Annotated in this window: 59 protein-coding genes and 1 pseudogene (1 of these 60 running past the window's edge); 30 read left to right on the top strand and 30 right to left on the bottom strand. The window is 68.8% G+C overall.

Features of this window, described 5'->3' with window-relative positions:
* The 5 genes in view from acpS to I4Q42_RS17400 are tightly spaced (at most 31 nt apart) and all read right to left on the bottom strand, a layout consistent with a single transcriptional unit that may run on beyond the window.
* A protein-coding gene (acpS, locus tag I4Q42_RS17420) for a holo-ACP synthase (RefSeq protein WP_198577363.1) crosses the window boundary here: on the bottom strand, positions 1-298 show its 5' portion. Its footprint begins 104 nt before the window's first position; 298 of the gene's 402 nt are visible here — the first part of the coding sequence; it begins with the start codon at positions 296-298; the stop codon falls past the left edge of the window.
* Complete coding sequence (locus I4Q42_RS17415; protein WP_198577362.1) at positions 295-1,050, bottom strand: pyridoxine 5'-phosphate synthase; 756 nt, start codon at positions 1,048-1,050, stop codon at positions 295-297. The genes acpS and I4Q42_RS17415 overlap by 4 nt, the downstream gene beginning before the upstream one ends.
* A gap of 5 nt (positions 1,051-1,055) precedes the next feature.
* Positions 1,056-1,640 carry an orotate phosphoribosyltransferase gene (pyrE, locus tag I4Q42_RS17410; RefSeq protein ID WP_110121959.1) on the bottom strand — a complete coding sequence of 195 codons (585 nt, stop codon included), beginning with the start codon at positions 1,638-1,640 and terminating at the stop codon, positions 1,056-1,058.
* A gap of 31 nt (positions 1,641-1,671) precedes the next feature.
* On the bottom strand, positions 1,672-1,977 hold the full coding sequence (locus tag I4Q42_RS17405) for a type II toxin-antitoxin system RelE/ParE family toxin (protein ID WP_198577361.1): 306 nt from the start codon (positions 1,975-1,977) through the stop codon (positions 1,672-1,674).
* Positions 1,974-2,219: a type II toxin-antitoxin system ParD family antitoxin gene (locus I4Q42_RS17400; protein ID WP_198577360.1), complete on the bottom strand. Its 246-nt coding sequence runs from the start codon at positions 2,217-2,219 to the stop codon at positions 1,974-1,976. The genes I4Q42_RS17405 and I4Q42_RS17400 overlap by 4 nt, the downstream gene beginning before the upstream one ends.
* Positions 2,220-2,294: 75 nt before the next feature.
* Between I4Q42_RS17400 and I4Q42_RS17395 the strand changes: the two genes are divergently transcribed.
* Positions 2,295-2,708, top strand: coding sequence for an NUDIX domain-containing protein (locus I4Q42_RS17395; protein ID WP_198577359.1), 414 nt, complete (start codon positions 2,295-2,297; stop codon positions 2,706-2,708).
* A gap of 130 nt (positions 2,709-2,838) precedes the next feature.
* Here the strand turns inward: I4Q42_RS17395 and I4Q42_RS17390 are convergent, their stop codons facing one another.
* Both I4Q42_RS17390 and rpoZ read right to left on the bottom strand, forming a co-directional pair.
* Complete coding sequence (locus tag I4Q42_RS17390) at positions 2,839-4,986, bottom strand: RelA/SpoT family protein (protein ID WP_198577451.1); 2,148 nt, start codon at positions 4,984-4,986, stop codon at positions 2,839-2,841.
* A gap of 197 nt (positions 4,987-5,183) precedes the next feature.
* A complete protein-coding gene (rpoZ, locus tag I4Q42_RS17385; RefSeq protein WP_198577358.1) occupies positions 5,184-5,543 on the bottom strand; it encodes a DNA-directed RNA polymerase subunit omega in 360 nt (119 codons plus the stop codon).
* 229 nt (positions 5,544-5,772) lie between these two features.
* Here rpoZ and I4Q42_RS17380 point away from each other — a divergent pair, with 229 nt between their 5' ends.
* Positions 5,773-6,387, top strand: a complete 615-nt coding sequence (locus I4Q42_RS17380) for a sulfotransferase family 2 domain-containing protein (RefSeq protein ID WP_198577357.1) — start codon at positions 5,773-5,775, stop codon at positions 6,385-6,387.
* A 38-nt stretch (positions 6,388-6,425) separates the two neighbouring features.
* Here I4Q42_RS17380 and folK read toward each other — a convergent pair whose 3' ends face one another.
* A complete protein-coding gene (gene folK / locus I4Q42_RS17375; RefSeq protein ID WP_198577356.1) occupies positions 6,426-6,914 on the bottom strand; it encodes a 2-amino-4-hydroxy-6-hydroxymethyldihydropteridine diphosphokinase in 489 nt (162 codons plus the stop codon).
* A 49-nt stretch (positions 6,915-6,963) separates the two neighbouring features.
* On the opposite strand from folK, the gene I4Q42_RS17370 reads away from it, so the two are divergent.
* Together I4Q42_RS17370 and I4Q42_RS17365 are read left to right on the top strand one after the other, a co-directional pair.
* Entirely contained in the window at positions 6,964-7,566 is a 603-nt protein-coding gene (locus I4Q42_RS17370; protein WP_198577355.1) for a LabA-like NYN domain-containing protein, read from the top strand.
* Positions 7,567-7,577: 11 nt separating this feature from the next.
* On the top strand, positions 7,578-8,249 hold the full coding sequence (locus tag I4Q42_RS17365; protein ID WP_198577354.1) for a uracil-DNA glycosylase: 672 nt from the start codon (positions 7,578-7,580) through the stop codon (positions 8,247-8,249).
* Here I4Q42_RS17365 and I4Q42_RS26160 read toward each other — a convergent pair.
* The 6 genes from I4Q42_RS26160 to glpK form a co-directional block, all read right to left on the bottom strand.
* On the bottom strand, positions 8,231-8,803 hold the full coding sequence (locus I4Q42_RS26160; RefSeq protein ID WP_232793246.1) for a carboxymuconolactone decarboxylase family protein: 573 nt from the start codon (positions 8,801-8,803) through the stop codon (positions 8,231-8,233). The genes I4Q42_RS17365 and I4Q42_RS26160 overlap by 19 nt on opposite strands.
* Complete coding sequence (locus tag I4Q42_RS17355; protein ID WP_198577353.1) at positions 8,800-9,213, bottom strand: MerR family transcriptional regulator; 414 nt, start codon at positions 9,211-9,213, stop codon at positions 8,800-8,802. The genes I4Q42_RS26160 and I4Q42_RS17355 overlap by 4 nt, the downstream gene beginning before the upstream one ends.
* Before the next feature lie 60 nt (positions 9,214-9,273).
* A complete protein-coding gene (locus I4Q42_RS17350) occupies positions 9,274-10,116 on the bottom strand; it encodes an alpha/beta hydrolase (protein ID WP_232793245.1) in 843 nt (280 codons plus the stop codon).
* Positions 10,116-11,219 (bottom strand): Gfo/Idh/MocA family protein, encoded by a 1,104-nt coding sequence (locus tag I4Q42_RS17345; RefSeq protein WP_198577351.1) that lies wholly within the window; start codon positions 11,217-11,219, stop codon positions 10,116-10,118. The genes I4Q42_RS17350 and I4Q42_RS17345 overlap by 1 nt, the downstream gene beginning before the upstream one ends.
* Positions 11,220-11,343: 124 nt before the next feature.
* On the bottom strand, positions 11,344-12,306 hold the full coding sequence (locus tag I4Q42_RS17340; protein WP_198577350.1) for an SMP-30/gluconolactonase/LRE family protein: 963 nt from the start codon (positions 12,304-12,306) through the stop codon (positions 11,344-11,346).
* Positions 12,307-12,487: 181 nt separating this feature from the next.
* Positions 12,488-13,981, bottom strand: coding sequence for a glycerol kinase GlpK (glpK, locus tag I4Q42_RS17335; RefSeq protein WP_198577349.1), 1,494 nt, complete (start codon positions 13,979-13,981; stop codon positions 12,488-12,490).
* A 158-nt stretch (positions 13,982-14,139) separates the two neighbouring features.
* Here glpK and I4Q42_RS17330 point away from each other — a divergent pair, with 158 nt between their 5' ends.
* The 5 genes from I4Q42_RS17330 (at position 14,140) to I4Q42_RS17310 (ending at position 19,496) form a co-directional block, all read left to right on the top strand.
* Entirely contained in the window at positions 14,140-15,261 is a 1,122-nt protein-coding gene (locus I4Q42_RS17330) for a DUF2336 domain-containing protein (RefSeq protein WP_198577348.1), read from the top strand.
* A 59-nt stretch (positions 15,262-15,320) separates the two neighbouring features.
* Positions 15,321-16,100, top strand: coding sequence for an NAD kinase (locus tag I4Q42_RS17325; protein WP_198577347.1), 780 nt, complete (start codon positions 15,321-15,323; stop codon positions 16,098-16,100).
* 107 nt (positions 16,101-16,207) lie between these two features.
* The gene (locus I4Q42_RS17320; RefSeq protein WP_198577450.1) at positions 16,208-16,690 is read left to right on the top strand and encodes an Hpt domain-containing protein; all 483 of its coding nucleotides are present in this window, start codon (positions 16,208-16,210) and stop codon (positions 16,688-16,690) included.
* 125 nt (positions 16,691-16,815) lie between these two features.
* A complete protein-coding gene (locus I4Q42_RS17315) occupies positions 16,816-18,024 on the top strand; it encodes a glycosyltransferase (RefSeq protein WP_198577346.1) in 1,209 nt (402 codons plus the stop codon).
* On the top strand, positions 17,916-19,496 hold the full coding sequence (locus I4Q42_RS17310) for a hypothetical protein (RefSeq protein ID WP_198577345.1): 1,581 nt from the start codon (positions 17,916-17,918) through the stop codon (positions 19,494-19,496). The genes I4Q42_RS17315 and I4Q42_RS17310 overlap by 109 nt, the downstream gene beginning before the upstream one ends.
* Before the next feature lie 241 nt (positions 19,497-19,737).
* On the opposite strand, the gene folD is transcribed toward I4Q42_RS17310, so the two are convergent.
* On the bottom strand, positions 19,738-20,616 hold the full coding sequence (gene folD / locus I4Q42_RS17305; protein WP_198577344.1) for a bifunctional methylenetetrahydrofolate dehydrogenase/methenyltetrahydrofolate cyclohydrolase FolD: 879 nt from the start codon (positions 20,614-20,616) through the stop codon (positions 19,738-19,740).
* Between the two features lie 115 nt (positions 20,617-20,731).
* Between folD and crtY the strand changes: the two genes are divergently transcribed.
* From crtY to I4Q42_RS17290, 3 genes are read left to right on the top strand one after another with little or no spacing between them, the layout of a single operon-like run.
* Positions 20,732-21,916 carry a lycopene beta-cyclase CrtY gene (crtY, locus tag I4Q42_RS17300; protein ID WP_198577343.1) on the top strand — a complete coding sequence of 395 codons (1,185 nt, stop codon included), beginning with the start codon at positions 20,732-20,734 and terminating at the stop codon, positions 21,914-21,916.
* The gene (locus tag I4Q42_RS17295; protein WP_198577342.1) at positions 21,913-23,436 is read left to right on the top strand and encodes a phytoene desaturase; all 1,524 of its coding nucleotides are present in this window, start codon (positions 21,913-21,915) and stop codon (positions 23,434-23,436) included. The genes crtY and I4Q42_RS17295 overlap by 4 nt, the downstream gene beginning before the upstream one ends.
* Entirely contained in the window at positions 23,433-24,362 is a 930-nt protein-coding gene (locus tag I4Q42_RS17290) for a phytoene/squalene synthase family protein (RefSeq protein ID WP_198577341.1), read from the top strand. Before I4Q42_RS17295 ends, I4Q42_RS17290 begins: the two co-directional genes overlap by 4 nt.
* 177 nt (positions 24,363-24,539) lie before the next feature.
* Here I4Q42_RS17290 and I4Q42_RS17285 read toward each other — a convergent pair whose 3' ends face one another.
* The 4 genes from I4Q42_RS17285 to I4Q42_RS17270 all read right to left on the bottom strand — a co-directional run bounded on the left by I4Q42_RS17285 (position 24,540) and on the right by I4Q42_RS17270 (position 28,767).
* A complete protein-coding gene (locus I4Q42_RS17285) occupies positions 24,540-25,145 on the bottom strand; it encodes a phytanoyl-CoA dioxygenase family protein (protein WP_232793244.1) in 606 nt (201 codons plus the stop codon).
* 53 nt (positions 25,146-25,198) lie between these two features.
* Complete coding sequence (locus tag I4Q42_RS17280) at positions 25,199-26,470, bottom strand: O-antigen ligase family protein (RefSeq protein ID WP_408611095.1); 1,272 nt, start codon at positions 26,468-26,470, stop codon at positions 25,199-25,201.
* Complete coding sequence (locus I4Q42_RS17275; RefSeq protein WP_232793243.1) at positions 26,467-27,147, bottom strand: P-loop NTPase family protein; 681 nt, start codon at positions 27,145-27,147, stop codon at positions 26,467-26,469. The genes I4Q42_RS17280 and I4Q42_RS17275 overlap by 4 nt, the downstream gene beginning before the upstream one ends.
* Before the next feature lie 117 nt (positions 27,148-27,264).
* Positions 27,265-28,767, bottom strand: coding sequence for a GumC family protein (locus I4Q42_RS17270; protein WP_198577339.1), 1,503 nt, complete (start codon positions 28,765-28,767; stop codon positions 27,265-27,267).
* Positions 28,768-28,853: 86 nt separating this feature from the next.
* Here I4Q42_RS17270 and I4Q42_RS17265 point away from each other — a divergent pair, with 86 nt between their 5' ends.
* Entirely contained in the window at positions 28,854-29,594 is a 741-nt protein-coding gene (locus tag I4Q42_RS17265; RefSeq protein ID WP_198577338.1) for a polysaccharide biosynthesis/export family protein, read from the top strand.
* A gap of 75 nt (positions 29,595-29,669) precedes the next feature.
* Here I4Q42_RS17265 and I4Q42_RS17260 read toward each other — a convergent pair whose 3' ends face one another.
* Positions 29,670-29,948, bottom strand: coding sequence for a sel1 repeat family protein (locus I4Q42_RS17260; RefSeq protein WP_198577337.1), 279 nt, complete (start codon positions 29,946-29,948; stop codon positions 29,670-29,672).
* 173 nt (positions 29,949-30,121) lie between these two features.
* Entirely contained in the window at positions 30,122-30,847 is a 726-nt protein-coding gene (locus I4Q42_RS17255; protein ID WP_198577336.1) for a glutathione S-transferase N-terminal domain-containing protein, read from the bottom strand.
* A 178-nt stretch (positions 30,848-31,025) separates the two neighbouring features.
* On the opposite strand from I4Q42_RS17255, the gene I4Q42_RS17250 reads away from it, so the two are divergent.
* Positions 31,026-31,565 carry an RcnB family protein gene (locus tag I4Q42_RS17250; protein ID WP_198577335.1) on the top strand — a complete coding sequence of 180 codons (540 nt, stop codon included), beginning with the start codon at positions 31,026-31,028 and terminating at the stop codon, positions 31,563-31,565.
* 205 nt (positions 31,566-31,770) lie between these two features.
* On the top strand, positions 31,771-32,163 hold the full coding sequence (locus I4Q42_RS17245; protein WP_198577334.1) for a proteophosphoglycan 5: 393 nt from the start codon (positions 31,771-31,773) through the stop codon (positions 32,161-32,163).
* Positions 32,164-32,240: 77 nt separating this feature from the next.
* Here the strand turns inward: I4Q42_RS17245 and gatB are convergent, their stop codons facing one another.
* Positions 32,241-33,737, bottom strand: coding sequence for an Asp-tRNA(Asn)/Glu-tRNA(Gln) amidotransferase subunit GatB (gene gatB, locus I4Q42_RS17240; RefSeq protein WP_198577333.1), 1,497 nt, complete (start codon positions 33,735-33,737; stop codon positions 32,241-32,243).
* Positions 33,738-34,040: 303 nt separating this feature from the next.
* On the opposite strand from gatB, the gene I4Q42_RS17235 reads away from it, so the two are divergent.
* Positions 34,041-34,748, top strand: coding sequence for a hypothetical protein (locus tag I4Q42_RS17235; RefSeq protein WP_198577332.1), 708 nt, complete (start codon positions 34,041-34,043; stop codon positions 34,746-34,748).
* A 75-nt stretch (positions 34,749-34,823) separates the two neighbouring features.
* On the opposite strand, the gene I4Q42_RS17230 is transcribed toward I4Q42_RS17235, so the two are convergent.
* Positions 34,824-35,714, bottom strand: coding sequence for an Abi-alpha family protein (locus tag I4Q42_RS17230; RefSeq protein ID WP_198577331.1), 891 nt, complete (start codon positions 35,712-35,714; stop codon positions 34,824-34,826).
* Positions 35,715-35,872: 158 nt separating this feature from the next.
* A pseudogene (locus I4Q42_RS26655) lies at positions 35,873-36,071 on the bottom strand (ATP-dependent helicase C-terminal domain-containing protein); the annotation flags it as partial.
* A 215-nt stretch (positions 36,072-36,286) separates the two neighbouring features.
* Between I4Q42_RS26655 and I4Q42_RS17225 the strand changes: the two are divergent.
* Positions 36,287-36,487 (top strand): hypothetical protein, encoded by a 201-nt coding sequence (locus I4Q42_RS17225; RefSeq protein ID WP_198577330.1) that lies wholly within the window; start codon positions 36,287-36,289, stop codon positions 36,485-36,487.
* A 42-nt stretch (positions 36,488-36,529) separates the two neighbouring features.
* Here the strand turns inward: I4Q42_RS17225 and hrpB are convergent, their stop codons facing one another.
* A complete protein-coding gene (hrpB, locus tag I4Q42_RS17220) occupies positions 36,530-38,974 on the bottom strand; it encodes an ATP-dependent helicase HrpB (protein WP_198577329.1) in 2,445 nt (814 codons plus the stop codon).
* A gap of 181 nt (positions 38,975-39,155) precedes the next feature.
* On the opposite strand from hrpB, the gene I4Q42_RS17215 reads away from it, so the two are divergent.
* Together I4Q42_RS17215 and I4Q42_RS17210 are read left to right on the top strand one after the other, a co-directional pair.
* Entirely contained in the window at positions 39,156-40,772 is a 1,617-nt protein-coding gene (locus I4Q42_RS17215) for an amino acid permease (RefSeq protein WP_198577328.1), read from the top strand.
* A gap of 73 nt (positions 40,773-40,845) precedes the next feature.
* Entirely contained in the window at positions 40,846-41,556 is a 711-nt protein-coding gene (locus I4Q42_RS17210) for an MBL fold metallo-hydrolase (protein ID WP_198577327.1), read from the top strand.
* Between the two features lie 133 nt (positions 41,557-41,689).
* Here the strand turns inward: I4Q42_RS17210 and I4Q42_RS17205 are convergent, their stop codons facing one another.
* Complete coding sequence (locus I4Q42_RS17205) at positions 41,690-42,127, bottom strand: EF-hand domain-containing protein (RefSeq protein WP_198577326.1); 438 nt, start codon at positions 42,125-42,127, stop codon at positions 41,690-41,692.
* A 104-nt stretch (positions 42,128-42,231) separates the two neighbouring features.
* Between I4Q42_RS17205 and I4Q42_RS17200 the strand changes: the two genes are divergently transcribed.
* From I4Q42_RS17200 to I4Q42_RS17190, 3 genes are all read left to right on the top strand, one after another.
* A complete protein-coding gene (locus I4Q42_RS17200; RefSeq protein WP_198577325.1) occupies positions 42,232-42,999 on the top strand; it encodes a response regulator in 768 nt (255 codons plus the stop codon).
* The gene (locus tag I4Q42_RS17195) at positions 42,996-44,465 is read left to right on the top strand and encodes an ATP-binding protein (protein ID WP_198577324.1); all 1,470 of its coding nucleotides are present in this window, start codon (positions 42,996-42,998) and stop codon (positions 44,463-44,465) included. Before I4Q42_RS17200 ends, I4Q42_RS17195 begins: the two co-directional genes overlap by 4 nt.
* Before the next feature lie 77 nt (positions 44,466-44,542).
* On the top strand, positions 44,543-45,334 hold the full coding sequence (locus I4Q42_RS17190; protein WP_198577323.1) for an EF-hand domain-containing protein: 792 nt from the start codon (positions 44,543-44,545) through the stop codon (positions 45,332-45,334).
* 6 nt (positions 45,335-45,340) lie between these two features.
* Here the strand turns inward: I4Q42_RS17190 and I4Q42_RS17185 are convergent, their stop codons facing one another.
* A complete protein-coding gene (locus I4Q42_RS17185) occupies positions 45,341-45,880 on the bottom strand; it encodes a DUF1345 domain-containing protein (protein ID WP_232793242.1) in 540 nt (179 codons plus the stop codon).
* Between the two features lie 176 nt (positions 45,881-46,056).
* Here I4Q42_RS17185 and I4Q42_RS17180 point away from each other — a divergent pair, with 176 nt between their 5' ends.
* Together I4Q42_RS17180 and I4Q42_RS17175 are read left to right on the top strand one after the other, a co-directional pair.
* Positions 46,057-46,299 carry a hypothetical protein gene (locus tag I4Q42_RS17180; RefSeq protein WP_198577456.1) on the top strand — a complete coding sequence of 81 codons (243 nt, stop codon included), beginning with the start codon at positions 46,057-46,059 and terminating at the stop codon, positions 46,297-46,299.
* Positions 46,300-46,308: 9 nt separating this feature from the next.
* Entirely contained in the window at positions 46,309-46,518 is a 210-nt protein-coding gene (locus I4Q42_RS17175; RefSeq protein ID WP_198577321.1) for a KGG domain-containing protein, read from the top strand.
* A 159-nt stretch (positions 46,519-46,677) separates the two neighbouring features.
* On the opposite strand, the gene egtB is transcribed toward I4Q42_RS17175, so the two are convergent.
* The gene (gene egtB, locus I4Q42_RS17170) at positions 46,678-48,840 is read right to left on the bottom strand and encodes an ergothioneine biosynthesis protein EgtB (RefSeq protein ID WP_198577320.1); all 2,163 of its coding nucleotides are present in this window, start codon (positions 48,838-48,840) and stop codon (positions 46,678-46,680) included.
* A 234-nt stretch (positions 48,841-49,074) separates the two neighbouring features.
* Here egtB and I4Q42_RS17165 point away from each other — a divergent pair, with 234 nt between their 5' ends.
* The 3 genes from I4Q42_RS17165 (at position 49,075) to I4Q42_RS17155 (ending at position 51,742) form a co-directional block, all read left to right on the top strand.
* Complete coding sequence (locus I4Q42_RS17165) at positions 49,075-49,701, top strand: alpha/beta hydrolase (RefSeq protein ID WP_198577319.1); 627 nt, start codon at positions 49,075-49,077, stop codon at positions 49,699-49,701.
* A gap of 74 nt (positions 49,702-49,775) precedes the next feature.
* Positions 49,776-51,245 (top strand): tyrosinase family protein, encoded by a 1,470-nt coding sequence (locus I4Q42_RS17160; protein ID WP_198577318.1) that lies wholly within the window; start codon positions 49,776-49,778, stop codon positions 51,243-51,245.
* Between the two features lie 38 nt (positions 51,246-51,283).
* Positions 51,284-51,742, top strand: coding sequence for a hypothetical protein (locus I4Q42_RS17155; RefSeq protein WP_198577317.1), 459 nt, complete (start codon positions 51,284-51,286; stop codon positions 51,740-51,742).
* Positions 51,743-51,895: 153 nt separating this feature from the next.
* Here the strand turns inward: I4Q42_RS17155 and I4Q42_RS17150 are convergent, their stop codons facing one another.
* Positions 51,896-52,099, bottom strand: a complete 204-nt coding sequence (locus I4Q42_RS17150) for a hypothetical protein (RefSeq protein ID WP_198577316.1) — start codon at positions 52,097-52,099, stop codon at positions 51,896-51,898.
* A 56-nt stretch (positions 52,100-52,155) separates the two neighbouring features.
* The gene (locus I4Q42_RS17145) at positions 52,156-52,647 is read right to left on the bottom strand and encodes a GcrA family cell cycle regulator (RefSeq protein ID WP_198577315.1); all 492 of its coding nucleotides are present in this window, start codon (positions 52,645-52,647) and stop codon (positions 52,156-52,158) included.
* 292 nt (positions 52,648-52,939) lie between these two features.
* Here I4Q42_RS17145 and I4Q42_RS17140 point away from each other — a divergent pair, with 292 nt between their 5' ends.
* From I4Q42_RS17140 to I4Q42_RS17130, 3 genes are read left to right on the top strand one after another with little or no spacing between them, the layout of a single operon-like run.
* Positions 52,940-53,434 carry a c-type cytochrome gene (locus I4Q42_RS17140; protein WP_198577314.1) on the top strand — a complete coding sequence of 165 codons (495 nt, stop codon included), beginning with the start codon at positions 52,940-52,942 and terminating at the stop codon, positions 53,432-53,434.
* 21 nt (positions 53,435-53,455) lie between these two features.
* Entirely contained in the window at positions 53,456-53,818 is a 363-nt protein-coding gene (locus tag I4Q42_RS17135; RefSeq protein ID WP_198577313.1) for a nuclear transport factor 2 family protein, read from the top strand.
* A gap of 3 nt (positions 53,819-53,821) precedes the next feature.
* Positions 53,822-54,235: a nuclear transport factor 2 family protein gene (locus tag I4Q42_RS17130; RefSeq protein WP_198577312.1), complete on the top strand. Its 414-nt coding sequence runs from the start codon at positions 53,822-53,824 to the stop codon at positions 54,233-54,235.
* Positions 54,236-54,257: the final 22 nt, after the last annotated feature.

Raw genomic sequence — 54,257 nt, 5'->3', positions numbered from 1 at the left:
GGGCCAACTTGGCCGCCGCCCCGCCGGTCAGGGCCATGGTCGGCTTGCCCGACGGCAGGTTGACCACGCCCATGTCGGCCAGATGCACGCCCTGCTTCAGCCCCGTGCCCAGGGCCTTGGAACAGGCCTCCTTGGCGGCGAAACGCTTGGCGTAGCTGGAAGCGCGGTCGGGCTTGCGCTCGGACCGCTTGCGCTCGATCTCGGTGAAGACCTTGTTGGTGAAGCGCTCGCCGAAACGTTCGAGGGATTTCTCGATCCGGCGGATGTCGCTGAGGTCCGAGCCAATCCCGATAATCACGCCGCCAACTCCAGCCTGGCCGCGTCCATCAGGGTCCGCATCCGCAGGATGGCCTGCGGCAGGCCGACGAAGATCGCCTCGCCGATCAGGAAGTGGCCGATGTTCAGCTCGACGATCTGCGGGATGGCGGCGATCGGCTTGACCGTGGCGTAGTCGATGCCGTGACCGGCATGGACTTCCAGCCCCAGCGACGCGGCCAGGGCCGCCCCCGTCTTCAGGCGTTCGAGAATGGCGGCGGCGCGTTCGGCGTCGCCCTCGCGGGCGGCGTCGCAATAGGCGCCGGTGTGCAGCTCGACCACCTGGGCGCCGACATCGGCCGAGGCCCGGATCTGGGCCGGGTCGGCCTCGATGAACAGCGACACCCGCGCGCCGACGCTGCGCAGCCGGCCGGTGGCGTCGGCGATGCGGTTGCCGCCCTTGACCACGTCGAGGCCGCCTTCGGTGGTCACCTCCTCGCGCCGCTCGGGCACCAGGCAGGCCGCGTGCGGCCGCGCGCCGATGGCGATGCCGACCATCTCGTCGGTGACCGCCATCTCGAAGTTCAGCGGCTTGCCGCGCTTCAGGCACAGGTCGGTCAGCACGACGATGTCGGCGTCGCTGATGTGGCGGCGATCCTCGCGCAGGTGCGCGGTGATGCCGTCGGCGCCGGCCGCCAGGGCCAGCTCGGCGGCGCGCACCGGCTCGGGATAGCTCGACCCGCGCGCGTTGCGGATCGTGGCCACGTGATCGATGTTGACGCCGAGCCGGAGCATCGCGGTCAGCCCTTCAGCCGGCGGCTGCCCGGATCCTCGATCGGGATCGCGGCCAGTTCGGGCGGCAGGGCGTCGGCCGGATAGGCCGGCACGTCCAGGCTGGCCAGGGCGATCAGCGGCACGCCGACATCGGCCTTGCCGCCCGAGCGGTCGACGATGCAAGCCGCGGCCACTACATCGCCGCCGGCGTCCTTGATCGCCTGGATGCATTCGCGCGACGACAGGCCGGTGGTGACGATGTCCTCGACCATCACGACCTTCTGGCCCGGCTCCAGGTGGAAGCCGCGACGGAACTTGAAGCCGCCGCCCTCGCGCTCGACATAGATCGACGGCACGTTCAGGTGGCGGGCGGTCTCGTAGCCCGGGATGATGCCGCCGACGGCGGGCGAAACCGCCACGTCGACATGGCCCACCGTGGCGACGATCTTGTCGGCCAGGGCCTTGCACAGGCGCTCGCAGCGCTCGGGCCGCATGAACACCAGGTTCTTCTGCAGGAAGACCGGGCTGTGCAGGCCGCTGGACAGCACGAAGTGACCTTCGCGCAGGGCGCCGGCGGCGCGGAATTCTTCGAGGACGTCTTCGTTGGTCATGAGCCGTGGATATAAGGCCAGCGCGGCGAGTCTACAAACTGCTCAGGAGGCTGGGCAGGTCGCGCGCGCCATGCAGCACCCGCACGATCAGCGGCGGCCTCCTTTCAGCGTTATAGACAAAAAGATACGGAAAGCCGTGCACGACCAACAGGCGATGCGGCGCGGCCGCGATCTCCAGGCGTTCCACGCCGCAGTTCGGCTGATCGAAGACCAGTCCGGCCGCCTTCAACACGGCGCGACGGAATCCTACCGCAGCAGACGGTCGGTCCGCGCGAATCCAAGCCTCGGCCTCGATAAGGTCCAGGCGCGCCAGCGGCGAAAAGGCCGCTTGGCTCAAGCGCGAGCGGACCTTGCGTCGATATCCGCAAAGATCTCCTCGGCAGTGAAAGTCCCTTCCCGATCCGCCTGCGCCGTCGCCTCAACCAGCATGGCGTTGAATTCGGTGCGTTGACGCTCTGCGTCACGCATCAGGCGCAGCGCCGATCGCACCACCTCGTCGACGGTGTCGTACCGCCCGTCCTCGACGCAATCGCGAGCGAAACGTTCGAGGTCGTCGGTCAACTGGACGCTGGTCGCCATCGGTCGCGCCTTGTGCCAAAGGATCATGCGAAAGTGCGCCCGGATGCTTCGGGCATCAAGTAGTAGACCGCCGCCATGAACGACTCCCCTCCCCGCCCTCGCGTCGGCTGCGGCGCGGCCATCATCGACGGCCAGGGCCGCATCCTGCTGGTCCAGCGCCGCCGCGAACCCGAGGCCGGCCACTGGGGCCAGCCGGGCGGCAAGCTCGACTGGGGCGAGGCCGGGCGCGCCTGCGCCGAACGCGAGATCCGCGAGGAGTTAGGGATCCAGGTCGTGGCCGGTCCGGTCCTGGCCGTCACCGACATGATCGGCGAGGACAGCCACTGGCTGGCCGTCACCTATCGCGCCGACGGCTGCGTGGGCGAACCGGCGATCCAGGAGCCGGACGCCATCGCCGACTGGGGCTGGTTTGTGCTGGACGCCCTGCCAGCACCGCTGACCCAGGCGACCCGGGACGCGGTGGCGGCGCTGAAGGCGAGCAAGGCCTAGGTTCGACTTCCGGGGCGAAACCTCGTCCTTCGACAGGCCCAGGATGAGGTTTTTCTACCGCCCGAGCCTGTAAATGGTCCTCATCCTGAGCCTGTCGAAGGACGAGGACCACGCACTGACTTCGCCGCGGTCAGCCCCGCGTCCGATCCACCGTCTCGACCGACGGGCAGGTGCGCAGCGCCGCGGAGATGTTGGTCAGGTGGCGGGCGTCGCGGACCTCGACGTCGATGTCGGTGTCGAAGAAGTCGCTCTGCCGGTGGTGCATGCGCAGGTTGACGATGTTGCCGCCCGCCTCGCCGATGATCGTGCAGACCTGGCCCAGCACGCCCGGCGCATTGCCGATGGTGGCGTGCAGGCGGGCCAGGGAGACGGTGTCGCGCTCGGCTTCCGGCGTCCAGTTGAGGTCGCGCCAGAGATCCTCGCGCTCCTCGAATTCGGCCAGCTTGGGGCAGTCGATGGTGTGAACGTCCAGCCCCTCACCATCCTCGCGCAGGATCCCGACGATGCGGTCGCCCGGCACCGGGCTGCAGCAATGGGCGAAGTGCAGCGACACGCCCGGCGTCAGTCCGCCGCCGCGCACATAGAGCCGCGCGCCCTTGCCGCCCTCGATCTTGCGGCGCGCCGTGGCGGCCTCGCGATCGGCGTCCTTCATGCCCGGGAAGGCCGTTTCCAGCACCTGGCTAGGCGAGACCCGGCCACGACCGACGGCGTCGAACAGGGCTTCCTCGCCCTCCAGCACGAAGCGCTCGAGGATCGGCCGCAGCGACACGTCCTTGAGGTTCTTGCCGGCCCGTTCGAAGACCTGCTCCACCGAGGCCCGGCCCAGGCGCAGGAACTCTTCCTTCTCGGTCTGGCGGATGTGACGGCGGATGGCCGAACGGGCCCGGCCGGTCACCGTCAGCGAGCGCCAGTCCGGCGGCACCACGGGCTTGGAGCCGCGGATCACCTCGACCACGTCGCCATTGTTGAGGATGGTGCGCAACGGCTTCAGCTCGCCGTTGATCTTCACGCCGATGCAGGTGTCGCCGACGCTGGTGTGGACGGCATAGGCGAAGTCCAGAGGCATCGCGCCCCGCGGCAGGCTGACCAGCTTGCCCTTGGGGGTGAAGACGAACACCTGGTCGAGGAACATCTCGAGCTTGGCGTGCTCGACCAGTTCCTCGGAATCCCCGCCATGCTCCAGCACCTGGACCAGCTGGCGCAGGTTGGCCAGCGGGTCGCGGCCGGCGGCCTCCATGCCTTCCAGGTCGAGGCCGTAGGAGGCGTCCTTGTAGCGGAAGTGGGCGGCGACGCCCTCTTCGTTCACCCGGTCCATCGACTCGGTGCGGATCTGCATCTCGATGCGCATGCCGCGCGGTCCCACCACCGTGGTGTGCAGCGAACGGTAGTTGTTGCGCTTGGGCGTAGAGATGAAATCCTTGAAGCGGTCGGGCACGCTGGACCAGGCGCGGTGGACGACGCCCAAGGCCTTGTAGCAATCCTCCTCGCTGTCGACGATCACGCGGAAGGCGTAGATGTCGGACATCTGCGAGAAGCCGATCGATTTGCGCTGCAGCTTGCGCCAGATCGAGTAAGGAGCCTTTTCGCGGCCGAAGACGCGGGCCGGCAGGCCGGCCGATTCCAGGCGCGCCTGGATCTCCTGGCTGACCAGCTGGACCGCCCCGCCCTGCTCCTCGCGCAGCTTCTCCAGCCGGCGGACGATGGCGTCGCGGGCGACCGGATTGGTGTGCTGGAAGGACAGCTCCTCCAGCTCGGTGCAGATGCGATGGCAGCCGATGTTGCGGGCCAGGGGCGCGTAGATGTCGCGCGTCTCGCGGGCGATGCGCTCGCGCTTGGCCTGGGTCTTGATGAAGTGCAGCGTCCGCATGTTGTGCAGACGGTCGGCCAGCTTGACCAGCAGGACGCGGACGTCCTTGGAGATGGCCAGGATGAACTTGCGCAGGTTCTCGGCCTGGCGCGTGTGCTCGGCCTGGAGTTCCAGCTTGGAAAGCTTGGTGACGCCCTCGACCAGCTCGGCGATCTCCTCGCCGAACAGCTTGCCGATCTCCTCCTTGGTGACCGGCGTGTCCTCGATCACGTCGTGCAGCAGGGCCGTGACGATGGTCGCGGTGTCCAGCCGGTACTCGGTGAGGATGCCCGCCACCTCGATCGGGTGGGCGTAGTAGGGGTCGCCGCTGGCCCGCGTCTGGCTGCCGTGCATGCGCATGGCGAAGACGTAGGCGCGATTGAGCAGGGCCTCGTCGGCCGTCGGGTCGTAGGCGTGGACCCGCTCGATCAGCTCGTACTGGCGAAGGAACTTGCGCGGCTTGGGGGCCGGCTGGGCTTCGGGCGCGCTGGCGGCAAGGGCCGCGGCGGCGGGAAGCTCAGACGAAGACGCGCCCGACTCCGTCTCTGACGAGACAGCTTCGGGCGCGCGTTCGGACGTAGCGGCGGCGGGCGCCGCTTCAAGGATCAGAGGGTCTGCGCCGTCGGGGCTCAGTACCGCTCCTCCTGACCGCCGTCGCGGTCGCTTTGCAGCGCGCGAACGAGTTCCAGTTCGCTCATCTGCATGTGAGTCGGATCGGCCAGCAGGGCGAGGGTTTCGGCCTCTTCCTCGGCTTCCGAGTGCTCGTCGACGCGTTGCAGCGTGCTGATCAGGTGCTCCTTGAGCCCCTCGTGATCGATCACGTCGTCGGCGATCTCGCGCAGGGCGACGACCGGGTTCTTGTCGTTGTCGCGATCGACCATCAGGGCCGCACCGGCCGAGATGCCGCGGGCGCGATGCGCCGACAGCAGGACGAGCGCGAAGCGGTTCGGAACCTTCTCGACGCAATCTTCGACGGTGACGCGGGCCATGAATTCCTCGGGCTGAGCGTGGGCTCTTGCAAAATAGGGCTCCGTGCGACGTCACGCAACGTCGCTTCGGTTGTCACCCAACTTTTGCGAGGGGGCGTGTATGCCTCCTCCTCCAGCCAAAGTCCAGCCGCAACAACGGTCACGATCGGGAAGTCGCTTCGATACAGGGGCGCGACAAGCTCCGGAAACCCGAAAATCGACCGCAACATCGTTCACCGACCCTGTCGCCATGATCATCTCGCACCGTCACCGCTTCGTCTTCATCAAGACCCGCAAGACCGCCGGCACCAGCATCGAGGCCTATCTGTCGGGCCTCTGCGGCTCCGACGACGTGGTCACGCCCGTCCATCCGCCTGAGCCCGGCCACCAGCCGCGCAACGCCGACGGCTTTTCCAACCACATGTCGGCCACCCAGGTCGCCGCGCGGGTTCCGGACCTGTGGCGCGACTACTTCACCTTCTGCGTCGAGCGGAATCCGTGGGACAAGACGCTGTCGCACTTCTTCATGAAGAAGCATTCGGCGGCGCATGGCGGCGACCGCAAGCTGTGCCTGGACCGCTATCTGGCGGCCGGCGACTACGCCCTCAACCTGCCGCTCTACGCCAGCCGGCTTTCGGGCAAGCCGCTGGTCGACCGAGTGCTGCGCTACGAGGATCTCGACCGCGAACTGGGGGAGGTGCTGGATAAGTTGGACGTGCCTTGGCCCGGCCGCCTGCCGGTGAAGGCCAAGAGCGGCTGGCGTCCCGACCGCCGGTCGTATCGCGAGGTGCTCAGCCTGCGCCAAGCGGTGCGGATCGAGAAGATCTTCGCGCGGGAGATTCGGCTGCATGGGTATGCGTGGTGAACCGCTCTCTTCACCGTAAAATCCCTTTCGCGGGGATTTTACGGGTGGAGGGAAGGCCGCGCGTCCGCCCCCACCGTCGCCGTCGCCGCCAACTCGATCGCCGTCCGCCCCGACAGGGGATGCGTCCAGTCCGGCGCCACCTCGGCCAACGGCCCCATGACGAACAGCCGCTCGTGGGCGCGCGGGTGGGGCAGAACGAGGTTCCCTTCCATCACCGTCCGCCCATGGGCGATCAGGTCGAGATCTAAAGTCCGGGCGGCGTTGCGCTCGGCACGGGCGCGGCCGAACCTGGCCTCGATGCGATGCAAGGCCGCCAGGGCATCGGCCGGCTCCAGCACCGTCGCCACCAGCACGACGCCGTTCAGATAGGCCGGCCCCGTCGGATCGGGCCAGGCGGCCGAGGTCCACCAATTCGAGCGGGCAACCACCGCCATCCCCTCGCCGGCCAGCGCCGACACGGCGGCTTCCAACAAGGCCTCGCGACTCGTATAGGCTCCAGGCAGATTGCAGCCGAGGGCGACGACCACGGCCGCCTCCAAAGCATTTTGATCAAGCCGATATTTCAAGGATTTACCCGTGACCTTTTATCCGACCGAGCGGTTGGCGCTGTTCATCGACGGGGCCAATCTCTATTCCGCCGCCAAGGCGCTGGGCTTCGACATCGACTACCGCAAGCTCCTCGACGAGTTCAAGAAGCGCGGCCTGCTGGTGCGGGCTTACTACTATACCGCCATCGCCGAGAACGACGATTATTCGCCGATCCGGCCCCTGGTCGACTGGCTCGACTACAACGGCTTCACCCTGGTGACCAAGCCGGCCCGCGAATACACCGACAGCCAGGGCCGCAAGCGCTGGCGCGGCGACATGGACATCGAGATCGCGGTCGACATGCTGCAGATGGCCGACACCGTCGACCACCTGCTGCTGTTCTCGGGCGACGGCGACTTCCGCGCCCTGGTCGAGGCCGTGCAGCGCAAGGGCCGCCGAGTCACCGTGGTCTCGACCATGAAGAGCCAGCCGCCGATGACCAGCGACGACCTGCGCCGCCAGGCCGACAACTTCGTCGATCTGGCCGACCTGGGAAACATCATCGGCCGCCCGCAACGCGCGCCGCAACAGCGCTACAACGCCGCCGACGCCCGCACCCCGGCCGAGCGCGAAGCCGAAGACGAATACTGAAGGCCGACCACATGCAGCACTCCAACATCGTCGGCGAGGTCGTTCCCTCCCCGGCCGAGCCGCCCCGGGACTGCCCGCTGTGCCCGCGCCTGGTGGCCTATCGCCACGAGAACCAGGACCTCTATCCGGACTATTTCAACGGCCCGGCTCCATCGTTCGGCGACAAGGACGCCCGCCTGCTGGTCGTGGGTCTGGCTCCCGGCCGCAAGGGCGCCAACCGCACCGGCCGGCCGTTCACCGGCGACTATGCCGGCACGCTGCTCTACGACACCCTGATCAAGTTCGGCTTCGCCACCGGCAAGTTCGAGGCCCGGCCCGACGACTCGCTGAAGCTGGTCGGCTGCGCGGTGACCAACGCCGTCCGCTGCGCACCGCCCGGCAACAAGCCCGAGACCTCCGAAGAGAACACCTGCCGGCCGTTCCTGAAGGCCCGGCTGGAGATGTTCCCCAACCTCAAGGCCATCGTCACCCTGGGCGACGTCTCGCGCCGCAATGTGCTGAAGACCCTGGGCCTGAAGGCTTCGGCCGGCATCCCCGGCCACGGCTCGGAATTCCAGGCCGGTCCCTACCGCATCTTCAACAGTTATCACTGCTCGCGGCTGAACACGAACACCGGACGGCTGACGACGCCGATGTTCGAGGATCTGTTCGCGCGGGTGAAGGCTTACGTGGACGCGGCCTGAGCGGGTGGAAACGGCCGGCCAACGCCTGGTTCGAGCGGCAGGCGCAGGCTGTTGGCCAGCACGCCGACCGTCCGATAGTAGCCGGCCAGCATCAGCAGTTCGAGGATCGCCTCGGGCGTGAAGCGCTCGGCCAGATCGCGCCACAGGGCGTCATCGACGTCGCAGGCGTCGTTCAACTGGTCGGCCAGCCGGACTAGGACCCGATCGTCCTCTGTCCAGCAGTCCGCCTCGGCGTCGGCATGGACGCTCGCGTGCTGTTGGGCGTCGGAAAGCCCGGCCTCGTTCGCGAAATAGTGCACGCGCATCCCCCATTCGTAGGCGCAGCCGCAGCGCGCCGTGACCCGCAGCAGCAGCACCTCGCGCTGGCGGATCGTCAGGTGCGAGCCCGGCAGGTAGGTCACCGCCCCGCGTACGAAGGCCGTGTAGAGCCTCGGGTCGCGCGCCAGGACGGTGAACAGCTGGAACGGCGGCATCCAGTCGCGCGGCATGCGGTCGAACGAGGCCTGCACGGCTTCGGGCCAAGGCGGCTGGGCCGGCGCGATGCGGGCGCTCATGACCGAAGCTCCGGAGGGATCTCGGGATCGGGCGGACGGCGGCCCGAGCGTCCCCACTCGGCATAGAAGGCGATCTTGACCTCCAGCAGCCGCCGCGCCTCGGCCAGGGCGGCGATCTCGCCATCGACCCGTTCGAGATGGCGCGTCAGCATGGCCTCGCGTTCGCCAGCCGTCGCCCCGCCGCGCGCCGCCAGGGCCGCATAGGCCTTCATGTCGCCGACGCTCATGCCCGTACGCTTCAGCCGCCCCAGAAAGCGCAGCCAGCCGACATGGGCCTGGCGGTAGACCCGCCTGCGCCCGCCGTCGCGGGTCACGCCGGGGATCAGGCCCTGGGCCTCGTACCAGCGCAGGGCGTGGATGCTGCGCCCGGTCTCCCGGGCGATCTCGCCGATACTCAGATGCTCGACCATCGCGACCTCTCCGAATTCCGGAACGAGGCTACAAGGTAGAGCGCACTCTAGATCAAGGGCCTATGGCTTCTTCGTCCACCCGTTGTCGGCCAGCCAGTCGCGCAGCCGCTCCGGCCAGACCTTGATCGCGGCCTTTTCGGTGCGGAAGCCCATGTTGAAGGCGTGACCACCGCTCTGGAACAGGTGGAACTCGACAGGAACCTTGGCGGCGCGGAACTTCTGCAGCAGCTCCACCGGCGGGGCCGAGCAGCACTCGTCGTCGTCGGCCGCCAGGATGAAGGCCGGCGGCGCGTCGGTCGGGATCTTGTCGGGAATGCCGGCCGGGCCGGGATAGATCAGCACCTGGAAATCGGGCCGGCCGCTGACGGCGTCGACCGCATCGACCTTCGGATCCTTGGCCGTGGAGCCGTAGACGGCCAGGTCGACGACCTCGCCGCCGCCGGAAAAGCCCATCAGGCCGATCTTCTTCGGATCCACCCCGAACTCGGCGGCGCGCGAGCGCACCAGCCGCACGGCCCGCACCGCGTCCTGGCGGGCATGGTCGGTGGTGTAGGGCGAGCCTTCTTCCTGGCTGAGGCGGTATTTCAGCACGAACACCGCCACGCCCATGGGATTGAGCACCTTGGCGACATCGGTGCCTTCCGGATGGATGACCAGCATCTTGTGGCCGCCGCCCGGCAGCACGATCACCGCCGCGCCCGTGGCCTTGTCGGCCGGCGGCAGATAGGCCGTCACCGACGGGTCGTTGATCGACTTGGCCCAGTATTCGGCCGCCTGCTCGGGGATGGCCTTGCGGGCCTCGAAGCCCGGCGCGCCATTGGGCCACAGGGCCACGCGCTGCTGGGCGCAGGCCAGGCTCGGCAGGGCGACGGCGATCGTCGCGACGAGGATCCGGCGGCGCATCACAGCTTCACCGTCCGGCCTTCGCGGGCCGCCTTGTAGATGGCCTCGATAATCCGCAGGTCCTTCAGCCCCTCCTCGCCCGGGACGATCGGATCGCGGCCGGTGAGGATGCATTCCGACAGGTGGTCGAGCTGGCCGGCGAACTGGCTCTTGCTCACCGGCGGCGGCGTGCGGGGCTTGGCCTGGCCGTCGAGATTGGCCCGCATGGCCTGGCCCTGGTAGCTGGTGGCCGGATCGATCTCGACCCAGCCCTTGGGACCCGAGACCCGATAGCGGTTGCAGTTGGCGCTGTAGGTCGAGACGCAGTTGGCCGTTGCCCCGGACGGGAACAGGAGCTGGAAGTTGATGGTGTCCTCGACCTCGGCGAACACCGGGTTGGAGCGGTCGGTCGATTCCATGGCGTTGACCGCGATCGGCTCCTCGCCGGTCAGGTAGCGGGCGGCGTTGAGGCTGTAGATGCCGATGTCCATCAGGCTGCCGCCGCCCGACAGCGCCTTCTTGACCCGCCACATGGTCGGATCGCTGGCCGTCCAGCCGTGGTCGGCGACGACGGTCCGCACCGCCCCTAAGGCTCCGCCACGCGAGAGGGCGATGGCGTCAAGGTTGTGCGGCTCGAAGCGGCTGCGATAGCCGATCATCAGCTTGCGGCCGGCGGCCTTGCAGGCGGCGATCATCGCCTCGCAGTCGGCCGCCGTGCTGGCCATCGGCTTTTCGCACATCACGTGCTTGCCGGCCTTGGCGGCCCGCTCGGTGAACGGCCGGTGCAGGCTGTTGGGGGTGATCACATAGACGATGTCGACGGCCGGATTGTCGGCGATGCGGTCGAAGGTCTCGTAGGAATAGCGGCCGCTTTCCGGGATGCCGTACTGGGCGCCGTACCTGGCCAGCTTGTCGGGCGAGCCGCTGACCAGGGCGACCAGCCTGGAGTGCTCGCACTCGGCAAAGCGCGGCATGATGATCTGGGTGGCGTAGTAGCCCAGGCCCAGCACCGCATAGCCCAGCTTGCGGCCTTCGGCTTTCGCCTGGGCCAGGGCGGCGGCGGGGGCCGCTACCGCCAGCGCGCCGGCAGCGAGGCCGCCCTGAAGGAACGTGCGCTTGTCCATTACGAAACATCTCCGTCTTGAACCGCCCTCGTCCTTCGACAAGCTCAGGATGAGGGCTAATGCTGGCTCGGCGTCCGCTATGAATTCCTCACCCTGAGCCCGTCGAAGGGCGAGGAATTCACGCTCAGAAGACCAGTCCGGTCGTCTTCAGCCGCACCCGCGCCAGGGTCTTGTCGGCGGTCAGGAACAGGGTCTTGCCGTCCTCGCCGAAGGCGCAGTTGGCGATCGGACCGCCGGTCTCGATGACGCCGATCAGCTCGCCCGCCGGGGTGATCACCAGCACCCCGCCCGGCCCCGTGGCGTAGAGCCGCCCCTCGGTGTCCAGGCACATGCCGTCCGGCAGGCCCGGCCCGCCGGCCTTGTGCAGGGCCCCGGCGTCGAAGAACACCTTGCGCGAGGTCGGCAGGCCGTCGGCGCCCAGGTCGTAGGCCATGATCACCGGCCCTTCCGGATCGGAGACGGCGACGTACAGAACCTTCTCGTCGGGGCTCAGGGCCACGCCGTTGGGGAAGGTCAGCTTGTCGTCGACCACCGCCAGCGAGCCGTCGGCGCGGCGCAAATAGACGCCGTTGAAGCTCAGCTCCTTGGCCGGCGAGGCGTTCAGCCCTTCCAGGCCGTAGGGCGGATCGGTGAAGTAGATCGCGCCCGACTTGGCCACGGCCAGGTCGTTGGGGCTGTTGAAGCGCTTGCCCTCGTAGCGGTCGACGACGACCGACTTGGCCTTGGTCTTCAGGTCCAGTTTGGTGATCGCCCGGTAGCCGTGATTGCAGACCAGCAGGTCGCCCCTAGCGTCCAGCGCCATGCCGTTCGAACCCGGCTCGCGGAAGATCTTGGTCGGCGGGCCGTCATAGCCGGAAGGCTGCAGGAAGACGCTTTTGCCGTCCGTCCGGCTCCAGCGGTACATGATGTTGGCCGGCACGTCGGAGAAGACGAGATACTGGCCGTCCTTCACCCAGACCGGCCCTTCCGACCAGACGAAGCCGTCGGCCAGTTTTTCGATCTTGGCGTCCGGCGCGATCACGGCGTCGAGCGCGGGCGACAGGCGGCGGATCGAGCCCAGGGTTGGGGCGGCGGCTTGGGCGGACATCGAAAGGCCTCCGGCGGCGAGTGCGGCGCCGGCTCCAAGAGCCAGCGTGACAGTGCGGCGCGTCGCGGTCATGCGTGAGGCCTCCCTTGTGCGGTTATTGCTTTTGACAGCGATGTCATAGCAATGCCCGCCCAGGTTAGCGAGACGCTTGTCGACACGTCCTGAGATTTGCGGCGCTCCTTTAAGAACGCACGCGCGGCACGCAGTCCAGCCAGCGGGCATAGGCCGCCTCGCGAACGTGGACGGCCATGGCCGGCTTCAGGTCCTCGGCCGCGGGGCGGGCCTTGGCGGCCGCCTCCAGCGAGTCGTAGACCCCCGCCCCCAGCCCCGCGAACAGGGCCGCGCCCAGGGCCGTGGTCTCCTGGTAGCTGGCCCGCGCCACCGGCAGGCCGGTCAGGTCGGCCAGGCGCTGGCTGAACCAGGCGCTCTTGGACATGCCGCCGTCGATGCGCAGTTGGGCCTCGCCGAGGAAGGCGTCGGGCGCGTCGGCGCGCATGGCCTCGATCAGGTCGCGGCTCTGCAAGGCGCAGGCGTCGTAGGTGGCCGCGGCGATCTCGGGCAGGCCCGCGTCGCGCGTCAGGCCGAAGATCGCGCCGCGCGCCTTGGCGTCCCACCAGGGCGCGCCGAGACCCGTGAAGGCCGGCACCACGACCACGCCGTGGTCGGCCTTGGCCGAGCGGGCCAGGGCCTCGGCCGAGCGCGGACCGCCGGTGATCCCCAGGCCCTCGCCCAGCCACTGGATCGCCGCCCCGGCCACGAAGATCGAGCCTTCGAGGGCATAGGTCGTCTGGCCGTTCACCCGCGCCGCCACCGTCGTCAGCAGCCGCGAGGCCGAGACCGGCCGGGTCGTCCCGGTGTTGATCAGCATGAAGCAGCCTGTGCCGTAGGTGGCCTTCATCTCGCCGGGGCGGATGCAGCCCTGCCCCATCAGCGCCGCCTGCTGGTCGCCGGCCACGCCGCGGATCGGCAGCGGCCGCCCCAGCACCTGGGCCCCGACCTCGCCGAAGTCGGCCGCGCAGTCGAGCACCTGCGGCAGCAGCGAACGCGGCACGCCGAACAGGTCGAGCATCGGTTGCGACCAGTCCTGGGTCTGGATGTCGAACAGCAGGGTGCGCGAGGCGTTGGTGGCGTCGGTGACGTGGCGCGCCCCGCCCGTCAGCTTCCAGATCACCCAGCTGTCCATGGTGCCGGCCAGCAGTTCGCCCGCCTCGGCCCTGGCCCGCGCGCCGCGCACGTTGTCGAGCAGCCAGGCGATCTTGGTGGCCGAGAAATAGGGGTCGAGCAGCAGGCCGGTGGCGGCCGTGACCTCGGCTTCCTTGCCGTCCTTTCGCAGCGCCTCACAGGCCTCGGCCGTGCGGCGGTCCTGCCAGACGATGGCCGGATGGATCGGGCGGCCCGTGGCCTTGTCCCAGACCACCAACGTCTCGCGCTGGTTGGTGATTCCCAGGGCGACGACCTCGTCGAGGTCCGCGCCCGACTTTTCGACCGCCTCGCGGATCACCCCCACACAGGCGGCGGCGATCTCGTCGGCGTCGTGCTCGACCCAGCCGTCGTGCGGATAGCTCTGGCGCAGAGGCCGGCCGGCCTCGGCCAGGGCCGCACCCTCGCTGTCGAACAGGATCGCCCGCGTGCTCGTGGTGCCCTGGTCCAGAGCCAGGATCAGTGCTCGCCCCATAGGCGTTTCCTCTATCGCGACCTGGGATTCATCTGCGACAGAGCGCCGCTATTCTCCAGGTTCAATGGCTTGACCTGTTTAAACATGTTTTCATCAGGAAACACCAAGGTGGCCAAAGTCTCGTTTGGCGCCCCCAAGTTTGGCGTTCGAGGAGGGTCGTGAGCCAGGCCGCACAGACCGCCGCGCTTCTATCCCTGGCCCGCAGCCGCGAGCCGGAAGATCGCGAGCGCCTGCTTTCCGGCATCATCGACCTTTGCGAAACCGGCGAGGCCCAGGGTCAGCCGGCCGCGCCCGAAATCCAGATCCTGCTCGATTCGATCTTCATGAGCCTGGTGGTCGAGGCCGAGCGCGACATCCGCCAGCGCCTGGCCGAACGCCTGGCCGACGCGGCCTGGGCGCCCTCGACCCTGGTCAACATCCTGGCCCTCGACGAGATCGAGATCGCCCGCCCGATCATCGCCCGCAGCCCGGTGCTGCAGGACCACGACCTGATCCGCCTGCTGGTCCAGGCCACGCTGGAACACCAGATCGAGGTCGCCCGCCGTCCCAACCTGCACTCGCCGGTCGTCGAGGCCATCCTCACCCAGGGCGAGCCGGCCGTGCTGACCGCCCTGGCCGGCAACACCACCGCCCAGATCAGCGCCGACGCCATGGGCCGGCTGGTGGCCGAGGCCAAGGACGTGGTCGCCCTGCGCTCGCCCCTGGCCCGCCATCCGGGCCTGTCGCCCCTGCTGGCCGAGCAGCTCTATCTGTGGGTCGGCCGCGCCCTGCGCGACGCCCTGGCCGACCGCTTCGAGCTCGACCCGGCCAAGCTGCGCGCCGCCGTCGACGAGGCCACCCATGGCGCCCACCTCGGCCTGCAACCCACCGCGGCCGGCGCCGTGACCATCGAGGACGAGGCCGACCGCGAGGAGATGGAGGCGGCCCTGGTCGAGAAGCTCGACTCCGCCGGCCAACTGCGTCCCGGCTATTTGCTGCGCGTGCTGCGCGAAGGCCGCCTGCCGCTGTTCGTCTTCGCCATGGCGCGGCTGGGGCGTTTCGACGTGCGCCAGGTGCGCCGCGCCATCGACAGCAACCGCCCCGAACTGCTGGCCCTGGCCTGCTCGGCGGTCGGCATCGACCGCAGCGTCTTCCCGACCATCCTCGAGCTCGTGCGGCAGCTGAACGGCGGCCGTCCCGGCGGCGGCGCGGAAGCCGCCCGCAAGGCCAGCGGCGCCTTTGGCCCGTTCCGCCCCGACATCGCCGCCATGGCCTTCCGCCAAGCCGTCAGCGCCGCCTGACGGAGGCTTTGACCGCCGTCGTTTGACAACACCGGGGCGATCCCGCCACTTGGGGCGGCATGTTCCAAGCCCAGCCTTATTCGACTCGCCTGACCTTCCAGGCCAGCGACCGCCCCGAGGCCCAGGAGGCTCGCGAGCGCCTGACCGCCCGCTATGGCGACGCCGGCGACGACGCCCAGATCGTGGTGGCCCTGGGCGGCGACGGCTTCATGCTGGAGATGCTGCACGAGACCATCCGCAGCCAGCGGCCGATCTACGGCATGAACCGCGGCTCGGTCGGCTTCCTGATGAACGAGTACAGCGAGGACGACCTTCTGGGCCGGATCAACGCCGCCGAGCGCGCCGTCATCCACCCCCTGGCCATGGTCGCCATCGATTCCCGCCGCCGGCAGCACCGGGCCCTGGCGATCAACGAGGTCTCGCTGCTGCGCCAGACCCGCCAGACCGCCAAGCTGCGGATCTCGATCGACGGCAAGGTGCGGATGGGCGAGCTGGTCTGCGACGGCGCCCTGGTGGCCACGCCGGCCGGCTCCACGGCCTACAATCTGTCGGCCCACGGGCCGATCATCCCGATCGGCGCCCAGGTGCTGGCCCTGACCCCGATCAGCGCGTTTCGACCCAGGCGGTGGCGGGGCGCGCTTTTGCCGCAGAACGCGAGGGTGACGTTCGAGGTCCTGGAATGCGATAAGAGGCCCGTCAGCGCCGTGGCCGACAATTACGAAGTCCGCGACGTCGTCGAGGTGCACATCTCCGAGGACCGAGGCTTGACCCTGTCGATGCTGTTCGACGCGGGCCGCAGTCTGGAGGAGCGCGTACTGACCGAACAGTTTTCGGCTTAGATACAGTCGGAAATGTAATAATGGGCGTGAAGCGAGACGGTCGTCTCACTCATTCTTAACGCCTGGCATGTGACCGTTCCCTAAGTAACGCCGACGGGGAGGCGACCCTGATGAACAAGCCCACCGCTGAAGTAATCCAGGTTCCGAACATGCTGAAGCTCAAGGTGGGCGGACGCGGCGGCATCGACATGGCCGCGATCGCCAAGGCCGAGGCGGCCTTGAAGAGCCTGTCGGGCAACTTCGCCCAATGGCTCGACGACGAGATCACCAAGCTGGAAGCCGCGCGCCAGGGCGTGCGGGCTGACGGCCTGACCGCCGTGACGGTCGAGACCCTCTATCTGCGCGCCCACGACCTTAAGGGCCTGGGGGCCACCTACGAATTTCCGCTGATCACCCGCCTGGCCGCTTCTCTGTGCAAGCTGATCGACGATCCGGCTACCCGCCTGTCGGCGCCGATGTTCCTCGTCGACGCCCATATCGACGCGATCAAGGCCTGCGTGCGCGACAGCATCAAGACCGACGAACATCCCGTCGGACGGGCCCTGTCCCACGAGCTGGAAGGCCGCGTGGCGGAATATCTGGCCGGCTGATCCCTGCCAGAATGCCCTTTGCGTCAGAGCGGTAACACGTTCGACGAACGCCCGATACCAAGCCAACAAACTGCCGGCGGAGTTATCCCGGAACCTGTCGCTCCCGATCACGGAGCGCCGTTCCCATGGGTCCGCACACCACCACCATCCGTCCCGCGCGCCGGGCCCCCTCGCCCGCCGCCGCCGACTGGAACCTGCCCCAGGTCTCGGTGGTCATCTGCACCCTCGACGAACACGAGGCCATCGGCGGCGTGCTGGAAGCCCTCAGCGCCGACCTCGCCGACGTCTTCCATGAAATCATCGTCGTCGATGACTCGGCCGACGACCGCACGGCCCGGGCGGTGCTCGACGTCGCCATGCGCCGTCCCGCCATCCGCCTGCTCAAACGCGACGGGGTCGGCGGCCTGGCCTCGGCCGCGATCGCCGGCTGGGACAGCGCCCGAGGCGCGACCCTGGCGGTCATGGACGGCGACGGCCAGCACGATCCGCGCCTTATCGGCGCCATGCTGCGCAAGATGGCCAAGGGCGAGCCCGACCTGGTGGTCGCCAGCCGCTATCTCGACGGCGCGGGCTCGGGCCTGTCCGGCGTCCGCCACGCCATCAGCCGCGGCGGCGTCAACCTGGCGGGCGCGCTGCTGGGCCTGCGCCTGGCCGACCCGATGAGCGGCTGCTTTCTGATGACCCGAGACTGGTACCAGGCCGTGCGCCCCCGCCTGTCGGGCGTCGGCTTCAAGATCCTGGTCGACGTCGTCGCCTCGGGCCAGCGCCGGCCCGCCGCCGTCCAGATCCCCACCGCCCTGCTGCCGAGGGCCGGCGGCGAGTCCAAGCTCGACCTGCGGGTGGCCTTCGACCTGATCGGCCTGCTGGCCGAGAAGCGCACCAACGGCGTGCTGTCGGCGCGGCTGTTCCAGTTCCTGGCGGTCGGAGTCAGCGGCCTCGTCGTACACCTGGGCGTGCTGGGCGCGACCCAGGCCGCCGACATGGCCTTCTGGTCGGGCCAGACCATCGCCATACTGATCGCCATGAGCTGGAACTTCGCGCTCAACAACGTCCTGACCTTCCGCGACAAGCGCCTGCGCGGCGCGGCCCTGTGGCGCGGCCTGCTCAGCTTCTACGCCGCCTGCCTGGGCGGGGCCCTGATCAACGACCTGGCCGGCGCGGGCCTCAACGCCATCGGCGCGTCCTGGGCCCTGGCCGGGGCCGGCGGGGCGGTGCTGGGCGCGCTGTGGAACTACCACGCCTCGCGCCGGGTCACCTGGCGCGACGAGGCCGACCATGCCGAGAACGATGCGGCCGAAGCCGCCGCGCCGCTGGCCGGGGAGAGCCGCGCCTGACGTCTTCGCCCTCCCCCGACCGCCGCGCCTGGATCCTGGCCGGCGGCCTCCTGCTGGCCGCCGCCTTCGCGATCCGCGCCTGGCAGTTCGGTAATCCGCTGATCCATGTCGACGAGAACTTCTACCTGCTGGTCGGCGACCGCATGCTGCACGGGGCCCTGCCCTATGTGGACATCTGGGACCGCAAGCCGGTCGGGCTGTTCGTGCTCTACGCCGCCATCCGCCTGCTCGGCGGCGACGGGATCGTTCAGTACCAGGTGGTCGCCACGCTGTTCGCGGCCGGAACCGCCCTGCTGATCGCCCGGCTCGCGGCGCCGGCGGCCGGGATCGTCGCGGCGACCGCGGCCGGGCTCGTCTACCTGCTGGCCCTGCCCCTGGCCGGCGGCTGGGGCGGCCAGGCGCCGGTGTTCTACAACCTGCTGCTCGTCGGCGCGGCCCTGGCGGCGTTCAAGGCCCTGCGCAGCGACGACGCCCGTTCGGTGCGACGACTGGGCTGCCTGGCCATGCTGCTGGTCGGCCTGGGCCTGCAGCTGAAGTACACCGTGGTGTTCGAGGGCTTCGCGTTCGGCGTGCTGCTGCTGGGCGTCTCCTGGCGGGTGTCGAAGTCGTGGACCCGGCTGGCGCTCGACGCCGCCCTCTGGATCGGCATGGCCCTGATGCCGACCGTTCTGGCCCTGGTCTTCTACGCCTGGCGTGGCGAGACCGAGGCCTTCGTCTACGCCAACTTCCTGTCGATCGGCGCGCGCTCGGGCGCCAGCGAGGCCGAGCTCGCCTGGCGCCTGCTGAAGGCCTGCCGTCTGCTGGTCCCTCCCCTGATCGGCGTCGGCCTGGCGGCCTGGATCGGCGGCTGGCGAGCCCGGCCCGGCGGCAAGCTCGCCTTCGGCTTCGCGGTCGCCTGGCTGGCCGCGGCCATCGGCGGCTACCTGGCGTTCGGCACCTTCTTCGACCACTACGCCTTGCCGCTGCTGGCGCCGCTGGCGGTGGCCATGGCCCCGCTGTTCGCCGCCCGCCCGCGTCGGCTGGGTGTCATTCTCGCTACCGGCCTGATCGCCGTGATGGGGATCGCCGATGGCGTGGCCTACGTGCGCGGCCAGGCCAAGCGCGGCGGCGCGGCGCAGATGAGCGAGCTGCTGGCCGCCATCCGCCCGGGCCTGTCGCAAGGCCTGTGGGTCTGGAACGGCGACAGCATCCTCTATCACCTGACCGGCGCGCCCATGCCTTCGCGCTGGCCGTTCGCCGGCCACCTGAACCTGCTGCGCGAACACGGCGCGATCGGCGTCGACCAGGAGACCGAGGTGCGGCGCATCCTGGCGACGAAGCCCGGCGTCATCGTCGACCGCACGCCGCGCGCCCGGGACTTCAACTTCGCCGTGGTGCGGATCATCGATGCGGAGCTGGCTGCTCACTATCGCGTAGTGAAGACCGTGAAGCTCAGCAAGTCGTCGCTGGTGGTGTACCAGCGGGCCGATTGAGGGAAATCCTCCCTCTCTGGGGGAGGTGGCGCGAGGCGCCGGAGGGGGCCGTTTTCAGCTTCCGCCCTCTTTACATGAAGTCATCGCCCGGCTTGTCCGGGCGACCCAAACGGCGTGTCAGGATGCGGCTCATTCAGCTTGGGTCGCCCGCATGAAGCGGGCGATGACTTCTGTAATGTGAGTCACGCCCCTCTCCGTCGGCTTCGCCGACACCTCTCCCACAGGGAGAGGGTCTTGGGCACTATTCCCCGATCCCGTTCAGGCGCTTGGCGGCCAGCACGGTGTTGGCCAGCAGGCAGGCGATGGTCATCGGCCCCACGCCGCCCGGCACCGGGGTGATGGCCGAAGCCACGGCCTTGACCTCGTCGAAGGCCACGTCGCCGACCAGGCGGGTCTTGCCGTCATCCTTGGGGATGCGGTTGATGCCGACGTCGATGACCACCGCGCCGGGCTTGACCCAGTCGGCCTTGACCATCTGCGCACGGCCGACGGCCGCCACGACGATGTCGGCTTCGCGGACGACGGCCGGCAGGTCGTGGGTGCGGGAGTGGGCGATGGTGACGGTGCAGTCGGCGGCCAGCAGCAGTTGGGCCATCGGCTTGCCCATCAGGTTCGAGCGGCCGATGACCACCGCGCGCTTGCCCGACAGCGTGCCCAGCTGGTCGCGCAGCAGCATCATGCAGCCGGTCGGGGTGCAGGGCGTCAGGGCCGGCAGGCCGCTGGCCAGGCGCCCGGCGTTGGCGACGGTCAGGCCGTCGACGTCCTTGTCGGGCGAGATCGCGGCGACCACGGCGGCCTGGCTGATGTGGTCGGGCACCGGAAACTGCACCAGCACGCCGTGCACGGCCGGGTCGGAGTTCAGCCGCTCGACCAGGGCCAAAAGCTCGGCCTGCGAGGTCTCGGCCGGCAGGCGGTGGGTTTCCGAATGCATGCCCGCTTCCAGGGTCTGTTCGCCCTTGCTGCGCACATAGACCTGGCTGGCCGGATCTTCGCCGACCAGCACCACGGCCAGGCCCGGCGTCAGGCCGTGCTCGGCCTTCAGGCCGGCGACGTCGGCGGCGATGGTCTGGCGCAGGCGGGCGGCGAAGGCCTTCCCGTCGATGATGGCGGCTTCAGTCATTGGCGGCGCTCCTGTGCGCGCTCCCCTATCGCCTCGCCCCCTATCGCGCAACCCGGCGAGGCTTTGCACGAAGGCCCTGGCGTGGACGTCATCCATTCGTGCTAGAGCCAGAACAATGGAATCCGCGTCCGCGTTGCGCGCCGACGTCGTCCTGGTGGGCGGCGGACTGGCCAACAGCCTGATCGCCCTGCGCCTGAAGGCGTTGCGGCCGGGCCTGCGCGTGCTGCTGCTCGAGCGGGGCGAGACCATCGGCGGCCAGCACACCTGGTGCCACTTCGAGACCGACGTCGACGAGGCCATCGGCGGCTGGCTGCGGCCGCTGATCGCCCATCGCTGGAGCGGCTACGAGGTGCGCTTTCCCGCCCATAGCCGCCGCCTGCCCACGCCCTATCTGGCCATCACCTCCAGGCGGCTGCACGAGGTGGTCTCCCGCGCCCTGGGTCCCGACGCCTGGACCGGCATCGGCGTGGTCGACGTCAATCCGCATCAGGTCACCCTGGCCGACGGCCGCCGCATCGTCGCCGGGGCGGTGATCGACGGCCGCGGCGCGCGGCGCAGCAAGCGGCTGGCCCTGGGCTGGCAGAAGTTCGTCGGGCAAGACCTGCGCCTGACCGCCCCGCACGGCCTGACCGCGCCGATCATCATGGACGCCACCGTCCCGCAGACCGACGGCTATCGCTTCGTCTACGTCCTGCCGCTCGACGCCCGCCGGCTGCTGGTCGAGGACACCCGCTACAGCGACGGCCCGGCCCTGGACCGCATCGCCCTGTCCGAAGCCATCGCCGACTACGCCAAGACCCAGGGCTGGACCGTCGAGGCGGTCGAGCGCGAGGAGCACGGCGTCCTGCCCATCGCCCTGGGCGGCGACATCGACGGCTATTGGCGCGAAGCCCGGCCGCAGGTGGCGGAGGTGGGCCTGCGCGCGGCGCTGTTCCAGCCAACCACCGGCTATTCCCTGCCTGACGCCGCGCGCCTGGCCGACAAGATCGCCGGCCTGCCCCGCATCACCAGCGCCAGCGTCCGCACCTGCGTCGAGACCCAGTCCAAGGCCGTCTGGCGACGGCGGCGGTTCCTGCGCCTGCTGAACCGCATGCTGTTTCGCGCCTGCGCGCCGGAAGAGCGCTATCGGGTGCTGGAGCGCTTCTACCGGCTATCGGTGCCGCTCATTCAGCGCTTCTATGCGGCGCGCCTGACCTGGCGCGACCGGGCGCGGATCCTGATCGGCAAGCCGCCGGTGCCGATCTCGGCCGCCCTCAAATGTATTCGCGAGAGTTCCGTGTTCGGAGGACAAGACGCATGAACGCCCACGCCTCGGCCCCGCCCCGTCCCAAGGCGGCCGTCATCGGCGCCGGCTTCGGCGGTCTTTCGCTGGCCATACGCCTGCAGTCCGAGGGCTTCGACGTCACCCTGTTCGAGGGCCGCGAGAAGCCCGGCGGCCGCGCCTATGTCTGGGAGCAGGACGGCTTCACCTTCGACGCCGGCCCCACCGTCGTCACCGACCCCGATTGCCTCAAGGAGCTGTTCGCGCTCTCGGGCAAGCGGATCGAGGACTATGTCGAACTGCTGCCCGTCGATCCCTTCTATCGGCTGATGTGGGAGGACGGCGACGTCTTCGACTACGTCAACGACCAGGAGGGCCTGGATCGCCAGATCGCCGCCCGCAACCCGGCCGACGTCGACGGCTACCGCCGCTTCCACGCCTATTCGGAAGAGCTGTACCAGAAGGGCTATGTCGAGCTGGGCGCGGTGCCGTTCCTCGACTTCGGCAGCATGATCTCCAGCGCCCCGGCCCTGATGAAGCTGCAGGCCTGGCGCAGCGTCTATGACAAGGTCGCCGGCTTCGTGAAGGACGAGCACGTCCGCCAAGCCCTGTCGTTCCACAGCCTGCTGGTCGGCGGAAGCCCGTTCGCCACCTCGTCGATCTACGCCCTGATCCACGCCCTGGAGCGTCGCGGCGGCGTCTGGTTCCCGCGCGGCGGCACCCACGCCCTGGTGCGTGGCCTGGCCAAGCTGTTCCAGGATCTGGGCGGCAAGCTGCACCTGTCGCGGCCGGTCGAGCGTATCGCCGTGCGCGAAGGCCGCGTCACCGGCGTGATCACCAACGAGGGCTTCGAAGCCTTCGACGCCGTCGCCTCCAACGCCGACGTCATGCACACCTACCGCCACCTGCTGCGCGAGGAGCCGCGCGGCCAGAAGGTCGGCAAGGCGCTGGAGAACAAGCGCTGGAGCCCGTCGCTGTTCGTGGTCTATTTCGGCCTCAAGACCCAGCACCCCGAGATCCGCCACCACACCATCTGCTTCGGCAATCGATACCGGGAGCTGATCGGCGAGATCTACGGCAAGAACGCCCTGGCCGAGGACTTCTCGCTCTACCTCCACCATCCGACCGCCAGCGATCCGGCCATGGCCCCGGACGGCTGCTCGACCTTCTACGCCCTGTCGCCCGTGCCCAACCTTCAGACCGCCGACATCGACTGGTCGGTCGAGGGGCCGAAGTACCGCGACCGCATCCTGGCCTATCTGGAAAAGCACTACATTCCGGGCCTGACCGCCGATCTGGTCACCAGCCGCTTCATCACCCCGGACGACTTCGTGAGCGACCTCAACGCCTGGAAGGGCGCGGCCTTCTCGCTGGAGCCGATCCTGACCCAGAGCGCCTTTTTCCGCACCCACAACCGCGACGACGTGATCCCCAACCTCTATTTCGTCGGGGCCGGCACCCATCCGGGCGCGGGCATTCCCGGCGTGGTGGGCAGCGCCAAGGCCACGGCCGGGCTGATGATCGACGACTTCGCCCTGCCCGCCCCGGTCGCCGAATGAGCGACCTGGAGCTTCAAAGCCGCGAGGCGATCCAGAAGGGCAGCAAGAGCTTCGCCGCCGCCGCCGCGCTGTTCGACGCCCAGACCCGCGTCGACGCCGAGATGCTCTACGCCTGGTGCCGCCACTGCGACGACGTCATCGACGGCCAGACCCTTGGCCACGGCATGAGCCCGGTGGCCGACGCGCCGGCGCGGCTGGAAGCCCTCTACGCCCAGACCCGCGCGGCCCTGGCCGGCGAGACCCCGACCGATCCGGTGTTCGCCGCCTTCCAGGCCGTGGCCCTGGGGCGCGGCATACCCGAGCGCTACGCCCTCGATCTGATCGACGGTTTCGCCATGGATGTGGAGGGCCGCAGCTATGAGACGCTGGAAGACCTTCTGGCCTATTGCTGGGGCGTGGCCGGCGTCGTCGGCGCGATGATGGCCATCGTCATGGGCGTGCCGCCCGACGACCTGCCCACCCTGCGCCGCGCCCAGGACCTGGGCCTGGGCTTTCAGCTGACCAACATCGCCCGCGACATCGTCGAGGACGCCCGCAACGACCGCGTCTACGTGCCCCGCGCCTGGCTGGCCGAGCTGGACCTGCCGGTCGAGCAACTGACCGACCCCGCCCGCCGCGACGACGTCGCCGCCCTCGCCCGCCGCCTGGTCGAGGCCGCCGAGCCCTATTACGCCTCGGCCCGCTGGGGTCTGCGCGACCTGCCCGTCCGCTCGGCCTGGGCGATCGCCGCCGCGCGCGGCGTCTACCGCCAGATCGGTCTCGACGTGGTGGCCGCCGGCGGCGCGGCCTGGGATGAGCGCGTGGTCGTCAGTGGGCGGAAGAAAGCCTGGCGCGCCCTGGAAGGCGGCATCGTCGCCCTGCGCTCGGCCACGCTGGACCGGCTGGGCAAGACGCCCCAGCGGCCAGCCCTGTGGTCGAAGATCTAGGTCGAAATCGACATTTACGGAATTAGGCTGATTTTTCCCCGAGCATCCCCGCGAAGGCGGGGATCCAAGCCGAGTCTGCGGATGGTCCACAGCCGCGCCTCATCCTGAAAGCCAGCTTGGGTCCCCGCCTTCGCGGGGAGACACGGATTGGGGAGAGGCACGGGCTGTCGCCAGCCCTCAGGGAACGAAGACCTCGCCATTGTCCATCCGCACGTTGCGGATCGCCCGGCAGGCGTCCTCGCCGGCCCTGAGGCGCTCGGGAATGAAGTTGACCAGCAGCGACCGCCGCCGCGCGCCCGAGCCGTTGCGGGTCGCCCCGTGCAGCAGGTCGGCGTCGAACACCAGGATGTCCCCCGCCTCCCCGGCCGCGGTCAGGCACAGGGCCTCGTCGGGCTCGCCCCGATCAAGCGCGCGCGGGACCACGCGGGTCGCGCCGTTGTCGGGGCCATAGGGGTCGAGGAAGACCATGGCGACGACCGCGTTCGTCTCCACGCCGTCGCGATGCAGGGGCTGATGGCCGCCGCCTAGCAACGGCTCGCGGCCCTCGACCTGCGACAGGAAGAAGGGCTCGCTGAGGATCCGCCCCGCCGCCGCCAGCAGGGCCGGCAGACGGCAGGTCTTCAGCACCGTGGGATCCAGATCGACCAGGGCGTGACGCCAGCCGGCGGCCCTGGGCACAGGCCATTGTTCGAGGATGCCTGCGTCGAAGGCGTCTCGCAGCGCCTGCCGCCAGGACTCGGGCACGGCTTCGCGCAGCAGCAGGTATCCCTCACGCTCGAGCAAGGCGGCCGCCCCTGCCTCAAGCGTGGGGACCCTGGTCGGCGCAAGCAAACCGCTCAGCGCTCCATCTCCCGGTCGGGGAAGGCCAGCTTGGCCGCCAGGGCCACGAACAGCACCCAGCGGAAGTCGTTATAGGCCACCGCTATGCTCTCGGTCAGGGCCACGAGGCTGTAAACGACCAGGAACGGGAAGGCGAGCAAGGCGCCGCGGTCGCGGAACACCGCCAGCAGCGCCAGGGCCATGGTCTGGATGTAGAACAGCCCCCAGGCGGCCAGGCCGAACAGCCCCATGCCCAGCCACTGCTCCAGCCAGGAATTGTGGGCGTGCTGGGCCTGGAAGCCGGCGTTCTTGCTGATCCAGGCGAACGGCCCCCAGCCGCTCTTGTCGCCCCAGACGGCGTGGTAGCCATAGCCCAGCCACGGCCGCTCCTGGATCTCGACCATGGCCGCGCTCCAGATCTTGGTGCGGCCGGTCAGGGTGGCGTCCTTGCCCAGGATGGCGAAGAACACGTCCGAGGCCAGGACCAGGAAGGCGACCAGCAAAACCACGCCCGTCACCGCCGTCCAGGTCGCCGCCGCCCCCGCCGCAGGTCCCCGCCGGGCGATCAGCACGAAGCCCAGGGCCGCCACGCCCAGCATCAGCGACACCAGCGAGGTCTTGGAGGTCGACATCAGGACGAGGCCGATCGCCAGCACGGCGAAGCCCCACCACAGCTTGGCCCGCACCGGGTTCAGCAGGGCGGCCGCCGACAGGATGCAGAAGCCGAAGGCCATCATGCCGCCCAGGCCGTTCTTCTCGCGCCACAGGCCCCGCCAGGCGCCCGGGAACAGCTCGGTCATCACCCCGATGCGGGGCACGGCGATGCAGACGACGTAGGAGGCGATGATCAGCACCGCGAAGGTCGCCGCCATCACCTCGGCCAGCGCGCGCCAACGGAAGCGTCCGGCCAGGGCCACGCCGCACAGGGTGGTGCAGGTCACGGCGAAGGCGCGGCGGGTGGTGACGTCGGGCGCGATCGACCACAGCACCGACAGGCAGACGATGCCCATCAGCGCGAACAGGAAGGGCTGGCGCACGGCCGCCCGCAGGCTGTTGCGCGGGTCGAGCGCGATCAGGCCGAAGCCGGCGGCGTAGGCGGGCAGATAGGCCACCCGCAGGATGGCCGAGCCGGCCTCGTCGGCGTTCTCGCCCACCAGCGGCAGCTCCCAGCCGCCGCTGAACAGCACCAGCAGCAGAACCGATCCGACGAAGATGGCGATCTGGGGAAGCAAGAGCCTCGGCGGCGCGACGCTGACCGGTCCGCCGCCAAAGCCCACGCCGTGCGTCACGGCAGGATGGCCCGCAGGAAGCCCGGCGGCGTCACCGAGGCCTGGTTGAAGAACACGCCGGCGCAGCGGCCGCCCGCCGAGGCCAGGGCGTCGCGCAGCAGGCCCGGCGGCCGCACGTCGGCCTCCTGGGCGCTGACCACCAGGATCGTCTGGTCCATGTGCTGGGCAAGAGTCAGGGCCGCCTGCGAGCGGTCGGCCGACGGACAGTCGACGACGATGATTTCCGCGTGGCGGCGCAGGGCGGCCCAGTATTCGACGCCCGGCAGGACATGGACCTTCTGGCGGCCGCGCAGGGCCTCGCGCTTGAAGCGGGTCACCCAGAACCGCGGCCCGCCGACGCTGTGGGCGGCCACGTACTTGGAGTCGGACCACACACCGCCGTCGGGCCGGGGGGCCGGCGGCTGCACGGTGAAGAACATCGAGCCGTCGGGGCTAGCCGCCGCACCCGCGCCCAGCGGACCGTACAGCCCGGGATCGGCGGCGATGGCCTGATATTGCGGCGAGGTGGTCAGGTCCAGGTCGATCAGCCAGGTCCGGCGACCGGCGCGCTTGGAGGCGAAGCGGGCGAATTCGCGGGCGACCGTCGAGGTCCCCTCCCCCCGCCGGGCGGAGACGAACTGGACGACGTGCGCACGGCCAGCCGCAGGGGCGCCGAGCGACCCCCACAGTTCAGCCATCTCGACGTTCAAATCCACCATTCGTCCGAATCGCCGCGCGTTGAAGACCGTAGAAACTAATGCCTAACCATGTTCGCGCGAAAGGCGACCAAATCGCTCAGGTGCAGAACGGCGGTTTCAGGCCGCGCGTTTCACGCCCGCGGTCGCCAGCACCGGCAGGCCCAGGGTGCGCGAGGCCGAGGCCGGGGTCTGCAGGCCCGGGCGCAGCAGCATCCGGACCAGGCCCGCGCAGGCAGCGGTGAAGGCGGCGAACAGGAAGGCCAGCACGAACACCGGCTTGCGCAGGCTCTTGCCCTCCGACGGCGCGACGGCGCGCTGGACGATGCGGATGTTGTCGCTGCTCTCGGCCGACATCTGCCGCTGGGCCTCGTCCTGCTGTTCCTTGACGGTGAAGTCGCGGACATTGGCCGACAGCACGTCGCGGTCGCGGGTCAGCTGGTTGAACTGCGGCTCCAGCTCCGACAGGCGCAGCAGGCGCTCGTTCACTTCCTGCACCTGGGCAGCGTAGGCGGTCTGCGACTGGCGCAGGGCCGCGACCTCTGCGGCGAGGTCGTTGCGGGTCGATTGCAGGGTCTGCCAGATCGGGTTGGGACCGCTGCGGCGCGCGCCCTCGGCGTTGGTGCGGCCGCTGGCCAGGCCCTGCTCGAGCTGGGCGATCTGGGCGTCGATGTCGCGCACCGGCTGGGCGCTGGGCAGGTAGCGCGACAGCAGGCCCTCGCGGTCCAGCTTCAGCTGGGTCAGCTTGTTGGCGGCCGACATGTCCTGGTCGCGATAGAGCACCGACTCGGCCGGCGTGCGCGACAGCTCGGACTGCACCGAGGCCAGGCGCCCCTGGCGGTCCTGAAGCTGGGCGTCGATCGCGTAGCGCTGGGCTTCGACCTGGGCCTGCAGCTGGGTCAGGGCCGTCTTCTGGGCGGTGAAGTCGCCGATGTCGTTGGTCTGCAGGAAGGCCTGGTAGGCTGTGTCGGTCTCGGCCAAGCGCTCCTGGAAATTATCGCGCTGCTTGGCCAGCACCTTGTCGTCGTCGTTGATCAGCAGGCTGCGGCGATAGATCAGGTACTCTTCGAGCAGGGTGTTGAGCACCTTCTCGGCGGTCTCGGCGTCCCGGTGCTGGTACGACAGCCGGATGATCGAGTTGTCGGGCGCGGTCTCGATCTTGAGATTGCGGCCGACGCTGTCGCGGCCCTCGGCGATCATCTTGCGCTTCTGCTCGGGATTGGCGGCGGCGAACTTGCCGGCGGCGTCCGGAAACACGGTGGCGAAGCCCAGCTTGCGGATCACCCGCTCGCGCAGCTCGCCGCTGCCCAGGATCTCGCTTTCCGACTGGATCACCTGGTCGACGTCGGGCACCGCGCCGCGGGCGGCGTCGCCGGCGCGCGGCTCGTAGACATATTCCTGGCCCAGGCGGACAAACAGGCTGGAGCTGGCGGTGTAGGTCTTCTTCAGTGTCATGGCAAAGCCGACGCCCAAGACCATGATGATCACGAAGACGCCCAGCATCAGCCAGCGTTCACGCCACAGCAGGGTGACGAAATCGGTCGGGGCATAGCGGGCCCGCGCCGCCCAGTCGCGTCGCGACGGCGGGTCGTGCGGCACGCTGGTCCAGGCGCTCGTCGACATGCGAATCCAATGGGTCCAAACTTCCACGTGACCCTGGGGCGTTCGGGCTTAAGGTTTGGTTACCTATGTTTGGTAAGAACCGTCGCATGGATCGCCGCACCGCCCTCACCACCGCCCTGGCCCTGGCGCTTGCGAGCGCCGGCCTCTCGGCCTGCGGCCACGTCGATGGCGAGCCGATCACGCCCGCCCCGCGCCCCACCGGCCAGTTTCCCGATATCGGTTATGCCGACTGGAGCGAGGCCGAGCCCGCCTACCGGTTCTATCCGGGCGACGAGATCGAGGTGTCGGTACCTTCGGCGGCGGAACTTAATAAGTCGGTGGTGGTGCAGCCGGACGGCCGCGTCGCATTGCCGCTGGTCGGTCCGATCATGGCCGCCGACCGCACGATCGAGGAGCTGGAGACCTCTCTGACCCAGGCCTACGGCCAGCAGCTGCTGCGCCCGCAGGTGCAGGTGTCGGTCAAGAGCACGGCTCCGCTGAAGGTGTTCGTCGGTGGCGAGGTCGGCAATCCCGGCGTCTACGACATGGCCGGCGACGGCGACGCACTGCGGGCCGTCATCCAGGCCGGCGGGTTCAAGAGCTCGTCCAAGCGCAGCCAGGTGATCGTCATCCGGCGTGGCCCCGAAGGGCGGGCCATGATGCGCACGGTCGACCTGCTGAAGGGCCTGACCGATCCGCGCGGCGCGGACCTGGTGCCGCTTCGCCGCTTCGACGTCGTCTACGTGCCCCGCAGCGGCGCGTCCGAGGCGGGGCTGTTCATGCAGCAGTATCTGCGCGACCTGCTGCCGATCAGCTTCAGCTACGCCGTCAACGGCTATAGCAAGTAGTCAGAAAATCACGGCCGGATCCCCGTGATCCCACGGCGGCGTCCGGCCCGAGAGTAGAAACGGCTAAACCGTGGTTCAGCCGTGAGCCAGCCATTGGCGCGCCTGGCGCTGGGCTTCGGCGACGTCTTCGCTGGCCATCTCTTGCGACAGTTCCTTGCGATAGACCTTGGCTTCGACCGAACCGCGCATGGCGGCGAGGTTGAACAGCATATGGGCCGAGACGTAGTCCAGCGGCGCGCCGCCCTGGCCGGTCGAGTACAGCATGCCCATGCGGAACAGTTCGTCCCCGGTGGAGTCGACGCTCGGCAGCGGCATGGCCGCGATGGCGGCGGGCGGTTCGATGCTCATCATCATGACTTCGGTTCCTGGTCTTGCCGAGCTAACCCCAATGGTTCAGCTCGGCCATGAACACAGAGAAAACCTTGCTCGCTGAACATATAGTTAAGCGCGCAGAGATCATGAATCGAGCCGCGACTATACGTCTCGCTAACCAAAGTTACGGTTGATAAACGCCGGTATATGGTTGGTTAACGCGCGCGTTGTCCAAACAAAACCTTACGAGCCTCTTCCGCAGCTTTTCCAGACGCTTGCAGGCCGCCGGCCCGAAGTTCGGCCCCGAGTTTGAAGCCGCGCTGCACGGCCTCGCGCTCGGCGACGCGGTCGTACCAGGCCTTCACTTTTGGAAATTCCTCGATCTGGATGCCCTGATTTTTCCACGGCACGACCCACGGCCAGATCGCAAAGTCGGCGATGGACAATTGGCCGCAGACGAAATCCTTCCCGGCCAGCTGCTTTTCGAGCACGCCGTAGAGGCGGTGGGTCTCGTTGGTGTAGCGGATCACGCCATAGGCCAGCTGCCGCTGATCGGCGATGATCGCCGGCGCGTACTGGCGGAAATGGTGAGTCTGGCCGGCCATCGGACCAAGCCCGCCCATCTGCCACATCACCCACTGGTCGATGCCGATCCGGTCACGCTCGGTCTCGCCATAGAACTGGCCGGTCTTGCGGCCCAGGTACTGCAGGATGGCGCCGGACTCGAAGATCGAGATCGGCTGGCCGTCGGGACCCTGCGGATCGACGATGGCCGGCATGCGGTTGTTGGGGCTGATGGCCAGGAATTCCGGCTTGAACTGCTCGCCCGTGCCGATGTTCACCGGGATCATCTCGTAGGGCAGGCCCATCTCCTCGAGGGCGATCGAGATCTTCCAGCCGTTGGGCGTGGGCCAGTAGTGCAGCTCGATGGGGCTGGTCATGCGTGCCTCCCGGACCCTCTGTTCTTGCGCGCCAACATGGCCACCCGGGCGCGCGACGCCAAGACGCATCCTGACATGACCGTTCAGCGCGGGTTCAGGCGGGAAGGATCATCGTCGTCTTCAAGGTCGAGGGACTTGGCCGCCGCGAGGCGACCGTTGACCACAAGGAGACGTCCACATGAAACGTCTGTTGCTCACCATCGCCGTCGTGGCCTCGGTCGCCGGCCCGATGGCCGCCATGGCCACCGACGCCTCAGCGCAAGGCCGCGGCGACTGGGACCGCCGGGACGACCGCGGCGACCGCCGCGATGATCGTCGTGACGATCGTCGGGATGCGCGCTGGGATCGCCGTGACGACCGCCGTGATGATCGGCGCGACGACCGCCGCGACAGCCGCTGGGATCGCCGGGACGACCGTCGCGACAACCGCGGCTGGGACGACCGTCGCTACAACGGCTATTACTACCAGAACCGCTGGAACTACGGCGCGCCGCCGGCCCATTACTACGGCCGTCCGGACTATCGCCCCGGCTACACCGCCTGGCGCCGCGGCGGCTACCTGCCGCCCTATTATCGCGGCGGCGGCTATGTCGTTCACGACTACGGCCGTTACCACCTGCGTCACCCGCCGCGCGGCTACTACTGGTACCGCACCGGCAACGACTACGTGCTGGCGGCCATCGCCACCGGCCTGATCTTCGAGATCATCAACAACTAGATCGCCGGTATCTGACCAGCATCTGAAGCCTCTTGCGGCGCCCCGGGAACTCCACCTGGGGCGCCGCTTTTGCGCCATGCTCGCCGCGCGTGCGCCACGCATGCGGCCGCAAAGCCCGATTGCGGGGTCATTTCGGCCGCAAGCCGCCCCCAGCGTCGGCCCCGCGTCACAGTCCGACGCAGCAGCCACAAAAAGGCGCTTACCGATGAAGAGCTTGCGCATCTCCGCCGCCGTCCTCGCGCTCGCCGCCGCCGGCTACGCCGGTTCGGCCCTGGCCCAGCAGGCCCCCGCCGCCGATCCCTCGGCCCAGACCCCGCCGTCGACCGGCGCCGGCAACTGGGGCTCGTCCACCACCACGACCGATCCGTCGGCCTCGACCACCGCCCCGACCACCGACAGCACCACGCCGCCACAGGCCGACAGCGCCACGGGCGCGGCTTCGCCCAGCTCGGCCACCGCGCCGGGCGAGACCTCGACCACCACCGCCCCGGCCGCCGAGGACGCGGCCAAGCCCGAGAAGAAGTCCAAGAAGCACAAGAAGCCCGCCGAAGACCCGGCCGCCGCTTCGAGCACGCAGGATCCGAGCACGCCGCAATAGGCGCTTCGGCACGTTCCAAAGAGAAGGGCCCGCCGCTTTCGCGACGGGCCCTTTCATTTTACCGCTAAGGCCGAGCCTCAGAGACCCAGCTTGGCCTTCAGCAGGTCGTTGACCGTGCCCGGATTGGCCTTGCCGCCGGTGGCCTTCATGACCTGGCCGACGAACCAGCCGATGGCCTGGGGCTTGTCCTTCACGGCGGCGGCCTTGTCAGGGTTGGCGCCGATCAGTTCGTCGATCGCCGCCTCGATGGCGCCGGTGTCGTTGATCTGCACCAGGCCGCGCTTCTCGACGATCTCGGCGGGACGGCCCTCGCCGGCCCACATGTGCTCGAAGACCTCCTTGGCGATCTTGGAGCTGATAGTGCCGTTCTCAATCAGCTCGACCAGCTGGGCGATGTCCGACGACGGCAGCGGCGAGTTGGCGATCTCGTGGCCGCCCGACGACAGCTTCGACAGCAGCTCGTTGGTCACCCAGTTAGAGACCAGCTTGGCGTCGCGACCCTTGGCGGCGGCCTCGAAGTAGTCGGCGCGGTCGCTCTCGATGATCAGCACGCCGGCGTCGTAGGCCGACAGGCCGTACTGGCTCTGCAAACGCTGCTTCTTGGCGTCCGGCAGTTCGGGCAGGGTCTCTTCGATCGACTTCACCCAGGCCGGGTCCAGCACCAGCGGCAGCAGGTCCGGATCGGGGAAGTAGCGATAGTCGTGCGCCTCTTCCTTCGACCGCATCGAGCGGGTCTCGCCCTTGGTCGGGTCGAACAGGCGGGTTTCCTGGTCGATCACGCCGCCGTCTTCCAGGATCTCGATCTGCCGACGGGCTTCATACTCGATGGCCTGCTGGATGTAGCGGTAGGAGTTGACGTTCTTGATCTCGCAGCGCGTGCCCAGGTGCTTGAAGCTGCCGGTCTCGCGGAACTTCTCGTAGTCGCCGGGGCGGCAGACCGAGACGTTGACGTCGGCGCGCAGGTTGCCCTTCTCCATGTCGCCGTCGCAGGTGCCCAGATAGACCAGGATCGTGCGCAGCTTCTTGACGTAGGCGGCCGCCTCTTCCGAGGTGCGCATGTCGGGCTTGGAGACGATCTCCATCAGCGCCGTGCCCGCGCGGTTCAGGTCCACATAGGTGGCGTTCGGATCCTGGTCGTGCAGCGACTTGCCGGCGTCCTGCTCCAGGTGCAGGCGTTCGATGCGGACGTCGAAGGTCGTGCCGTCGTCGCGCTCGACCACGACCACGCCCTCGCCGACGATCGGCTGGTCGAACTGGCTGATCTGATAGCCCTGCGGCAGGTCGGGATAGAAGTAGTTCTTGCGGTCGAAGCGGCTCTTCAGGTTGATCTGCGCCTTCAGGCCCAGGCCCGTCTTCACCGCCTGCTCGACGCAGAAGCCGTTCAGCACCGGCAGCATGCCCGGCATGGCCGCGTCGACGAGGCTGACCTGCTCGTTGGGACCGGCGCCGAAGCCGACGGCCGCGCCCGAGAACAGTTTGGACTTGCTGGCCACCTGGGCGTGGACCTCGAGGCCCAGCACGATTTCCCAGTCGCCGGTGCGACCCTTGATGGTCTTGGAAGCAGCTTCGGTCATGTCTCTTATCCTCCCTCCGTCGCCGGAAGGCCGGTTAGTGCGGGCGGCGAAGCAGGCCTCGCCGTTTCAGGGGTTCCTCATGCACCGCAGGTGTCGTTGAAGGCAAGGCTGGCGGGGTGGTTTGTTGCGGGGGAGAGGGAGGTGGCGGGTCTGCCTCCTGCCTTTCCACATTTTAGAGAAGGCCACCGAAACACCAGTCATTCCCGACAGAGTATGGCTCGAACGACAAAATTTGGCGGTTGTGGATGTTGGATTGACATGGCCCAATAGCTCGCCCTGCTTGCGATGGGGGAGATCGTTCTTATGGACTGGTTTACACCGGCTAATGCCTTAGCCTGGGCTCAAGTGCTTATGGCTCTTGTAACGGCAGGGGCAACAGTCGCGTTGTGGCGCGTGACAAAGGTACTGGCAAAAGAAACGGAGCGAATGGCCGATCAAGCGGCCCAGCCCCATGTGGTCGCGACTATAGAACCAAACGCGTGGGCCATGATGTATGTGGACCTGAAAGTGGTGAACGCAGGTAACGCAGCAGCCTACGATGTAGAGCTCTCGTTCGACCCTCCGTTAGACAACGGAGAAGTCCGAGGTGACCAACCAATACCTTTTCAAGCAATCAGCGTCCTCAGGCCCGGACAGTCTCTATCAAGCTTTCTTTGCGAATATGAAAAAATAAAAGGCCTAGAATATATAATTGAAGCTCGATGGAAGCGAGCACCCACCGATATAAAAACAGAATCCCTTCGGTACAAATATAATTTTTCGCACTACGAAGGCATGTCTCAACTGGAAAATAACGACCCGCTCATCCAAATATCGACTCATCTCAAGAAGATACGAGAAGATTGGCAGCGTATTGCACAGGGATCCAGCCGTATAAAAGCAGATATCTACGATCAAGCAGATCGAACGGCAGAACATGAGGCGCTAAAAAGGCACTGGCAGAAACAAACTGAACTACAAAAAACGGAACAAAAGCGCCCCCGAAACCCGAAAACACCACCAAGTGTCTAAGCTTTTGTTAGTAAATAATTTGATTGAGACCGCCCGCAGCACCCATACTCGCTGAAAATCGCCTGGAAGCGCGCTCTAATCCTCATCCGCATTATGATCAGCGCTGACTGCGCCATCAATTGAATTACATGCCTCCATCAGGGCGCTGCCAAGTGACGTAAGCCCGTATCTCAGCTCTTGAACTTTAGATTGATGGTAGCCCCATTGGGCGTCACGTCTCGCAGTGGAGAGCTCCTTGGAGCCGCCAATCACAGCGAGTTGCTCAGAGACGCGCGTCAGCAACGCATCGAACTTTTTCGCATCAACAAGGGACCAATTGCCAAAGCGGTTTTCGATCAGCTCATTTGGCATTTTAGCGACAAGACCGCTTGCGGATAAGCGCTCAGCAGGCAGGAAAATGCACCGGAGACGTTGAAGGTTCTGTATAGATGCAGACTGTAACTGCGACGGCACTTTTCGCCACCCGGCTTCCGCCGCCGCTTCGGCTGCCTCGTTGAAGGCCACCAACTCCTCCCGATTATCGAATTTTGACGTTCGAAAGCTCCAGATCAGGTTGAGGAGCAGCACTTCGGGGCCTGATAGGGATTTCAGGAGTTCTATATAAACCTTCTGTATGGGAAAGCCTCCTTCAGGCGCACTAGCTTTCGCTATTAACCGCGCCCACATTTCTTGAACGTCGTCGTCCTCCTCTAGGGATGCAGCTTCAGTGATGCGTATTGCGTCGCCAAACGGCAATGCCTTCAATTGCTCTGGACCATAACCCTCGGCAAGAGCGATACGCTCTACCTTTCTCAAAATTTTTACAAGATTCTCAAAACGGTGAAGTTTCGCGCGATCCGCAATTGATAGCCCGAGTTCATTCCACGCGTCGCCAAACAATCTTTCGAACGCACCACGAAGATCTTTGGCAGTATCAGCGGCGATCTGACCGGCGACCTTGGTAATATCAGGATCTGGGGCTTCCATAGCTGCTCCACACGGTTTGTGTCGGATCTGCGCCGGCATTTGCATATAGATCGGCGTCGGTATCGACGTTCCTGTGCTTTGCAATAAAGCACAATATAATACAGGCGCAGGCACTCAATGGCAGACGCTGCGATCCACAATAGCCCCCCCCTAATCCACCGCGGCTTAGCCCGCGTCGTCGCGCGGCGCGCCGGATCATCCGGCCACACATGCCGCGGGTAACGGCCCTTCATCTCGACCTTCACTTCGCGCCAAGAGCCCTTCCAGAAGCCCGGCAGGGTCCTTGGTGATCTGGATCGGGCAGTGGGCGGGCGACAGCAGGGCCAGGATCAAGTGGGCCTTGCCGTGGGCGACGGCCGTTCCTGGCGGGGCCGTGAGGCGCGCCGAGGCCTATTCCAGCGTTCCCTTCCAGCGCCCAGCCCGCACTCGCTCCGAGGTGGAAGCCAGCGCCAGACTGACTGGCGCGATTGGACACTTTGTCCACGACACCTGAACGGACAAAATTGATAGACAGCCCACGCTTCAGAATAGCGACACGCGGCGTTTTTCGAAAATCTTGGTGGAGTGAAGTCGTGGACTGGGAAAACTGGTTTCCTATCGTTTTCTTCCCACTCAAGATCATCGTGCTGGGCGTCGGCATGTTCTTCTCGATCAAGTGGCATCATGATCAAGCCAAGAAGGACAAGCAAAAGGAAGCCGATCGCCGCGCCCGTATGGACGGCGCTCCGGAGGCTGGCGTGAAAACGACGCTGACCGTCGATCAAGCGCAATAGAGCGTTCTACAGGCCGATCTAAGGGCCTGCGCGATCGTCGCCTCACGTTCCCCGCGGCTTCGCCCGCGTCGTCGGCGCAGCGCTGGCCGGATCGTCCGGCCACACATGCCGCGGATAGCGCCCCTTCATCTCGACCTTCACCTCGCGCCAGGAGCCCTTCCAGAAGCCCGGCAGGTCCTTGGTGATCTGGATCGGGCGGTGGGCGGGCGACAGCAGGGCCAGGGTCAGGGGGACCTTGCCGTGGGCGACGGCCGGGTGCTCGGCGACGCCGTACAGCTCCTGCACCCGCACCTCGACGCGGGGACCGCCTTCCGCGCCATAGTCGATGGCGAAGCTGGAGCCGGTCGGGGCGGTGAAGCGCGCCGGGGCCTGGGCCTCGATCTTGCCCTGCATGTCCCACGGGACCAGCGTCTTGATCGCCGCTTCCAGCGTGCCTTCATCGAGGCTGGCCAGCGACGAGCGGCCGGCCAGCAGCGGCTCCAGCCATTCGTCCAGCCGCGCCACCAGGGCCGCTTCCGACAGGTCGGGCCAGAGCTCGCCGTCATTGGCGCGCAGGAAGGCCACCCGGTCGAGCAGTCCCCTGCCCCGCTCGCCCAGCCTCAGGGCCGCAAGGCCATCGGCCCGCACCTGGCCGGCCAGGGCGGCGGCGATCAGGGCGGGGTCGGGCTTGTCGATGATCTTCTCGTCGACCACCAGCTTGCCCAGGCGCAGCAGGCGCTTAGCGCGCAGCTTGCCGCCGCCGCTGGTCTCCAGCCGGTCCTCGGCGACCAGGCGATCGGCGAAGGCGGCGCGCAAGGCGTCCTCGTCCAGCGGCGCGGCCAGCAGTATGCGGTCGCGGGCGTCGCCCCCGCCCAGTTCGCCCACCGCCAGCCAGGTCTCGCGGGCCAGGGCGTCGGTCGGCTCCAGATAGACGCCGCGGCCGCTGGCCAGCTGGTATTCGCCCGGCTTGCCGCGCGCCCGGGCCACCCGCTCGGGATAGGCCTCGGCCAGCAGCAAAGCGTCGTCCAAGGGATCGGCGCCGCTCGGCTTTCCCGCCTGCCGCGACCAGCGCTCGGCCAGGGCCCGGGCGTCGCGGGCGCGAGGCGTGCGGTCCCGGCCGAAGCCCTCCAGCCGCTGGCGCAAATCCACGCTCCGCCCGCCCAACCCCTGCTCGCTGAGCACGGCGGCGATCTCGGCAGCGCGGTGAGCCTGGCCGGAGGCGGCGGCGCGGGCGACCATGTGGGCCAGACGCGGGGCCAGCGGCATGTTCGACAGCGCCTTGCCGTGGGCCGTCAGCCCGCCGGCCGCGTCCAGGGCCTGCAGGCGGGTCAGCAGCGACCGCGCCTCGCTGAAGGCCGCGCGCGGCGGCGGGTCGAGGAACGCGAGACCATCCGCGTCCTTGGCGCCCCAGCGGGCGAGATCCAGGGCGAGGCGCGACAGGTCGGCCTCCAGGATCTCCGGCCGGGCGAAGGGCGTCAGGGCCCGGGTCTCCGGCTCGTCCCACAGGCGGTAGCAGACGCCCGGCTCGGTGCGGCCGGCCCGGCCCCGGCGCTGGTCGGCGGCGGCGCGGGCGACGCGCACGGTCTCCAGCCGGGTCAGGCCGCTGGACGGGTCGAAGCGCGGCACCCGCGAGAGGCCCGCGTCGATCACCACCCGCACGCCCTCGATGGTCAGGCTGGTCTCGGCGATCGAGGTGGCCAGCACCACCTTGCGGCGGCCGGCCGGGGCGGGCTGCACGGCGCGGTCCTGCTCGGCCGGGTCCAGCGCGCCGTAGAGCGGGGCCAGGTCGACGTCGGGCCGGCGCAGGCGCTCGGCCAGCCAGCTTTCGGCCCGGCGGATCTCGCCCTGGCCGGGCAGGAAGACCAGCACGCTGCCGGTCTCCTCGGTCAGCGCCCGCTCCACCGCGCGGCCGACCCGCTCTTCGAGCCGCAGGCGATCGTCGCGGCCCAGATAGCGGGTCTCGACCGGGAACATCCGACCCTCGCTCTCGACCACCGGCGCATCGCCCAGCAGGGCCGAGACGCGGGCGCCGTCCAGCGTGGCCGACATCACCAGGATCTTCAAATCCTCGCGCAGCAGCCCCTGGGAATCACGCGCCAGGGCCAGGCCCAGGTCGGCGTCGAGGCTGCGCTCGTGGAACTCGTCGAAGATCACGCAGGCCACGCCGTCCAGGCCCGGATCGTCGAGAATCATCCGTGTGAAGACGCCCTCGGTGACCACTTCCACCCGCGTGCGGGCCGACACCTTCGACTGCAGGCGCACGCGGAAACCCACCGTGTCGCCGACGCTTTCGCCCAGGGTCTGGGCCATGCGCGCGGCGGCGGCGCGGGCGGCCAGGCGCCGGGGCTCCAGCATGACGATCTTGCCGCCCCCGACCCACGACTCGTCCAGCAGCGCCAAGGGCACGGCCGTGGTCTTGCCCGCGCCGGGCGGCGCGACGAGAACGGCGGTCTCGCGATCCTGCAGGGCGCCTTTGAGCGCGGGAATGGCCTGAAAAATGGGCAGCATCGCGCCGGCTTTAGCTGGGCTGGGGATGAACGCCAAGCAGCACTGGACGACGCCTGGGCGAGGAGAACATTTACGCGCTTCGGAGGCGCGGCCTTGACCCCATGCTCATAAACGGGTCACCGTCCGCAAAATTTTCTAAAGGCGACCCCCGGGGGGGAGTCTTGCCTATCCAGGAGGAACTATGTGGCGCGTAAAATCGCTTGATGCGATCCTAGCGACGGCTGAGAAAAAATCCCTTCATCGCTCGCTCGGACCGATCCAGCTGACGCTGCTGGGGGTTGGCGCCATCATCGGCACCGGGATCTTCGTTCTGACCGCCGCCGCCGCCCAGAAGGCCGGCCCCGGGATGATCTGGAGCTTCGTGATCGCCGGCGCCGTCTGCGCCATCGCCGCGCTCTGCTACTCCGAACTGGCCTCGATGGTCCCCGTCTCGGGCTCGGCCTACACCTACTCCTACGCCGTGATGGGCGAGCCGCTGGCCTGGATGGTCGGTTGGGCGCTGATCCTCGAATACGCCGTCGCCGCCAGCGCCGTCTCGGCCGGCTGGTCCGGCTACTTCCTCGGCCTGATCGAGAACGCGCTGGGCTTCCAGTGGCCCGTCTTGCTCAAGGCAGGTCCGGCCTGGTCGATGAACGGCTTCATCCCGGTCGCCGACTTCAGCGCCGGCATCGTCAACGTTCCGGCGATCATCGTGGCCCTGGCCGTGACCGCCCTGCTGGTCGTCGGCACCACCGAGAGCGCCCGCGTCAACGCCGTGCTGGTGGCCATCAAGGTCACCGCCCTGACCGCCTTCATCATCCTGACCATCCCGGCCATCAAGAGCGGCAACTTCTCGCCGTTCGCCCCCAACGGCTGGTTCGGTCCGCACGGCACCACCGGCATGGGCATCGTCGGCGCCGCGGCCTCGATCTTCTTCGCCTATGTGGGCTTCGACGCGGTCTCGACCGCCGCCGAAGAGACCAAGAACCCGCAGCGCAACGTGCCTATCGGCCTGATCGGCAGCCTGGCGCTCTGCACCGTGTTCTACCTGCTGGTGGCCTCCGGCGCGATCGGCGCGATCGGCGCCCAGCCGGTGCTCGGCGCCGACGGCTCGGCCGTCCAGCCCGGCTCGGCCGCCTTCCAGGCCGCCTGCTCGCTGGCCGCCAACAGCGACCGCCTGGTCTGCTCGAACGAAGCCCTCGCCCACGTGCTGCGCGAGATCAACTGGCCCGTCGTCGGCAACCTGCTCGGCCTGGCCGCCAACCTGGCCCTGCCCTCGGTCATCCTGATGATGATCTACGGCCAGACCCGCATCTTCTTCGTCATGGCCCGCGACGGCCTGCTGCCGGAGAAGCTCGCCAGCATCCACCCGAAGTTCAAGACCCCGCACATCGTGACCATGGTCACCGGCGTGTTCGTGGCCATCGCCGCGGCCTTCTTCCCGGTCGGCCAGCTGGCCGACATCTCCAACTCCGGCACCCTGTTCGCCTTCTTCATGGTGGCGATCGCGGTGATGGTGCTGCGGGTGAAGGATCCGAACCGTCCGCGTCCGTTCAAGACGCCGGCGATCTGGGTCGTGGCCCCGCTGGCCATGGTCGGCTGCGCGGCCCTCTACTTCAACCTGCCGCTGGAAGCCATGCTGGTGCTGCCGATCTGGGGCGCGCTGGGCCTGGTGATCTATCTGGCCTACGGCATCCGCAAGAGCCACCTGGGCCGCGGCCTCACCGACGTGCCGGAACTGGCCGTCGAGGCGCCGGGCACCTCGGTTCCGCCGATGCCGGGCGCTCCGGCCCCGGGTTCGCCCGAGGAACGGTCTTGATCTCGAGACGGTAGTCTCTAGTTCAGAGCGGGCGGGATCTTCGGGTCCCGCCCGTTTTCGTTTGGAGTTCGCCGTGAGCCAGGAACCGCCGATCCGCGCCGTCATCGCCCCGGTCACGCCGCTGCAGCAGAACTGCACGATCGTCTGGTGCTCCAGGACGAAAAAGGCCGCTGTCATCGATCCGGGCGGCGAGGTCGACCGCCTGCTCAAGGCCCTGGCCGAGCAGGGCCTGACCCTGGAGAAGATCTGGATCACCCACGGCCACATGGACCACGCCGGCGGCGCGGCCGAGCTGAAGGCCAGGACCGGCGTTCCCATCGAGGGGCCGCACAAGGACGACCAGTTCTGGATCGATCGCATCCAGGAAAGCGGCGAGATGTACGGCGTGCCCGAGGCCCGCATCTTCGTGCCCGACCGCTGGCTGGAGGACGGCGACGTGGTCACCCTGGGCGAGACGCAGTTCGAGGTCCTGCACTGCCCGGGCCATACGCCGGGGCACGTGATCTTCTTCCATCGCGAGATGAAGTTCGCCCAGGTCGGCGACGTGCTGTTCCAAGGCTCGATCGGCCGCACCGACTTCCCGCGCGGCAACCACCAGGACCTGATCGACGCCATCACCGGCAAGCTGTGGCCGCTGGGCGACGACGTGCGCTTCGTGCCGGGCCATGGCCCGATGTCGAGCTTCGGGGCCGAGCGGCGGAACAACCCCTTCGTCGGCGACCGCGCGGTCGCCGCCATGAAGGGCCCCGGCTACGCGGCGCCGGTGAACCGCTCGCCGGGCTGATATTCCAAGACATTTCCGGAACGGGCAGACCCCCGCCCTTCGACAGGCTCGGGGCGCGCCCCTCCACCGACACCCCTGGCGGCTCATCCCGACCTTGTCGAAGGACGAGCCGCCGGCGTCCGCGAGCCCCGAACTAGCGCTGCGGCGGCGGTCCCATGCGGAACTCGTCGCCGGTCAGCTTGCCGTCCTTGTTGGCGTCGGACTTGGCGAACTGGTCGCGGGCCGCGGCCAGGGCCTCGTCCTTGGTGATCTTGCCGTCCTTGTCGGCGTCCTGCGCCGCCAGCTGGGCCAGCATCCGGGCGCCGAAACCGCCGCCGCCCTGGCCCTCGCGCTCCTCGAAACGCTTCTTGATCGCGTCGATCTCGGCCGCGTCGATCACCCCGTCCTTGTTGGCGTCGAAGCGCTCGAAGCGTTGCAGCGCGAAGGCGTCGTACTCCGCGGCGGTCACCGCGCCGTCGCCGTCGGCGTCGGGGCCGCGCATGCCGCCGGGACCGCCCTGGCCAGGCTGGGCGTGGACGGCCGTGGCGGCCAGCAGGGACAGGCCCAGGACGGCGGGAACGAGTCGGTTCATGGAAAAGCTCCGTGGCGATTTGACGCTAGGGAGTCACGATCAGGTTGCGCGGCTGTTGCAAGCGTGAAATCTGACGGTGACAGGGGCATGAAAGGACCAACGATATGGACACCTCCCCGACCACAGCCTCGTCCGCCGTCGCCGCGGACACCACCAAGGGCGCCGGCGCCCGCATCCTGATCGTCGATGACGATCCCGGCATCCGCGACGTCGTCTCCGACTTCCTGGTCCGCCACGGCTACGTCGTCGACGCGGCTCAGGACGCCCGCACTATGGAACAGGCGCTCGCCAAGGGCCCCGTCGATCTCGTCGTGCTCGACGTCATGCTGCCCGGCGAAGACGGCCTGGCCATCTGCCGCCGCCTCGCGGCGCAGGACGGTCCCGCCATCATCATGCTCTCGGCCATGGGCGAGGAGACCGACCGCATCGTCGGCCTCGAGCTCGGCGCCGACGACTACCTGCCCAAGCCGTGCAACCCGCGCGAACTGCTGGCCCGCGTCCGCGCCGTTCTGCGCCGCCGCGCCGAGCCGCGCTCCAGCGACGACACCATGGGCGCGGCCTGCGAGTTCGCCGGCTGGCGCCTGGACCTGGTCCGCCGCGAACTGCGCTCGCCGCAGTCGGTGGTGGTCAACCTGTCGAGCGGCGAGTTCTCGCTGCTGCGCGCCTTCGTCGAACGCCCGCAGCGCGTCCTGACCCGCGACCAGCTGCTGGACCTGGCCCGTGGCCGCGACAGCGACGCCTACGACCGCGCCATCGACGTCCAGATCAGCCGCCTGCGCCGCAAGCTCGACGACGGCGGCGGCGGCGAACTGATCCGCACGATCCGCAGCGAGGGCTACATGTTCACGCCCAAGGTCACCCGCACGCCATGAGACTAGCGGTCCCGGGGCGTGGCGGCGCCCCCCTGTTCGCCCAGGCCCTGGGACTGGTGATCGTGACCCTGGTGGCGGCGCAGCTGATCGCCATCGCGGTCATCTTCACCCTGCCGCCGCCGCCGCCGGAGTTCTATCGCCTCAGCGAGATCGTCCGGACGGTGAAGAGCGGCCAGACCGTGCACGCGCGCGACGGCCGGCCGCTGGTCATCCGCCACCGCTCGGCCATGAAGCTCGACGCGGACGACTCCCCGCGCCGGGCCGAGTTCAAGGCCGCCGTCGGCCGCGACCTCGGCGTGCCGGTCGATCGGATCTCGATCCTCACCGACAACGGCCCGCGCTTCTTCGTGCGCACCCAGCGGCAGAAGACCCCTCCCCCGCCGCCGTCCGGCGAGCCCGGCGGTCCGCGCGGCCCCGGGCCTGGCCCTGGCCCCGGCCCGGGCGGACCGGACGGCATCGGCGGCCCGCCGCCCGGCCTGCGTGCGTCCTCCCAGGCTGAGCGCCTGGCGGCGATGATGCGCGAGGAGCCCTTCCTGTTCGGCGACTTCGAGCTGGGCGTCCGTCAGGCCGACGGAGGCTGGCTGGTCGTCGAGCCCAAGCCCACCTTCCGCTTCGACAGCTGGCAGCAGCGCATCCTGCTGATCCTGGCCCTGTCGGTGCTGGCCGTCTCGCCGCTGGCCTGGCTGTTCGCCCGCCGCCTGGCCGGGCCGATCACAGCCTTCGCCGCCGCCGCCGAGCGCCTGGGCCGGGACCCGCGCGCGCCGCCGCTCAGCCTGTCGGGCTCGGCCGAGGTCAACGCGGCCTCCAGCGCCTTCAACAACATGCAGGAGCGCCTGCGCCGCTATGTCGAGGATCGCACCGCCATGATCGGCGCGATCGCCCACGACCTGCGCACGCCCCTGACCCGCCTGCGATTCCGCATCGAGGCCGCGCCCGAAGAGGTCCGCACCAAGCTGGAAGCCGACATCGACCAGATGGAGGCGATGATCTCGGCCACCCTGGCCTTCGTGCGCGACACCAGCCGCGAGGCCGAGCGCACCAAGCTGGAGCTGGCCTCCCTGCTGGAAAGCGTCATGGACGAGACCGCCGAGACCGGCGGAAACGCCGTCGCCGAGGACAGCCAGAAGATCGTCGTCGAGGGCGACCCGATCGCCCTCAAGCGCCTGGTCACCAACCTGGTCGAGAACGCCCTGAAGTACGGCGGCTCCGCCCGCGGCCGGGTCTATCGCGAGGACGACTGCGCCGTGATCGAGATCGACGACGACGGCCCCGGCGTGCCGGCGGCCGAGCTGGAGCGGGTGTTCGAGCCGTTCTTCCGCGGCGAGCCCTCACGCAACCGCGAAACCGGCGGCATCGGCCTCGGCCTAGCCGTGGTCCGCTCCCTGGCCCGCGCCCACGGCGGCGACGTGTCCCTGTCCAACCGCCCCGAAGGCGGGCTGCGCGCGCGCGTGACCCTTCCGGCCTAAGCACGAGCAGGACTGTTGCGTCGCCGACATCAGAGCGCAATGCGGCGCCGCTTCAAGCGACGGGAAGGAGTTCTTCCATGACCGCACGCGCCCTGCCCTTCCTGGCCATCGCCGCCCTGTCGCTCGCCGCCTGCGCCAGCGGGCCGTCCGACGGCCCTCCGGGCGGTCCTCAGGGCGGACCCGGCGGTCGCCCCGGCTTCGGCCCGCCTCCTGGCGAAGGCGGTCCTCGCGGCCCCGGCGGTCCGGGCGGCGGCGGCAAGCAGGTGTTCATCAGCCCGGCGGGCGAGCCGTTCCGCGCCGAGGGCGGCCAGCCCTATCCCGTCGCGGCCTGGTTCGCCGGCGCCGACGCCGATCACGACGGCGCCCTGACCAAGGCCGAGTTCGTCGCCGACTCCCTGCGCTTCTTCGATCGCCTCGACACCGACAAGTCGGGCGTGCTCGACGGCTTCGAGGTCTCGACCTACGAGCGGACCATCGCGCCGGAGATCGTCCAGGCCTCGGCCATGCCGCAGCAGGCGATGGAAGCGCCCTCCGGCGGTGAAGACGGCGGTCCGGGCGGCGACGGCCCGCGCCGGCGTCCCAACGGCCTGGGCAACATGCTGCTGGGCGCCACGCCCTTCGCCCTGCTGGCCGAGCCGCAGCCGGTCATGGGCGCCGACGCCGACTTCAATCGCCGCGTCACCCGCGACGAGGAGGCCAAGGCCGCCGCCTCGCGCTTCAAGCTGCTCGACAAGGACGGCGACGGACGCCTGACCCTGGCCGAGCTGCCCAAGACCGCCATGCAGAAGATCCTCGACGGCGAAGGCGACGATCGCGGCGGCAAGGGCGGTCGTGGTCGCGGCCGCGGCGGTCCCCCGCCTCGCGGCTAAGCCGCCTTAGCCGCTGACGACCCCGGCGATGATGTTGATCCCCAGGGCCAGGATGGCGGTGTTGTAGAAATAGGCCGTCACCGCATGGGCGGTGACGAGGTTGCGCAGCGCCCCGGTGCGCACGTCGTTGTCGGAGACCTGGAAGGTCGCCCCTATGCTGAAGGCCAGGTAGACGAAGTCCTTGTAGGTGCGGGCCGGCTCGCCGGGAAAGCCGAACCCGCCCTTCCCCGCTCCCTCGCCGAAATGGCGGTGGGCGTAGTGCAGCACGAACACCGAGTGCAGCACGATCCATGACAAGAGCAGGGTCACGCCCGCGCAGGCCGCCGTCAGGTCCTTGACCGACGCCGTCGCCGAGCGCGCGCCGATCATCGCCGCCACCACCGCGGCCAAGCTGGCGGCGATCGCCGCCAGCACGATCAGCAGCATGATCGAGCGCCCTTCGTCCTCGGCCGCGGCCTTGGCCCGCAGCTTGGCCTCGTCGGCGGTGAGGAACAGACGCCACAGCAAAACGCCGTAAATCGCGGCGCCGACGTCCCAGCCGATCAAAATATGCGTGCTTCCGGGCAGATTCATTCGGCGGGCCAAAACCCACCCCAAGAGCCCCGCCAGGAAGCCCGCCCCGAGCTTCCAATGCCTTGTAAAGAGTGAGGTATTTTCGGATTTCGCAGTCGTCTTGCGCATCACTCTCAACCTAACGTTCCGCACGACAATCGTCCTTGCCGATGCATTTGTCTCGCCTGCTGCGTGAAACCGAACGCGACTTCACCGGTTACTTCACCGGAACACCGGAAGACGCCATGACCGATCCCACCGCCCCGCCGCCTCTCGAGCCGCAAACGCCGGACGATCCGCCGGGCTCCACGCCCGACGAAGTTCCGTCGCAGCCGCCCCCGGTGCAGCCGGGCGACGACCGGCCCTATGGCGCCAATCCGGCTCCGTTCCCTCCCGTGACCAGTCCCGACTAGGAGCAAGACATGGACCTCGACAGCGAACGGCCCCGTGGCCGCCGAGGCTTCGCCGCCATGGACCCGGAGCGTCGCCGCGAGATAGCTCGCAAGGGCGGCGCAAGCGTCCCCAGCGAAAAACGAAGCTTCGCCAAGGATCGCGATCTGGCCGCCAATGCCGGCCGCAAGGGCGGCTCCTCTTCGCGTGGCGGCGGCCGCCTCGGCGGACGCGACCTCTAGCAATGCCGCGATCTAGGGGGGGACGGGCGACGCAGCCGAGCGTAGCGCCGCACGTATCAGGATCTTAGAGCCCGGATCGGTCTGCCGATCCGGGCTCTTGGGCTGTCCGCTATCGAGTGGCCGGCCACGACTTTGCTATTGCCTGTTCAGGACGCCTGTTCAGGACCTCAGCGCAAAGACCCCGAAGGCGGGATCTTCGCTGATCCAGCGGGCCTCGACCCGCCAGCCGGCCCGGCCCGCCATGTCCGCGAAGGCCGCCGGCTCGTACTTGTAGGAATTCTCGGTGTGGATGGTCTCGCCGGCCAGGAAGGCGACGGCCTTGCCAGCGACCGAAACCACCTGGTCCTCCAGGCTGACCAGATGCATCTCCATGCGGCTCTCGACCGCGTTCCACACCGCCAGGTGCGCAAAGGCGTCGAGGTCGAAATCCGCTTCCAGTTCGCGATTGGCGCGGACCAGCAGGTTCTTGTTGAACGCCGCCGTCACGCCCGCCGCATCGTCATAGGCCGGGATCAGCACGTCCTCGCCCTTGGCGATGTCGGCCCCGACGACGAACAGCGCGTCCGGCCCCAGCAGGCGGCGCGCCGCTTCCAGGAAGGCCACCGCCTCGTCCGTCGGGAAATTACCGATCGTCGAGCCGGGGAAGAAGCCGACCGTCGGCCGCCCCCGCGCCGCCGCCGGCAGGCCCAGCGGATGGGTGAAGTCGCCGAGCGCGGGCGCGACCTCCAGGCCGGGATAGTCGGCGCGGATCGCCGCCGCCGCCGCATCCAGCGCCGAAGCGCTGATGTCCATCGGCGCGTAGACCGCAAGCTGCGGCGCGGCGTCCAGCAGGATCCGGGTCTTGGTGCTGGCCCCGCTGCCGAACTCGATCATCGCCGCGCCCTGCGGGATGCGGGCGGCGATCTCCGGCGCGATCGCGCGCAGCAAGGCCGTCTCGGTGCGGGTCGGATAGTATTCCGGCAGCTCGGTGATCTCTTCGAACAGGCGCGAGCCTTCGGCGTCGTAGAAATACTTGCTGGGCAGGCTCTTGGGGCTCGAGGCCAGGCCCGCCAGCACGTCTTTCCGGAACTCTGAGTCCATGGCTCTCTCACGCCCTCCCGCGCCGTCGCGGGCCAGACGCACGCCGGCGAACATCCAGCGCTGCCCAGGATGGAAGAAGTTGCGATAGCTCGCCCGCGCATGGCCCGGCGGCGTCGCCGCCGCACCGCCGCGCAGGACCATCTGGTTGACCATGAACTTGCCGTTGTACTCGCCCAGCGCCCCGGCCCCGGGGCGGAAGCCCGGGTAAGGCGCATAGGCGCTGGCGGTCCATTGCCAGGTCTCGCCCGACATCTGCCGCAGGCGGGCGTCCGACCGCACGGCCACTTCCCACTCGGCCTCGGTGGGCAGGCGGGCGCCGGACCAGACGGCGAAGGCGGCCGCTTCGTAGAAGCTGACATGGACGACGGGCGCGGCGAGGTCGAGCGGACGGCGGCCGGCCAGGCCGAACTCGGTCCAGGCGCCGTCCTCTTCCCGACGCCAGTAGAGCGGCGCGTCCCAGGCCTCGTCCTGGACCATGGCCCAGCCGTCCGACAGCCAGAACTCCGGCCGCTCGTAGCCTCCGTCCTCCATGAACCCCAGCCACTCGGCGTTGGTGGTCAGGCGGTCGGCCAGGCGAAAGGGTTCGAGGAACACGCGATGGCGCGGCCGCTCGTTGTCGAAGGCGAAGCCGCCCTCGTCGGCGCCGATCGTCGCCAGCCCGCCCTCGAAGCCGACATAGCCCAGACCGCGCGCCGGCGGCCGCGGGACGTCGGGGCGCTCGCGATAGGCCGGCTGCAGCGGCGACTGGGCGAACAGGTGCTGGATGTCCATCACCAGCAGTTCCTGGTGCTGCTCCTCGTGGGCCAGGCCCAGCTCCAGCCGCTCCAGCATCTCCGGCGACAGCGGACCCGACAGCAGCCGGGCCATGGCCGCATCGACGTGGCGGCGATAGGCCCCCACCTCGACGCAGGACGGCCGGGTCAGCAGGCCCCGTTGCGGACGCGGCTGACGCGGGCCCATGGCCTCGTAATAGGAATTGAACAGATAGCCGAACGCCGGATCGTAGGGCCTGTAGCCCGGCTGGAACGGCGCCAGCAGGAAGGTCTCGAAGAACCAGGTCGTATGCCCCCGGTGCCACTTGGTCGGGCTGGCGTCGGGCATGGACTGGGCCGCCTGGTCCTCGGGCGACAGCGGCGCGGCCAGGGTTTCGGTTCTCTCCCGCACCGCGCGGAAGCGGGCCAGCGGGCTGTCGGCGGCGGCCTGGGCGACGGAAGCCAGGACCAGGGTGTCGTCGGGACTCATGCACGCTCCTGGCGAGGACGGCCCGCGCGGGCGAACGCGCGCGCGGACTGGTGACCACAACGAACCCGGAGCTTGGGCGTTCCGCGCCGGAAGGGCAACGCGGACTGCTGCCAGCATGGTGTCATCAGCAGTTCTCAATTCCTATTGAATTGATCTGGATTGCTCCACGCGGTCCGCGAGAGCGAAAAGCGGACCAAAGCCGCTTCGGCGGCCTCCGTCTTGAAGAGTTTAGCGATGTCCTTCGCCTCGCCGCCCTTTCCGCAGCCGCCGCGTACCGACGGCGCGCCGTCCGCCGCCTCCCGCGACGATCCGCCGATCCTGATCGTGCCCGGCCTCTACAACTCCGGTCCCGAGCATTGGCAGAGCCATTGGGAGCGCGCCCTGCCCAACGCCGAGCGGGTGGACCAGACCGACTGGGAGCGACCCACCCTCGGCGACTGGACCATCAGCCTGGCCGAGGCCGTGCGCAGCCGCCCCGGGGCGATCCTGGTGGCCCACAGCCTGGGCTGCGCCCTGGTCGGCCACCTGGCCCAGGTGACCGGCGGACGCGGCGTCCGAGGCGCCCTGCTCGTGGCGCCGGCCGACGTCAATCGCGAGGGCCCCGCCGGCCGCCTGCTGATCGGCTTCTCGCCCATCCCGCGCAGCCGCCTGCCCTTCCCCAGCCTGGTGGTCGCCAGTCGCGACGACCCCTATGTGGCCATCGATCGCGCCGAGGCCTTCGCCCGCGGCTGGGGCTCGCGCTTCGTCGACCTGGGCCGGGCCGGCCACATCAATGTCGACTCCGGCCACGGGGCCTGGCCGCGTGGCCGGACCCTGCTGTCGGAGCTGATCCGCGCCACGGCCCAGGACCATGCCGGATAGACGCGCATAAATTGCATTTCCCGGATATTTCGCCATAGTCGAGTCCAACGGATCCAAAACCGGGGGGAACGGCCATGGCCTCGCGCCGCAACATGCTCAAGCTGGTCAGCGGTGGCGGCGTCGCCGTTTTCGCTGGCGCCGCGCCGGGCCTTTCGGCCCTGGCCGCGACCGTGCCGGTGCGCCGCGAGATCAATTCGCTGAAGCTGAACGACCCGGTCGTCGTCGCCCTACGCGACGGCGTGCGGATCCTCAAGGCGCGCACGCCGGGCGCCCTGCCGACCTGGACCGACATGGCCAACATCCACGGCACCTCGGCGGGCTTCAACAAGTGCCCGCACGGCAACTGGTACTTCCTGCCCTGGCACCGCGGCTACGTGACCATGTACGAGCGGATGATCCGCGCGGTCACCGGCTATCGGCAGTTCGCCATGCCCTACTGGGACTGGTCGGCCAACCGCAAGGTGCCCCAGGCCTTCTCGGACCCCACCTACAACGGCCAGCCCAATTCGCTGTACGAGCCGACGCGCAACAACAATGTGGTCCTCACCGACGACATCGTCGGCCCGACGGTGATGAACCGGATCTACGGCGAGACCAATTACGAGCTGTTCGGCACCTCGCGCCCGGCCGGCCAGAACAGCCTCGCTCCCAGCTGGATCACCACCCGCACCGGTACTCAAGGCGTGCTCGAGGCGACGCCGCACAACACCATCCACGTGCGGCTGGGCGGCTGGATGCCCTCGCCCCGCTCGCCGATGGACCCGATCTTCCAGATGCACCACGGCAATATCGACCGCATCTGGTGGCGCTGGAACGGCCTGGGCCGCCAGAACACCCAGGACAGTCTCTGGCAGAACATGGTCTTCCAGAACAACTACCTGACCCCCAGCGGCGGCTGGTGGTCGACCACCCCCAACCAGGTGCAGCAGGTCACGGCCCTGGGCTACACCTACGGCTCCTCGCCGCTCCGCTTTCCCGCCGCGCCCGTCCGGCGGCTGTCGGACCAGCGCATCACCCAGATCTTCGCCCGCGGTTCGGCCGGCGCGGCGGCCGACCTGGGCGTCCGCTCGCTGGCGGCCCGCAAGCGCACCAGCGACACCGGCGTGCAGTTCCTGGCCAGCGCGGCCGGCGGCGGCGATCGCCAGGCCCTGGCCGCGGTGGCCAAGCCGCAAACCGAGGCCACGCCCCTGGCCCTGCTCGGCTCGCGCGCCGTGGCCCTGATCAGCGGCCTGACCCCGCCGTCCGACAATGTCGAGGTCAAGGTCTATGTCGATGGGCCGAATGGCGGCGGCGGCCGCGAGGCCAGCGATCCGGGCTATGTCACGACCATCGGCTTCTTCGGCTCGGGCGCCCATGCCGGTCACGGCGGCGATGGCGGGATCTCAGCTTCGGCCGACCTGACCGAGACCCTGCAGGCCCTGGCCGCGGCCGGCGTCTCCACCGGCGACGACATCCGGGTGCGGCTGGAGGCGGTCGACAGCCAGACGGGCGCGCCCGTCCCGGCGGCCATCGCCTCGGCCAAGGTCGAAGTCGTCATCGTTTGACCACAGGCGGCGCGCAGCGTCGGGGCGGAGACAGGATCATGTCGCGCTTCCTCGCCCTCGCCGCCGCCCTCTTCGCCGCGCCGTGGAGTCTCGCCGCCTGTTCGGCCGCGCCGACCGCCAACGCCGCGGTCGGCCGCCCGGCCGAAAGGATCCTGGCGCGCGACGCCGCCGCCGAACGCTGCCCCGGCCTGCAACTGGTCGCGCGTCTCGACGGCTACACCCCGCCCCGCTCGGGCCAAGTGGATCTGGTCTTCGCCCTGGTCACCAACGGCGGCGTCCAGACCCTGGGCCGCACGGCCGTCTTTCCGCAGGCGCCGTTCTCGACCGGCAAGGGCGATCCGCCCCAGAGCTTCGGTTTCCGCGTCGACCGCCAGGGCCTGGGCGACGGCAAGGCCCGCCTGCGCCTGACCCTGGAACCGGTAGCCGGCGACGGCGGCGGCGCCGGCGCGGTGCTGGGCGAGGCCCGCCTGGCGGCGATCGCCGAAGGCGGCTGCTGAACTCAGGGCCCACAAAAGACAAGCCCCGCGAACCGGAGGCTCGCGGGGCTCGTACTTAAACGCTTTTACAAGATCGGCTTCGCAATCCTCAGCGCCGGCTCAAGCCTCCCTACGGGCGAGCGCGCTGTTCCGCGAAGATCGATCCTTAGGGTCTCAGGCGGCGGCGGCCTGGCGGCTGCGTACGCGGCTCATCCAGTCTTCGGGGTAGGTTTCACGCACGACGATCGACTTGAACTGACCGACCGGAATACGGGCGGCGTCGCCCGGCTGCAGGTCGCGCGAGATCGAGTGACCGGCGAACTCTTCGATGATCGTGATCACCTGGCTGCTGCCGGCGGCGTTCTCGATGAGGATCATGGGATGTCTCTCTTGAGAGGGCTTGAGAGGCTTGAAGGTCTGAAGAGCGGGACGCGTCAGAGGACGCGGCGTTCCTGCGGCAGGCTCTGGCGGGTCCAGGCGTCGATCTCGGAGGGGGACCGGAAGCGACGGAAGGCGCCCTGGGTGTGGTCGGGGCAGTAGGAGGCGCGCTTGCTCATCGTCTCGCGGCCGCAGAAGCCGAAGTCGCCGGCGTCCGGATTGCCGATCGGCCAGCGGCACGAGTGCATCGACAGGTCGAGAATGCCGGCCGTGGGGGTCAGGTCTTCCATCACCGCGACCTGCGGGCGGAGCGCCGGACGGGCCTGGGCCGGGGCGGCGGCGCGGGTGCGCGGGGCCTGGCGGGAAACGCGGACGGCCACGGTGCGCGGCCGGATCGGCGTTTCGCGGGCGGTGATGCCCAGGCGGTGGATCTTGCCGATGACGGCGCTGCGGCTGACGCCGCCCAGTTGGCGAGCCACCTGGCTGGCGCTCAACCCTTCAAGCCACAGCTTCCTGAGCGTGGCGGTACGTTCCTCGTTCCAGTCCATGACGCTTTCCGCTTCTTTTTCGGGGCGCGGGATCAGCCCCCGCCTCTCTTGGGTAGAATCATGGTTAACGACGGTCAAATTCTTCCGTGCATACCCACGGTTCTCGAAATCACATTTCCCGTGGGAATCTCGCTAGATAGCGTGCGTTGTCGCAGGGAGGCCCAAAACACTGCGGCGAGACCTTGACCGAATAACGTCGTTCCACAATGAATTCACGGGTCAGAAACCGGCTTGGATTTGAATGCGGCGCGGCGTCGCAAGCCTTGCGACATAACGCCTATCGGGGATTGTGATGCGTACCCTTTCCGTCGTCGCGGCAGCCATGCTGTGCGTTTCCCTGGCCGCCTGCTCGCCCGGCGGCGAGACGTCGAGCGACACCGTCGCCGCCGCGCCCGCGACGCCGCCGCCGACCGACGCCGAGAAGGCCGCCGCCCTGGCTGCCCTGCCCGCGCCCTACAACACCGGCGACCTGCTGAACGGCCAGAGCAAGTTCGCCCTCTGCCGCTCGTGCCACACCATCACGCAGGGCGGCCCCAACATGACCGGCCCCAACCTCTACGGCGTCTTCGGCCGCAAGGCCGGCTCGCACCCGGGCTACAGCTATTCAGACGCCGTGAAGGGCGCGGGCTTTGCCTGGGACGCCGAGCACCTGGATCACTGGCTGGCCAACCCGCGCACCGCCCTGCCCGGTACCAAGATGACCTTCGCGGGCCTGGCCAACCCCAAGGACCGGGTCGACCTGATCGCCTATCTGAAAGTGGAGACGGGCTACAAGCCCGCTCCCTGACCCGTCCGAGACCGCCTCGCCATGCCCGCCCGCATCGCCCTGCTGACCCGGCTCTACGCGGCCTTCAACCGCGGGGATTTCGAGGCCTTCGTCGCCGAGCTCGACCCCGCGGTCGACTGGCCCGATCAGTTCGTCGGCGGCCGGGTCGTGGGCCTGGAGGCGATGCGCGACTTCTGGACCCGTCGCGACGCGATCGTGCAGGTCGAGACCGCGCCGATGGAATTCATCCCGCTGGACGACGGCCGGGTCGCGGTCTCGACGAACCAGACCGTGCGCAATCTTCAGGGACGTCTCTGGTCCGACATCTGCGTGCGACATATCTACACCTTCCATGAGGGTCGGGTGGCGCGCATGGATGTCGCCGAAGAGCGAGACGGGACGTGAGGCATGGCCAAGGCTGAAGTGTTGCTGACCCGGCACTTCGACGCGACGCGGCGACGCGATCTCGAGGCCGTCGTGGCCCAGCTGCACCCCGACATCGCCTTCGCCAACATCCTAGAAGGCGGCGACGTCGTCGGCATGGAGGCCGCCCGCGGCTATTTCGAGCGCCAGTTCGCCATGGCCGGCGTCGATATCAGCCTGATGCGCGTGCGCCCCCAGGCCAACGGCTGGGTCCACGCCGACGTCGAGATCGCCCTGCGCCGCCCCGACGGCCGCCTGTGGTCGCAGAACACCGCCGTGATCGCCTCCCTGCTGCGCGACGGCCTGATCGTGGGCATCGACCCGCAGCCGGATCCGGGGACGCGCTGGGCGCCGCCCGCCCCGCGCGCCCCCCGCCCCCCCCCCGGGCGGGGGTGGTAGGGCGGCCCGCGGCCCGAGAGGC

Origin of the sequence: Caulobacter hibisci (genome assembly GCF_016135805.1) — a bacterium.
Classification (GTDB): domain Bacteria; phylum Pseudomonadota; class Alphaproteobacteria; order Caulobacterales; family Caulobacteraceae; genus Caulobacter; species Caulobacter hibisci.
This window is presented reverse-complemented; position numbering and strand designations above follow the sequence as displayed.

Coding starts and splice junctions, on each gene's coding strand:
- I4Q42_RS17160 (WP_198577318.1), top strand. CDS start 49,776: ATGGCCTCGCGCCGCAACATGCTCAAGCTGGTCAGCGGTGGCGGCGTC.
- I4Q42_RS17155 (WP_198577317.1), top strand. CDS start 51,284: ATGTCGCGCTTCCTCGCCCTCGCCGCCGCCCTCTTCGCCGCGCCGTGG.
- I4Q42_RS17260 (WP_198577337.1), bottom strand. CDS start 29,948: ATGATGATGAGCATCGAACCGCCCGCCGCCATCGCGGCCATGCCGCTG.
- rpoZ (WP_198577358.1), bottom strand. CDS start 5,543: ATGGCCCGCGTCACCGTCGAAGATTGCGTCGAGAAGGTTCCGAACCGC.
- I4Q42_RS17165 (WP_198577319.1), top strand. CDS start 49,075: ATGTCCTTCGCCTCGCCGCCCTTTCCGCAGCCGCCGCGTACCGACGGC.
- I4Q42_RS17235 (WP_198577332.1), top strand. CDS start 34,041: ATGGACTGGTTTACACCGGCTAATGCCTTAGCCTGGGCTCAAGTGCTT.
- I4Q42_RS17265 (WP_198577338.1), top strand. CDS start 28,854: ATGGATCGCCGCACCGCCCTCACCACCGCCCTGGCCCTGGCGCTTGCG.
- egtB (WP_198577320.1), bottom strand. CDS start 48,840: ATGAGTCCCGACGACACCCTGGTCCTGGCTTCCGTCGCCCAGGCCGCC.
- I4Q42_RS17315 (WP_198577346.1), top strand. CDS start 16,816: ATGGGTCCGCACACCACCACCATCCGTCCCGCGCGCCGGGCCCCCTCG.
- folD (WP_198577344.1), bottom strand. CDS start 20,616: ATGACTGAAGCCGCCATCATCGACGGGAAGGCCTTCGCCGCCCGCCTG.
- I4Q42_RS17270 (WP_198577339.1), bottom strand. CDS start 28,767: ATGTCGACGAGCGCCTGGACCAGCGTGCCGCACGACCCGCCGTCGCGA.
- I4Q42_RS17250 (WP_198577335.1), top strand. CDS start 31,026: ATGAAACGTCTGTTGCTCACCATCGCCGTCGTGGCCTCGGTCGCCGGC.
- I4Q42_RS17380 (WP_198577357.1), top strand. CDS start 5,773: ATGATCATCTCGCACCGTCACCGCTTCGTCTTCATCAAGACCCGCAAG.
- I4Q42_RS17290 (WP_198577341.1), top strand. CDS start 23,433: ATGAGCGACCTGGAGCTTCAAAGCCGCGAGGCGATCCAGAAGGGCAGC.
- I4Q42_RS17275 (WP_232793243.1), bottom strand. CDS start 27,147: ATGGCTGAACTGTGGGGGTCGCTCGGCGCCCCTGCGGCTGGCCGTGCG.
- I4Q42_RS26160 (WP_232793246.1), bottom strand. CDS start 8,803: ATGAGCGCCCGCATCGCGCCGGCCCAGCCGCCTTGGCCCGAAGCCGTG.
- I4Q42_RS17415 (WP_198577362.1), bottom strand. CDS start 1,050: ATGCTCCGGCTCGGCGTCAACATCGATCACGTGGCCACGATCCGCAAC.
- I4Q42_RS17345 (WP_198577351.1), bottom strand. CDS start 11,219: ATGGACAAGCGCACGTTCCTTCAGGGCGGCCTCGCTGCCGGCGCGCTG.
- I4Q42_RS17395 (WP_198577359.1), top strand. CDS start 2,295: ATGAACGACTCCCCTCCCCGCCCTCGCGTCGGCTGCGGCGCGGCCATC.
- I4Q42_RS17400 (WP_198577360.1), bottom strand. CDS start 2,219: ATGGCGACCAGCGTCCAGTTGACCGACGACCTCGAACGTTTCGCTCGC.
- I4Q42_RS17140 (WP_198577314.1), top strand. CDS start 52,940: ATGCGTACCCTTTCCGTCGTCGCGGCAGCCATGCTGTGCGTTTCCCTG.
- I4Q42_RS17215 (WP_198577328.1), top strand. CDS start 39,156: ATGTGGCGCGTAAAATCGCTTGATGCGATCCTAGCGACGGCTGAGAAA.
- I4Q42_RS17325 (WP_198577347.1), top strand. CDS start 15,321: ATGTTCCAAGCCCAGCCTTATTCGACTCGCCTGACCTTCCAGGCCAGC.
- I4Q42_RS17295 (WP_198577342.1), top strand. CDS start 21,913: ATGAACGCCCACGCCTCGGCCCCGCCCCGTCCCAAGGCGGCCGTCATC.
- I4Q42_RS17350 (WP_232793245.1), bottom strand. CDS start 10,116: ATGCGCCGCCGGATCCTCGTCGCGACGATCGCCGTCGCCCTGCCGAGC.
- I4Q42_RS17205 (WP_198577326.1), bottom strand. CDS start 42,127: ATGAACCGACTCGTTCCCGCCGTCCTGGGCCTGTCCCTGCTGGCCGCC.
- glpK (WP_198577349.1), bottom strand. CDS start 13,981: ATGGGGCGAGCACTGATCCTGGCTCTGGACCAGGGCACCACGAGCACG.
- I4Q42_RS17245 (WP_198577334.1), top strand. CDS start 31,771: ATGAAGAGCTTGCGCATCTCCGCCGCCGTCCTCGCGCTCGCCGCCGCC.
- hrpB (WP_198577329.1), bottom strand. CDS start 38,974: ATGCTGCCCATTTTTCAGGCCATTCCCGCGCTCAAAGGCGCCCTGCAG.
- crtY (WP_198577343.1), top strand. CDS start 20,732: ATGGAATCCGCGTCCGCGTTGCGCGCCGACGTCGTCCTGGTGGGCGGC.
- I4Q42_RS17150 (WP_198577316.1), bottom strand. CDS start 52,099: ATGATCCTCATCGAGAACGCCGCCGGCAGCAGCCAGGTGATCACGATC.
- I4Q42_RS17195 (WP_198577324.1), top strand. CDS start 42,996: ATGAGACTAGCGGTCCCGGGGCGTGGCGGCGCCCCCCTGTTCGCCCAG.
- I4Q42_RS17190 (WP_198577323.1), top strand. CDS start 44,543: ATGACCGCACGCGCCCTGCCCTTCCTGGCCATCGCCGCCCTGTCGCTC.
- I4Q42_RS17145 (WP_198577315.1), bottom strand. CDS start 52,647: ATGGACTGGAACGAGGAACGTACCGCCACGCTCAGGAAGCTGTGGCTT.
- I4Q42_RS17355 (WP_198577353.1), bottom strand. CDS start 9,213: ATGGTCGAGCATCTGAGTATCGGCGAGATCGCCCGGGAGACCGGGCGC.
- I4Q42_RS17230 (WP_198577331.1), bottom strand. CDS start 35,714: ATGGAAGCCCCAGATCCTGATATTACCAAGGTCGCCGGTCAGATCGCC.
- I4Q42_RS17180 (WP_198577456.1), top strand. CDS start 46,057: ATGCATTTGTCTCGCCTGCTGCGTGAAACCGAACGCGACTTCACCGGT.
- I4Q42_RS17130 (WP_198577312.1), top strand. CDS start 53,822: ATGGCCAAGGCTGAAGTGTTGCTGACCCGGCACTTCGACGCGACGCGG.
- I4Q42_RS17175 (WP_198577321.1), top strand. CDS start 46,309: ATGGACCTCGACAGCGAACGGCCCCGTGGCCGCCGAGGCTTCGCCGCC.
- I4Q42_RS17200 (WP_198577325.1), top strand. CDS start 42,232: ATGGACACCTCCCCGACCACAGCCTCGTCCGCCGTCGCCGCGGACACC.
- I4Q42_RS17340 (WP_198577350.1), bottom strand. CDS start 12,306: ATGTCCGCCCAAGCCGCCGCCCCAACCCTGGGCTCGATCCGCCGCCTG.
- I4Q42_RS17365 (WP_198577354.1), top strand. CDS start 7,578: ATGCAGCACTCCAACATCGTCGGCGAGGTCGTTCCCTCCCCGGCCGAG.
- pyrE (WP_110121959.1), bottom strand. CDS start 1,640: ATGACCAACGAAGACGTCCTCGAAGAATTCCGCGCCGCCGGCGCCCTG.
- gatB (WP_198577333.1), bottom strand. CDS start 33,737: ATGACCGAAGCTGCTTCCAAGACCATCAAGGGTCGCACCGGCGACTGG.
- I4Q42_RS17255 (WP_198577336.1), bottom strand. CDS start 30,847: ATGACCAGCCCCATCGAGCTGCACTACTGGCCCACGCCCAACGGCTGG.
- I4Q42_RS17135 (WP_198577313.1), top strand. CDS start 53,456: ATGCCCGCCCGCATCGCCCTGCTGACCCGGCTCTACGCGGCCTTCAAC.